The following is a 54,521-nucleotide window of genomic DNA, read 5'->3' as shown; positions in this document are numbered from 1 at the left end:
TCGGCGGTCGAAAAGCCCGCATACTGGCGGATCGTCCATGGACGCCCGGCATACATCGTGGCCTTGACACCGCGGGTAAACGGGCCAAACCCCGGCAAAGACCCCATATGCGGCAGATCGGCGGTGTCTTCCTGGGTGTAAAGCGGTTTGACCGCGATACCTTCCAGCGTTTCCTTGGTCAGGTCGTCCAACGGACGTCCGCGCAGCTCTTTCTCGGCAAGCGCTTTCCAGTCCTTCGTGTCGGTCATTTCGATTTCCTCTCGTCAATACGGATGGCGGTCGCTGAAAGCGTCCGCGCCAAAGTCCTGCACTTGGCCTGTTCATTTAGGTGCAAGCGCGAAAATGTGGTCACCCGGCGCAAATCGCCGGTCGCAATCGCGGGCACAGGGGCTATATTCGAAAGAACAGGAGGCCACATGACACGCACGCTTGCCTTTGTTTTCTCGGCACTAATCCCTCTGGCCGCCCTGGCGGCAGACGGAACCGCGCCGTCTGATGACAGTTTTGTCCGCCCGGTGGGTGAAAGTGAACTCAGCGAGTTCTTGTGGGTCAAACGCCCCATCGTGGTTTTTGCTGACACGCCTGCCGATCCGCGGTTCCAGCAGCAGATCGATATGCTTGTCGCAGAAGAAGCAGCCATGCGCGACCGCGATGTCATCGTGCTAACAGACACGGACCCGTCTGCCCGGTCTCCGATCCGGACCAAGCTGCGGCCGCGTGGTTTCCAGATGGTGTTCGTCGACAAGGACGGTGTGGTCAAATTGCGCAAACCCAGCCCGTGGAGCGTGCGTGAGATTGGCAGGTCTATCGACAAGACCCCCCTGCGCGAACGCGAGATCCGCGACCGGCGCGAAGGGGGCTGAACGCTTTCGCCACACCCAATGGCCCCGGCGCGATGCGCCGAGAACGTTGGAATGTATATCGAAAGCGCCAACATGGTCACTCGAACTCGATGATTACGTCGTCCACAGCAAGGCTGTCACCGGGGCCTGCATTGACTTTGGCCACCACGCCCCTCTTTTCGGCACGCAGGATGTTTTCCATCTTCATCGCCTCAATCGTGCAAAGCGCCTGACCTTCCTGCACTTCCTGCCCCACTTCGACATCGACCTTCACGACTAGGCCCGGCATTGGGCAGAGCAGCAACTTCGAGGTATCAGGCGGCAGTTTTTCCGGCATCAGTTTGGCCAGTTCCGCCTGCCGTGGGCGGCGCACATGCACTTTCATGTCAGCGCCCCGGTTGCGAACGCGGAAACCGCCCGAGACCTTGCCGATTTTCAGAACCAGCGGGCTTCCATCCACGTCCAGAACCGCAAGTTGATCGCCCGGCGTCCAGTCCGAGGCGACACGCAGGGACGGTCCGTCCTCAAACTTGACCGTTGACCCCTCTTTGTCGGCATTGACCTGCACGGCGAAATCCTGCCCCTGCAATGTCACAACCCAGCGCTTGCCTACTTTGCGTTCGTGATTGTCCATCCGGCCCGACACACGGGTGCGCCGAATTTCGGCGACGCGGTGCATGGCCGCGCAGGACGCAGCAATCCGGCGCAGATCAGCTTCGGGCAACGTGACGCCCTCGAACCCGTCTGGGTATTCTTCAGCGATAAAGGCCGTTGTCATGTCACCGCTGACAAATTTTGGGTGATCCATCACTGCCGACAGGAACGGCAGGTTGTGACCGATGCCTTCCACTTCGAAACTGTCCAACGCAACGCGCATCGCTTCGATGGCTTTTTCACGGGTTGGCGCCCAGGTGCAGAGCTTGGCGATCATCGGATCGTAATACATACTGATCTCGCCGCCCTCGTAGACGCCGGTATCGTTGCGCACGGCGGTTTCACCATCGGGTGCTTCACCCTGCCATTTGCCGTTGACCAGCAACGGACCGGCCGCGGTTTCCTGCGGCGGGCGATACCGGGTCAGACGACCGATCGACGGCAGGAAATTGCGATACGGGTCTTCCGCATACAGACGGTTTTCAATCGCCCAGCCGGTCAGGGTCACGTCATCCTGCGTTATCGACAGCTTTTCACCCGCTGCAACGCGGATCATCTGCTCGACCAGATCGACGCCAGTGATCAGTTCCGTAACAGGGTGTTCCACCTGCAGGCGCGTGTTCATTTCGAGGAAGTAGAAGTTCTTGTTTCCGTCCACGATGAACTCGACCGTACCTGCACTTGCGTAGTTCACGGCCTTGGCCAGAGCGACAGCCTGTTCACCCATCGCCTTGCGGGTTTCAGGATCAAGGAAGGGTGACGGTGCCTCTTCCACCACTTTCTGGTTCCGGCGCTGGATCGAGCATTCGCGCTCGCCCAGGTAGATGCCATTTCCGTGACTGTCGCACAGAACCTGAATTTCGATATGGCGCGGCTGGGTTACGAATTTTTCGATGAAGATCCGGTCATCTCCGAACGAGTTTGCGGCTTCGTTCTTGGACGACTGAAAGCCTTCGCGCGCCTCTTCATCGCTCCACGCGATGCGCATACCCTTGCCACCACCACCGGCGCTGGCCTTGATCATGACCGGATAACCGATGTCGTTCGAGATCCTGACCGCCTCGTCCGCGTCTTCGATCAGCCCCATGTAACCCGGAACCGTCGAAACTCCGGCCTCCTGTGCGATCTTCTTCGAAGTGATCTTGTCGCCCATGCTTTCAATTGCACCAACAGGGGGGCCGACAAAGGCGACACCTTCGGCCTCGAGCGCCTCGGCGAACTTCGAATTTTCCGACAGGAAGCCATAGCCGGGATGAACCGCCTGCGCGCCGCTTTTGCGGATGGCATCCATGACCTTGTCGATCACAATGTAGGACTGGTTCGCCGGGGGCGGACCGATATGCACGGCTTCGTCGGCCATCGACACATGCAACGCGTTCTTGTCCGCGTCCGAATAAATGGCAACGGTGCCGATACCCATCTTGCGGGCGGTCTTGATGACCCGGCAGGCGATCTCGCCCCGATTGGCGATCAGGATCTTATTGAACATGAAACGTCCTTTGGCTTGGTGTTCCGGAAACGCAAAACGCCGCCGCAGGGAACGATCCCCACGACGGCGTGATGCGCAATGATGGCTGAGGCGCCAGACGCCCCGAAAGATTTGCGTTAGTTACAGGTGTTCTGCGTCTTGCAGTACAGCACGTTGCCCGCTGCGCCAACGGCCGCACCAAACAGCGGGTCGGCATTGAGGACCGCAGCCCCCACAGCCCCGGCACCACCGCCGAGGAGTGCCTGTTCGCCCGTAGTGTCACCGCACGCGGCCAGACCCGCACAGGTCGCCGCAACAAGGATGAGTTTCGAGAATCGCATTGTGTCTGCCCTTTTAGTTTTCTTGGTTCGTTTGGGATCAGATGCGCGAAATCGGGCCTGTTATTCAATATCAATGCAATTGCAGGCAGGTTTTGTGCAGGTTTTCGCTTCTCTTTGGCCGTGGAAGCCAAAAAGAAAAACGCGGACAGGTCTATGTGGGGAACACAAGCCTGCCCGCGCAAGGAAGGGGTACGGAATAGTAGGTGCATGTGCGGCGCAGGCAAAGTAGAGCCGCACGGCCCATTCAGTTTGCACGGCACAATCTGTTGAGCAAACACAGTATTGTTTCCCTGGGACAACTCGGCTGGTTTCTGCCCAAGCCGCAATATGGCGCGCAACTTCGTGCCGACAGCATTCAAGTGAAATACCAGCGCGAAAGACCCGTTCACCGTCACAGTTTTGTTACAAAACGGACCGCTTCCGATGTTTTCTGCAGTTGCAGCATCACGAATCGCCGCCACTCCACCGGCGAAGGAATTACGGCGCAGCAGCGCGTTAGATGACAGGTTCAAGACGCCGTGATTCAAGAAGCCAAAAAAGGCACATTTTCTTGAGAAATCAGTCGGTTCAATTCTCTTTCTCGTGATTTCCAAAGATTTCTGCTGCGTGAAACGGTCCTTGGGCACACTCGCACTCAAAGGAACACCCACATGACTATGACTAGAAAAAAGGCACTCCTGCTCGCTGCCTCTGCGCTCAGTGTGACCGGCACGTTTGCTGTCGCCCAGGACGCCCAGACCCAGGCCGAACTCGACGCTTTGCGCGCCCGGGTCGAGGCGCTGGAAGCCGACAAAAGCGGCCCCGCCAACGGAGATTTCCGCATCGGCAACACCGTTCTGGACGTTTACGGATACGTGAAGGCCGATTTCTTCTATGACTTCGACTACGATCAGGGGGATACGGCGTTCGTGAATGTTATCGGTGAACCCTCGGCCGCGACAGACGGCACCTTCGGGGCAACCGTTCGCCAATCGCGGATCGGATTGCGTACCACCACCCCAAGCGGGATCGGTGACATTGGCGGACAGCTTGAGCTTGACCTGTTCGGTTCCGGCGGCACGGCTGAATTGCGCATTCGCCATGCCAACATCACCATCGGCGATCAGTTCCTGATTGGTCAGTACTGGACCAACTTCCAACCATTGGACACCTACCCGACCACTGTCGAATTCAACGGCCCGGTGGGTATCGCATTCGCTCGTGTCCCACAGTTGAGATACACCGGACAGCTTGGCAGCAATGCACAGTTTGCGGTCTCGATCGAAGAGAACGTCAGCGGGTCGAATTCCGATGATCCCGTCCTGACGGCCTCGGCGGAATATTACGACGGTACGTACATTGCCCGTGGTGCCGTTTTGTACGGTAAAGCCAATTCCGGCAATGTCGAAGTGGATCAAACCGGCTTTACGCTTTCCGGCGGCATTCGCCCCTGGCAAGGCGGGTTGTTCCAGGTCAACTACGTCACAGGTGAGGCGCTTGGCCCGTACCTGATCGGTCTCGGCGATGCCATTGTCGGTGGGCAGGCCAACGATGTGGATGGCTATACCGTGGAATTCAGGCAGGACATCGGTGCAAAATGGAATGTCGGCATTGCTTACGGTCGTGAAGACTATGATCTGCCGACCTCGACCGGCACGCTGTCCTTCACCGAACTGGAAACCATCCATGTCAACGCGTTCTACAAGGCGACAGACAGTCTGACGCTCAGCGCCGAATACATCTATGGCGAGCGGAATGACGCGCCCACCGGCAGAACCTTTGACGGCAGCCGCGTTCAGCTTGCAGCCCAGTTGAACTTCTGAGACCACACATGATTCCTGCCCGGTTTCGGGCAGGAATTTCCCGAAACTGGCAGTGATTGGATTATGTGCGGCTGCGAATGTCACAATCAGTCCATCCCGTCGATGATGTCCGGGAAGGACGCGCGCGCAGCGTTTACGTCGATGACAAGCAAGGCATCATAGCTGGCCGGATCAAAGGGGTCTTCTGCCGGGATGACTTCGCGCCCGAACAGCCAACTCAAACGCCCCGCATCCAGATTACCCCGTTCAAACGGCTGGTCACCGAAATGGGCCCAAAGGGCTTCCATGAACGCACTATCAGCGCGCCTGTCCGCAGGTTTACGGTCCCGAAACCGCTCGCGCCGCGTTAACGGTGTAGCGCCCTTTGGGTTGGCGCGACGAATGGTGAACTGAAAGTCTGTGCCTGAAAGGCGACCGGGAAAACCACGATGCTTCAGCATGAAAGGCTCCCTTGTGTCATACTTGCAGACAAAAGCAATTCGAGCCCGAAATGGGATGGGTTCATGATGCGCACCTCCAAAGCCGCACAGTTGGTCTGAGATGCTTTGTACTCATGGATTCCTGCGTTCATGGTCAAAGCCCCTCCCAGATACACTGGGACTGCTCCAGCCGGTAGGCCTCAAAAAACTGGGTCGCATCAGGGGCGGCATCACCAAACTCTACCGGACGATCGGACAAAGAGATCACGATACGCGCCGGCTGCAATTCATGCTGCGCGACATATGGAACGGCCAGAATCTGGCACAGGTGCTCCATATCCTTCGACGCCACATCATACCCGATCCGCCCCACTGACGCGCCTATTCTGGGCGCGATGAAGCGAAAGCGCAGCCAAAGCTCGCCTGGATTGTTGTCCAGCAGGACATCGCTCAGTTGCACTGGCTGGCCCGACGGCACCGGCAGCAACGTATCGGTGTCCGCAAAAGCTGGATGGCTGAAGGTGAGAGCAATCAGACAAATGGCGCGGCCCCGGACCCACCAGCGGCGAGCTCCTCCTTCCGGGGTCGCGCGCGCAGTACGATTGGTCTGCGCGGTTCTATGTCTGACGGGTCGGATCATTCTACTATTTGCCGGTTTTTGTCAATTCCGCCTCAATTTGAGGGGGTTTCAGCCTCGGAACCGCTGTGAGGGTCAAAGATTGAGCGGGGCAGATCACCCCGCCCCCAGAAGGATCACAGCGGGATATTGTCGTGCTTTTTCCACGGGTTTTTCAGTTGTTTGCCGCGCAAGCTGGCAAATGCCCGGGACACACGTCGGCGGGTCGAATGCGGCATGATCACCTCATCGATGAAGCCGCGCTCGGCTGCCACGAAGGGATTTGCAAATCGGTCTTCGTAATCCTTAGTGCGAGACGCAATCTTGTCCGCATTGTCCAGATCGGCGCGATGAATGATCTCGGTCGCCCCTTTGGCCCCCATGACCGCGATTTCGGCAGTGGGCCAGGCATAGTTGAAATCACCGCGCAAATGCTTGGAGGCCATAACGTCATAAGCACCGCCATAAGCCTTTCGGGTAATCACCGTAACCTTCGGAACGGTCGCCTCACCATAGGCAAAGAGCAACTTGGCCCCATGTTTGATGACGCCGCCATATTCCTGGCTTGTTCCCGGAAGGAAGCCAGGAACGTCGACCAGTGTCAGGATCGGGATTTCGAAACAGTCACAGAAGCGTACAAAGCGCGCAGCCTTACGTGACGAGTCGATATCCAGACACCCGGCCAGCACCATCGGCTGATTTGCGACGACGCCAACGGTCTGACCTTCCAACCGGATGAACCCGGTAATGATGTTCTTGGCAAAATCTTCCTGAATTTCATAGAAATCGCCTTCATCCGCTACTTTGGCGATGAGTTCCTTCATGTCGTAGGGGGTGTTCGGATTCTCTGGGATAAGAGTGTCCAGCGAAGCCTCGATCCGGCCGGGTTCGTCAAAGAACGGGCGCACGGGCGGCTTTTCGCGGTTGTTGAGGGGCAGGAAGTCCACCAGGCGCCGCACCTCGGCCAAAGCTTCGACGTCGTTTTCGAACGCGCCATCAGCGACCGAGGATTTCTTGGTGTGGGTCGAAGCCCCGCCCAGTTCCTCGGCAGTCACCACTTCGTTGGTTACGGTTTTCACCACATCCGGGCCAGTCACGAACATGTAAGAGGTGTCTTTGACCATGAAGATAAAGTCGGTCATCGCCGGGCTGTACACCGCGCCACCGGCGCAGGGGCCCATGATTACGCTGATCTGCGGCACCACGCCCGAAGCCATGATGTTACGCTGGAACACTTCGGCATAACCTGCCAGCGAAGCTACACCTTCCTGAATGCGCGCGCCGCCCGAATCGTTGATGCCAATCACCGGCGCACCGTTCTGCACCGCCATGTCCATAATCTTGCAGATCTTCTGAGCATGGGTTTCTGACAGCGATCCGCCAAAGACGGTAAAATCCTGGCTGAACACATAAACCATGCGCCCGTTTATCGTGCCCCAGCCGGTGACGACACCGTCACCCGCAGGCTTTTGTTTTTCCATCCCAAAATCGGTGCAGCGGTGGCTGACGAACATGTCAAACTCTTCAAAGCTGCCCTCGTCCAGCAGAAGTTCGATCCGTTCACGTGCGGTCAGCTTGCCGCGCGCGTGCTGGGCATCGATCCGTTTCTGCCCGCCCCCCAGACGTGCGTGATCACGGCGGGCTTCCAATTCGGAAAGAATGTCTTTCATGACGACTATCCCCTTATAAATTTGCCGGGACCCTACCTGTTTGGGCCTCTCATCCAAAGCTATTTTCGGCAAATTTGCAAAATTTCAGCAACAGTAATTTGGAAAACTGCAAAACTGCGAATTTTCACGAGCAATTCTGCGAATGACTGGCAATCCGAAAATCCACGGCTATACATGTGAACCATGCAGTTCAGCTCTGACGCGGTCCACCGCACACCACCCACATTGGCGACGCTTGTTTTACTCTCGGGCCTTTCCGCCCTGAGCATGAACCTGTTTCTGCCCAGCCTGCCAAACATGGCCGAGTATTTCGAAACCGATTACAAGGTCATGCAGCTGTCGATTGCGCTTTATCTGCTGATCAATGCCATTCTGCAAATTCTCATAGGTCCAATCGCGGATCAGGCAGGCAGACGGCCGGTTTTGCTTTGGGGCCTTGGCCTGTTCCTGATGGCAACCCTGGGATGCATCTTTGCCCCCAATGCTACGGTTTTTCTGGCGTTCAGGATGTGTCAGGCGGTTGTGGTCGTCGGTATGGTTCTCAGCCGCGCTGCGGTGCGGGATATGTACGATCAGGATCAAGCTGCCTCGATGATCGGTTATGTGACGATGGGCATGGCCGTGGTTCCAATGATTGGCCCTGCCATCGGCGGCTTGCTGGAAGTGAGTTTTGGTTGGAAAGCGAATTTCTGGCTGCCCTTTGCCGTAGGTCTGCTGACTATGGCACTGACCTATTCGGACTTTGGGGAAACATCGGCAAAAAGCGGCAAGACACTTGTCCAGCAATTCAAGGAATACCCCGAACTTCTAACCTCGCCACGGTTCTGGGGGTACTCACTGGCTTGCGCCTTCTCTTCGGGTTCGTTTTTCGCCTACCTCGGCGGCGCACCGTTCATTGGCACAGAACTGTTCGGCTTGAGCGCGGCACAGGTTGGCATTTATTTTGGCGCACCTGCGGTTGGGTATTTTGTAGGTAACTTTATGAGTGGGCGGTTTTCAGTACGGTTCGGCGTGAACCGCATGGTGCTGTGGGGAAGCCTGTTCAATGCGTTTGGCGTCGCTGTATCGGCATTGCTGTTTTTAGCGGACCGCGGAACCGCACTTAGTTTCTTTGGGTTCATGACATTTGTGGGCGTCGGCAATGGCATGGTCATCCCCAACGCAACCTCGGGCGCGCTATCAGTGCGCCCTCACCTGGCTGCAACCGCCTCGGGCCTGAGTGGCGCCATCATGTTGGGCGGCGGAGCCGGGCTGAGCGCGCTGGCAGGTGCCTTGCTGACGCGTGAAACCGGCGCGATGCCGCTGCTTTGGCTGATGCTGGCAACAGCCGTTCTAGCGATCGTCGCAATTTCAACTGTCGTACGAAGAGAACGGCAATTAGGGCTGTAACCGCTTGCCCCAATGACTTTGCAAAGTTATCCTCGGCAATTGGAAAACTTGCAAAGGCACCCTATGGCCACCCAAAAGCTCTATGCGGGCGCGAAACTGCGCGAAATGCGTACGCGCCTGACTCTGACGCAGCGCGAATTTGCCGCCAAACTGGGCGTTTCACTGCCCTACCTGAACCAGATGGAGAACAACAACCGGCCGATCTCGACCACGGTTGTGCTGGCTCTGGCGCAGGAATTCGGAATGGATGTTACCGAACTCAGCACCGGAGACAGCGAACGTCTTGTTTCAGACATGCGCGAGGCGCTGGCCGATCCTGTTTTTTCGGACATTCAGCCCCCACTGGCAGATCTGCGCCTGACAGCTTCCAACGCCCCGGCTCTGGCGCGGGCGTTTATCGAATTGCATAAAACCTATCGGCAGACACATGAACGCCTTGCCTCGCTGGACGAGGCTTTGGGACGCGAAGATGCGCGCATTCAGGCCAGCCCGTGGGAAGAAGTGCGCGATTTCTTCCACTACTGCGACAACTACATCGACGCCGTGGACAGGGCTGCGGAACTGTTTGCCAACCGCGCCGACGGCCCCGGCGGTATCCGGCAAGCCGCCCTGAGCAGCCTTTCAGAGCGTGGAATTCAGGTGGTTTTTTCAGATACGGGCCCCTTGCGCGCTTATGATGTCGACAGCAAAATTTTGCGCCTGTCCTCCCGTGCTGCGCCGCAGACGCAAGTGTTCCAACTTCTGTTGCAGGTTGCGCTGATCAGTCAGGACCAGTTGCTGGAGGCGACGCTGGATTTCGCCAAATTCCAAAGCGACGAAGCCCGCGCCATCGCCAAGATCGGACTTGCCAACTATTTCGCTGGTGCCTCTCTGATGCCTTATACCGCGTTTTTGACCGCCGCTCAGGAAGAGCGTCACGATCTGGAGCTGCTCAGCAACCGTTTCGGGGCGTCGGTCGAGCAGGTTGCACATCGGCTGTCGACACTACAGCGTCCCGGCGCCAAGGGTATCCCGTTCTTCTTCGTCCGGGTTGATCAGGCCGGTACGATCACCAAGCGGCACTCGGCCACACGCCTGCAATTTGCGCGCTTTGGAGGGGCCTGCCCGCTTTGGAACGTGCATCGCGCGTTTGAAACGCCCGGCCATTTCCTGCGGCAACTGGCGGAAACGCCTGATGGTGTTCGCTATATTTCGCTGGCGCGGGATGTCTCAAAATCTGGGGGCTCGTTTGGCGCTCCGGTCAGACGGTACGCCATAGCGCTGGGATGCGAGGTCCGTCATGCCCCGGCTCTTGTTTATGCTGATAACCTCGACATCAACAATGCCAGCGCCTACGAGCCTATCGGTATTTCCTGCCGCATCTGCGAGCGGCAAACCTGCCACCAGCGTTCGGTCCCGCCGCTGGAACGCCGTCTGAGCATCGACACCCATATTCGCGGCACTCTGCCCTATGAAGTGACCTGATCTTAGTCTGATTTATTATCCCACCGGTGTAGCGTCTCTGGTCACGACGGGGGCAGAGCCCCCGTCACTATGTTTAAGCCTTGGACAGGATCGCCCAAATCTCATCCTTCAGCGCCGCGCGCTTTTTGCGCAGGTCAACCTCAGCCAGTTCTTCCATGGGCTCGACATTGGTTTCGGCGCGGTGAACTTCGCGGTTGACCTCATGATATTCATCGGCCAGCCGCGCAAAATGCGCATCCGTTTGCTTGAGCTGGCTCATCAGTTCAACTTTGTCCGGAAACTCTTCGGCCAGTTCATGCGGGGTGTGAGACATCTCTGTTCGCTCCTTCATATGTCGTTGCAAATCAGTGATAGAAGCGTGACCGGGCTTTCGCTTTGACCGGGATCAACTACCCGCAATAATCCCGCGAATTCCAATACAACGCCACGCGCCATCCTGCCGTGCAGAGGGCAAGTTGTTCTGAAACGTGGCTCAGGCTTTTCTGGACAAGAACACTGAACTTTTCGCTAATATACCCCCGGCAAGCGCCGAAAATTTACGCATTCAACCGGGGGCAGTTCAGAAGGATTAACGCTGCGCGGTTGCCCAGCCCGGGTGAATCCACGGGCGGTCATTGGCCTTGGGCAACGGGTCTTTGCCCAGCAGGGAATCCGATACTTTCTCGCCCACCATGATCGAGGGCGCGTTGAGATTGCCGTTGGTGATCTGCGGGAAAATCGAACTGTCCGCGACGCGCAGCCCGTCCACACCGATGACGCGACCCTCGGGATCGACCACCGCACCTTTGTCATCCGCACGCCCCATCCGGCAGGTGCCGCAGGGGTGATAGGCGCTTTCGGCATGTTCCGCGATAAAGGCGTTCAACTCTTCATCCGTTTGCAAAGAGGCACCCGGTTGAATTTCCTTACCGGCGTAAGGTTTGAACGCATCCTGCCCAAAGATTTCACGGGTCAGTCGGATACAGGTGCGGAAATCCTCCCAATCCTCTTCGTGGCTCATGTAGTTGAACTTTATCACCGGTGCGTCTTCAGCCCTGTCCGACCGCAGCGTGACTGCACCCCGCGAGGGCGAGCGCATCGGGCCGACATGCGCCTGGAATCCGTGCCCTTCAGCCGCAGCCTGCCCATCATAGCGGACCGCAATTGGCAGGAAGTGATACTGGATGTCAGGGTATTCCACCCCCTGTTTCGACCGGATAAAGGCTGCGCTCTCGAATTGGTTCGACGCCCCCAGCCCCTTTTTTGTAAACAGCCACTGCGCCCCGATCAGGCCCTTGCTGAACAGGTTCCAGTGTTTGTAAAGCGTGATGGGTTGCAGCGAGGCCTGCTGAATATAAAGCTCCAGATGGTCCTGAAGGTTCGCACCCACCCCCGGACGATCTGCAACAACGTCGATCCCATGTTCTGCCAGATGCGCGCCCGGTCCGATACCGGACAGCATCAGCAGCTTGGGCGAGTTGATCGAGGACGCAGCCAGAATGACCTCGCGCCGGGCATTGATGATCTCTTTCTTTCCGCCACGGATCAGTTCCACGCCAGTGGCGCGACCGTTTTCCATGACAACCCGAGACGCAAGACCCCGCACGATATCGCAATTGTCGCGTTTTAGCGCTGGCTTCAGATATGCATTCGCCGCTGACCAGCGCCGCCCTTTCCAGACGGTCTGCTCCATCGGGCCAAAGCCTTCCTGCTTTTCGCCGTTATAGTCGCCGGTGACCTCGTATCCCGCCTGCTGACCCGCATCGACAAAGGCCTGAAACAGTGGGTTCGCACGTGGGCCGCGCGATACGTGCAACGGGCCGTTGGTTCCGCGCCAGGCCGGATCGCCGCCATGACCACCGTCATGCCATGTCTCCATGCGTTTGTAATAGGGCAGCACATCCGCATAGGACCAGCCGTCGGCCCCCATCTCGGCCCAAGTGTCGAAATCGCGTGCGTGACCGCGTACATAAACCATGCCGTTGATCGACGATGACCCGCCGATCACCTTGCCGCGCGGGCAGGCCAGACGGCGGTTGTTCAGATGCGGTTCGGGCTCGGACTGATATCCCCAGTCATAGCGCGACATGTTCATCGGATAGCTGAGCGCGGCGGGCATCTGGATAAACGGCCCCAAGTCGGTACCACCGTGCTCGATCACCAGAACCGAGGCCCCACCTTCGCTCAGACGATATGCCATTGCGCAGCCTGCGGACCCTGCGCCAACGATGACAAAATCTGCTTCCATATTCACAACTCCCCGCCCGCCGGGAAAAACGCCTCCGGCGGGAGTATTTTCAAAAAGACGAAGAGATTACTCGCCGCGTGGGAACCGGGCGTTTTCCTCGACGATGTTCAGATCCATATGATTGCGCATGTAGCGTTCGGACGCTTTTTGCAGCGGCTGATAATCCCATGGGTAATATCCGCCCTGCCGCAGTGCCTCGTACACGACCCAGCGTCGCGCCTGACTGGCGCGGACATCCGCGTCGAAGCGCTCCAAATCCCAGCGGGCCTCGGACTTTGCCCGCAGGGTTTGCAGCGTGCCCGCATGTTCGGGACTGTCTGCCAGATTGGTCAGCTCATGCGGGTCTGCCTCAAGATCAAACAGTTGATCCGGGTCCAGCGCGCATCGATTGTATTTCCACTTGCCATAGCGCAGCGACACCAGCGGCGCGTAAGATGCCTCAGCCGCGTATTCCATGGCCACAGGCGCGGTTCGCGTGCCACCTTGCGCCAATGGCACCAGGTTTTCGCCGTCCGTCCATGGTGCGATTTCGTCCATGTCAACGCCTGCCAGAGCCCCGAGCGTGGGTGTCACGTCGATGGTGGAAACCGGCGTATCGATCCGCCCCGCAGGCAAATCCGGGGACGATATCATCAAAGGTACGCGCGCCGAGCCTTCGTAGAAGTTCATTTTGAACCAGAGGCCACGTTCACCCAGCATGTCACCGTGATCCGAGACGAACAGGATGATCGCCTCTTGCCGTGTCGTTTCCAGCACTTCGAGGATTTCACCGATCTTGTCATCGAGATATGTGATGTTGGCGAAATAGGCACGGCGGGACTTGCGAATGTCTTCCTCGGTGATGTCGAAGCTGCGCCAGTCATTGGCATCGAAGATCCGCTTGGCGTGAGAATCCTGGTTTTCATAGCCGATATCAGCGATTTCGGGCAGCAGGTGCGCGCAATCTTCATAGAGGTCCCAGTATTTGCGACGGGCGACATAGGGATCATGCGGATGGGTGAAGCTGACCGTCACGCACCATGGGCGGTCATCCTTGCCGCGCGCAAGGTCATAGAGTTTGGCCTTTGCGTTATAGGCGACCTCGTCATCATACTCCATCTGGTTGGAAATCTCGGCAACACCCGCGCCGGTCACCGATCCCATGTTGTGATACCACCAGTCGATCCGCTCGCCCGGTTTGCGGTAATCCGGTGTCCAGCCAAAATCGGCCGGGTAGATGTCAGTTGTCAGGCGATCCTCAAACCCGTGCATCTGGTCCGGGCCGACAAAGTGCATTTTGCCTGACAGACAGGTGTAATACCCGGCCCTGCGCAAATGGTGTGCGTAAGTTGGGATATCGCTGCGGAACTCAGCCGCGTTGTCGTAGACGCCGGTGCGTGAGGGCAATTGACCGGACATGAAGCTGGCCCGCCCCGGCGCACAAAGCGGCGACGCAGTATAAGCGTTGGCAAAACGGGTCGACCGTTCCGCCAGTTTCTTCAGGTTCGGAGCGTGAAGCCAGTCAGCGGGACCGTCGGGAAAGAGGGTTCCGTTCAGCTGATCCACCATCAGGATCAGAATGTTTGGTTTTGTCATTTTTCAGCCTCGAGCAGAGTATCGAGCACGCGCATTGCGTGGTTCACGGCCAGTTGCGGTTCTTCCGGGGCGCTGAGCGCTGCGCGAATATAGAGCCCATCAATCAAAGCAATCATGTTTTCAGCAGCTTCGACCGGATCCTGCATCCTGGGGCGCAGGGCATGGATCAAATTCGACCTGATGCGCGCCTGATAGATCTGCCACAAACGCAGCGCGTCATTGTTGGTCTGCGCCAACACATAAAAGGTCATCCAGGCGGCAGTCACGTCAGGTGTGAAACACGAAGGGGCAAAACAGGCGTGGATAATCGCCTCTGCCCGGTTGCCCGGTTTGGCCGCTTTCAACTGGGCCCTGGCTTCGTCGCTGAAGTCGGCGAGGATTTGACGCATTGCGGCCAGAAATATCTGATCCTTTCCGCCAAAATAATGGTGTGCCAATGCGCTGGACATGCCTGCGCGTTTGGCAATCTGGCTGACGGTTACATCCAGGGATTTCTTGACACCCAGTTCAGCAATCGTCGCTCGAACAATCGCGTCCTTGCGGATCGGCTCCATTCCAACTTTTGGCATCGCTTTCCCCATACAGGTGTCATGCGACCAAGCTAGGATGTTTTTATTGACTCGTCAATCAATGTAAGCGCAGAGATGTCACTTCATAGCTTCGGCGCAATACTGGGAGGCGTCAAGTCCCGACGGTTCAACATGAACTCGCGCCATGAGATGAAGCTTACAGCGCCCAGTATCAGGGTTCCGCCAGCCACAACCCAAAGGTCAACGCTTTCGTGGAAGATCGCAGCACCCACAAGCGTGGCCCAGATCAACTGCAGGAATGTGACGGGTTGTGTGACGGCCACAGGCGCGGCCTGCAACGCCAATGTCATGAAATAATGCCCTGCGGTCGCAAAGCTGGCCACCAGAAACAGAACCCCGAGTTCTTGCATACTGGGCCGGGTCCAGACGGCAACCGCAAAGGGGATCAAGGCTATGGTTACCCAGATGGACAGATGCGCCACAACAACCGAAGGTGGAACGTCGCGGACAAGAAGCTTGGCCAGCAAATAGGACCCGCTTAGCATCAGGGCCGTTCCGAGCATGGCAAGGTGACCTTGTGAGACTTCGCGAAACCCGGGGCGCAGGATGACCAGCACGCCCACCAAAGCGACCAGAATCGCGGCGACCCTGCGAAAAGCCAACTTCTCACCCAGAAACAGGGCTGCACCCAAGGTGACATAAACCGGCGTCATGTAGTTCATCGCAGTGACTTCGGCCAAGGGAATTTGTGTCATGGCGAAGAACCAAAGCATGACAGCAATCGCGTGTACTACACCGCGCAAACCGAACAGCGTCAGCAGGCGGGGTGTCAGCCGGGTCGCCATGATCGACCGCAAGGCCGGTAACAGAAACACCAATCCCAGCGCATAACGCAGGAATGCGGCCTGGATCGGATTCATCGTCGTGCCCAGAGATTTGACCAATGCGGTCATCACAACAAAGGACAGCCCGGCGGCAAACATCCAGAACATAGCGGCAAGCGGGCGCGACGAAACGGCAAGCGATGTCATGGCTTAGGTTGAACACCGAAACCCTGCCGGGAACAACCCTTCACATGACAACAAGTTTCAGTGCGATACCCAGCATTACGACACCGATCACTGCATCCAGCACCTGCCAGGCGCGCGGGCGCGCAAACACCGGAGACAGAACACCTGCGCCGTATCCAAGTGAAAAGAAGAAGGCAAAGCTGGACGTGACCGCCCCGATGGCAAATCCGACCCGGTCATCATACTGTGCCGAGATGGAACCGATCAGAACCACTGTATCCAGATAGACATGCGGGTTCAGCCAGGTGAAGGCGAGAACGGTAAGCATTGCGGTTTTAAGGCTGGTTCGCGGGCCGTTGCCCGTTTCCATTACCGCGCCACCCCGCAGGGCAGACCCGAAACTGCGCAGCCCATACCACGTCAGAAAAGCGGCCCCGCCAAATCGCAGTACAGGTTCAAACCAGGGGGCTGAATGCGCCAGAGTCCCGAACCCTGTGACGCCTGCAACAATCAAAACCGCGTCAGACATTGAGCAGGTCAGGCACAGAAGAAACACATGTTCACGCCGCAACCCCTGTCGGAGAATAAAGGCGTTCTGTGCCCCGATGGCGAGGATCAGACTGAAACCCAGCGCGAAACCGGCGATCATGGACGTGGGCATGGGACCTCCTGCTATTGCAAGACGTTGACTAAGATCGTCGGTGCGATCTATCAAATTAAAGATGTTATCCCGAGTTAAGCCCGACTAATGTTGCTGGATCCTCTTCACCTGTCCGCTTTGTCTGCCATTCTGCGTCATGGCAGCTTTGATGCGGCTGCGGCAGAGCTGGCGGTGACGCCCTCGGCGATATCCCAGCGGATCAGGGCGCTTGAGGATCGGATTGGAGCCACCCTGATACATCGGAGCACCCCTTGCACCGGAACGCCCGCCGGGCTGCGCATCGCCCGTTACGCGGAAGATGTCGGACTGCTTGAGGCACAGCTGGTTCGAGAGCTTACGCTGGAGCAGGAATCAAGGTCCGCCCGCGTCCGCATTGCCGTACCGGCAGACAGTCTGGCCACCTGGTTTGTTGATGCGATGGCGCAGGTGCCTGACATGCTGTTCGATCTGGTGATCGACGATCAGGATCACTCCGCAGACTGGCTGCGGCGGGGCGAGGTAAGCGCCGCCGTCACCGTTGGCGGCCAGACAGTGACCGGGTGCGACGCGATCCCATTGGGCGTGTTGCGGTACCTGCCAACGGCCAGCCCGGAATTCATCAACACCTGGTTTCGGGACAAAGTGACCGAGGCAGAACTGGGCAAGGCACCCTGCCTGGTTTTCAACCAAAAGGACGGGCTGCAAAGGGCATGGATTGTTCAGCACACTGGCAAACGCCTTTCCCCCCCGTCTCATTTCCTGCCTTCTTCACACGGATTTGTGGACGCGGCGATTGCCGGGCTTGGGTGGGGCATGAACCCCGCGGCTCTGGTGCGGGAGGTTCTGAAACAAGGGCTGTTGCGCCCCATCGTGCCCGATGCACCGCTGGATATCGCGCTGAGCTGGCAGGTTGGGCGTGTTCTTGCGCCCGCACTCAAACCTCTGACCCAGGCTGTCAAACGTGCATCAGAACGGATTTTGCTTCCGCCTCAAAGCAGCTAAACAGACACGACATTTTCGGAGGGACCGATGTTCTCACGTGACGCTCTTGGCTATGACCCTATTCCCCTGCCAGACCGATGCGACATCAGCGATACAGACATGCTGGGCGCGGCGCAGGCATTTTATGAAAAGATGCGTCAGCGTCATACTATCCGGGATTTCAGCCCCCGCCCCGTTGCCCGTGAGGTAATCGAAACCAGTCTGCGCACTGCGGGTACCGCCCCGTCAGGCGCCAATCACCAACCCTGGCATTTTGCAGCCATCTCGGACCCTGCCCTGAAACACCGCATCCGGGAAGAAGCCGAAGAAGAAGAACGCCGGTTCTACGCAGGTGGCGCCGGGGATGAATGGATCAAGGCGCTGGAGCCCATCGGCACCAACGCGGTCAAAGAACATCTGACAATCGCCCCTTGGCTGATCGTGGTTTTTGCCCAGCGCTGGGGGCAGTTCGAGGATGGAACGCGGTACAAGAACTACTACGTCCCGGAGAGTGTAAACATTGCCACCGGCTTTCTGATTGCTGCGCTGCATCACGCGGGCCTCAGCACCCTAACCCACACCCCGAACCCGATGCGGTTTCTGAACGACGCGCTGGACCGGCCCGCGTCGGAAAAACCAACCATGATTATTGCAGTGGGGCATCCGTCAGAAGACGCGACTGTGCCTGCTGTGGCAAAACTCAAGAAACCCCTGGAAGAGATTTCATCCTTCTTCTGAGGCTTTCGCGACGCTCGCCAAAAACTCAATTCGAGGGCTGTTCCGCCTTTTTCCGTTCTGGTTGCATCATGCGGTAGCAGTTTATACAGGACACCAGACTGGCGACGACGATGAATGCGACGGCCATCGCGACCTCGTGCATATGGGCGACAGCGGCAAGGCCCGCAGACAACAACACCGCGGTTAAACGCGCGAACGCCTTGACCGCCGCCGATCCCCGCACCCGCTGCTCTTTGGGTGCCACATCCAGAAAATAGAGCTTACGCGCACTGCTGGTCCCGGTCACAGCAACGGTGACAACGAACAGTGCAATTGCATGCAAGTGAACCTGATGGTCGATGCCCAAATAGTGGAACACCAAAAGAACACTGCCTGTTGCGGCGACCATCAATGTCCCGACCACCATCACCGCACGATGGGATTTCATGTTGATGATTTGCCACAGAGGGCCCGATACAAGATATCCCGAAGCGGAAGAGACGATCATCGCGGTCAATCCCTGTGTCGAGCTGTGATGCGCTTCGGCTGCGATGAGCGCGAAGAACGGAACGGACAGCGACACAGCAACCAAGGGCAGACGCATGATCATATAGCTCCGGAACCACTGGTATTCGAACATGCCCAGAACACCCTTGATATTCGCCTTAATCGAAATGCCCCTTTCGGACTCCTGCGGTGTCGTCGGCGCGACCTCACGCGCGGTTTCTGTTATCGCCAGCATGAACAGACCAGACAGCAGGAAGAATAAAACCGAAACGCCAATCATGACTGAATGGCGCGAAAAGGGTGGATTATCCTTGGTGATCTGATGCACCAGCAACGCAAGGCCAATGGCACATAGCCCCCCTGCACCAAGCTGTAGATATTGCATGATCATGCGCGAACGCGCCTGAACATGGTCCCCTAGCAGATCCGTAAGCATCAAGGTCTGCACTTCGCTGACAAGCCCGATCACAAGAAATACAGACAGGAAAACCACTGCGATCAATGGGACAGCCCCGGTCGCTGCCGCAGCTATTGCCAGAACCAGACAGGCGCCAATGACCGCTTCGGTCAACGCAATTGCATGTTTCTTCCGGCTTCTTGCTGCAACGGGTTGCGCCAGAAAGAAATCGGCAATCAAGCAACCGACCATCCGCACCGACACCAGTGCCCCTGCTACAAACATCGGCAACTCGAAGGAAACGGCTAAAAACGGCAAAACAACCGACGGGCTGCCGAGCGTCCAAGCGACCTGAGACAGGATACTTTGCCCGGCCAGGACGGGCACGTTGCGCTTGGTCTGATCGGAAGTTTCGGATGTCATTCGTACTGTGTCTTCGTGTTTTCTGTATTTCCCGCACTTTCAGCCTAAGCGCATCGAATGTTTCAGCCAATAATTCAATAAGACCATCAAAAAACAAAAAACCCGGCCGTGCGACCGGGTTTCAATGAGTTGGTATTGGGTCAGCTTAAAGCTGCGCCATGACCTCGTCGGTGGCTTCGAAATTGGTCGTGACACGCTGCACGTCGTCATCGTCTTCCAAAGCATCTACCAGCTTCATCAGCTTTTGCATGTCTTCCAGGCCCAGTTCCGTCGTTGTGGTCGGTTTCCAGACCAGCTTGGTGGATTCTGATTCTCCAAGCGCGGTTTCCAATGCAGAGGAGACATCGTTCAGATCGGTATCGGCGCACCAGATGATGTGACCGTCATCCGAGCTTTCGACGTCTTCCGCGCCCGCTTCGATGGCCGCCTCGAAAATGGAATCTGCATCCCCTGCGGTCACCGGGTAAACAACCTCGCCTTTGCGTTCGAACATGAAACCGACCGAACCGGTCTCGCCCAGGTTGCCGCCATTCTTCGAAAAGGTCGAACGCACGGTCGATGCGGTCCGGTTGCGATTGTCGGTCATGGTTTCGACAATGACCGCAACACCATTGGGCCCATAGCCCTCGTAGCGGATTTCTTCGTAATCGTCACCTTCACCCGCTTGCGATTTCTTGATCGCGCGGTCGATCACGTCCTTGGGGACCGAGTTCGACTTGGCTTCTTTCACCGCCAGACGCAGGCGCGGGTTCTTGTCGGGATCGGGGTCGCCCATCTTGGCGGCGACAGTGATCTCTTTCGACAGTTTGGAAAACAGTTTGGACCGCGCGGCGTCCTGACGCCCCTTGCGGTGCTGGATGTTGGCCCATTTGGAGTGGCCTGCCATAGTGCGTCCTCGTCATCATGTTTGCGTGTTCGGCGCTCATATAGACGTTTGCGGGGGGCAGGATCAAGAGAGCGGCTTGCGACGACCTCACCGCCTTGTATGGTGACGGCATGACGACAGATCAGATCATTCTTTTCGCGCTTTTCATCACTGTCTTCGGAATGCTGCTTTGGGGTCGGTTTCGATACGACCTTGTGGCTTTTGCCGCGCTTATGATCGGTGTCGTGCTGGGTGTTGTGCCGGTCGATGATGCCTTTGCGGGCTTTGGCCACCCAGCGGCCATTATCGTCGCGCTGGTGCTTGTAATCTCTGCCGGTTTGGTCAGGTCAGGTGCGGTATTTCTGATCACCCGAACTCTGGTTGATGCGTCACGGGGGCTGGGCGCGCATATCGCCCTGATGGGCGGGATCAGTGCGATTCTGTCGGCCTTCATGAACAATGTCGCGGCGCTTGCCTTGCTGATGCCCGTGGATATTCAGACCGCGCGAAAAGCAGGTCGGCCCCCGGGCCTTTCCCTAATGCCGCTAAGCTTTGCCACCATTCTGGGGGGCATGGTCACCCTGATCGGCACCCCGCCGAATATCATCATCGCCTCGATCCGGCAGGAAACGCTGGGCGAGCCGTTTCATATGTTCGACTTCGCCCCTGTTGGTGGAATAGCAGCGATCGCCGGTCTGGCGTTTGTCGCGCTGATCGGATGGCGATTGATACCCAATCGCGGCGTGCAACAAGAAACATCCGAGGTTCTGGCCGAATACATTGCCGAACTGACGATTCCGCCGGGCTCTGCCCATATCGGCAAACGGGTCAGCGAACTTTATGAAACGGCCGAAAAATCCGACGTGGCTATCATCGGCCTGATCCGGGATGGAAAACGGCGATATGGCCGGTCAACCCATGCCACACTGAACGATGGCGACGCGCTGGTACTGGAAGCGCGCCCCGAAGCGCTGGACGAATTCCGTTCTGCGCTGAAACTGGATTTCTCGGACACGCGACGGCAGGAGCTGCTGACGGCTGAAGGCGACGGGTTGGAAGTGATCGAAGTGGTTGTTCCGGAAAGTGCGCGCATAGCCGGCCGTACAGCGCAGGGTATCGGGTTGGCTTGGCGCCAGAGCACCGTCCTGATGGGCATCTCACGTCAGGGTCGTCAGATCACCGAACAGGTTCGCAAGACCGAGGTTGAACCGGGCGATATCTTGCTGCTGCTTTGCCCCCGTGATCGCAGCGCCGATGTGACCGACTGGCTGGGGTGTCTGCCTTTGGCCGAACGCGGGTTGAACGTGACGGCAAATGACAAGGCCTTGTTGGCCATCGGTCTATTTGCAGTTGCCGTCTTCGCGGCCAGTGTTGGGTTGATTTACCTTCCCGTCGCATTGGGTCTTGTCGTCATAGCCTTTGTGCTGACCAAGGTCATGCCGATCACAGAAATTTATAACCATATCGAATGGCCCGTGGTTGTGCTGCTGGGCTCGATGATCCCACTGGGCAGCGCTTTGGAAACATCCGGCGGCACCGAGTTGATTGCCAATGCGCTGATTCAGCTGACCAATGGTCTGCCCGCATGGGCGATCCTGAGCGTACTGATGGTCGTGACGATGACCTTGTCCGATGTTCTGAACAACACCGCCACCGCCATCGTCGCGGCCCCGGTGGGCATCCAGATGGCCCAAACGCTCGGGGTGTCGCCCGACCCGTTCCTGATGACCGTGGCCGTTGCGGCCTCGGCTGCGTTCCTGACGCCTATCGGTCACAAGAACAACACGCTGGTTCTGGGCCCCGGCGGCTATCATTTTGGCGATTACTGGCGCATGGGCCTGCCGTTGGAGGCTCTGATCATCGTGGTTTCCGTCCCCGCCATCCTTGTCTTCTGGCCATTGTGACGGGTAAAGGCTGTTCATGAAACGCTTTTTGATCCTGCAATTGCGCCCGGAAACGGATGCCTCCGACGCAGAATATGCTTCGATCCTGAACCGCAGCGGGTTGTTACCCGAACGCACGCATCGCATCCGTCTGGATTGCGAAGACCTGCCAGAAGGGCTGAAAGTCACCGATTATGCGGGGATTATCGTAGGCGGCGGGCCGGGATGCGTCAGTGATGACCCCGCGACCAAATCCGCGACGGATGCGCGGATCGAAGGAGCGATCCTGGGTTTGATGCCGCAGATTACCGCGCAGGATCATCCCTTCATGGGGTGTTGCTATGGCCTTGGTATTCTGGCCGTACATTTGGATGGCAAAGTGAGCAAAGCCCGGTATGGCGAGCCTGTGGGACCATCCAGGTGCCGCCTGACCCCCGAAGGACAACAAGACCCGTTGACCGCAGAGTTGGACGCCACCTTTGATGCGTTTGTTGGCCACAAAGAAGCGGTTCAAGCCCTGCCCGAGGGCTGCGTTCACCTTGTTGCGTCCGACCCCTGCCCGTTCCAGATGATCCGCTGGGGCCGGAACGTCTATGCCACTCAGTTCCATCCGGAAGCCGATGCCAAAGACTTTGAACAACGCATCAACATCTACAGGAACCACGGCTATTTCCCGCCCGAAGACGCGCAGAAACTGATCGACCACTGCCATTCGGCGAAGGTCACGCAGCCCGGCGAAATCCTGCGCCGTTTCGTCCAGCGATACGAGTGACCCAACGGCGTGGTTGCCTGCGCCTTTCCGCCTCGCTTAGGCTGATCTGACGCAACTTTGCGAGGGGTTGATTGCGGATCATCAGGTTGCCATTGCCGGCCGCCCTGTTTCGCTGACCCTGCTTTCGGCCGTCTGTGGCATCATGTTGCCTGCCCTGGATCTGCCGTTCACCGCTTTGTTCCGCCGCCGCTGAAAGGAGTGTTCATGACAAACAATACTGCAGATGCGACTATCGTCGGTTCCGGGTTGGCCGGGCTGGCAGCTGCGGCGGAACTGGGCGACCGGGGCAAGAAGGTGATCATTGTCGATCAGGAACCCGAAACCTTTTTGGGCGGTCAGGCGTTCTGGAGCCTTGGAGGCCTGTTCATGGTCGACACACCCGAACAGCGCCGCATGGGTATACGCGACAGCCACGAATTGGCGCTGCGCGACTGGATGGGCAGCGCGCAATTTGACCGTGGCGAAGACGCATGGCCCCGCAAATGGGCCGAAGCCTATATCGAGTTTGCCGCTGGTGAAATGCGGCCATGGCTGCACGAAATGGGCCTGCGCTGGTTTCCGGTCGTTGGCTGGGCCGAACGTGGCGGGTCTTATGCGACGGGGCATGGCAACTCGGTCCCGCGCTTTCATATCACATGGGGCACCGGCCCCGGCGTTCTGGAACAGTTTATCCGACGCGTCCGCGACCATGTCAGCGCCGGATTGATCCAGATGAAGTTCCGCCACCAAGTCAGCCATATCATCATGCAGAACGGAACCGCCAAAGGTGTTTCCGGAGAAATTCTGGCCGATGACACCGCCCAGCGCGGTAACAAAACCAACCGCGATGAGGTTGGCGAGTTCGAAGTTTATGCCCCGTCGATCATCGTCACCTCCGGCGGTATTGGTGGCAATTTTGACATGGTGCGTCAAAACTGGCCCCGGGACCGTTTGGGTGAGCCGCCCAAAGATATGGTTGCAGGGGTGCCCTTTCACGTCGATGGCCGCATGATCGCAATCAGCGAAAAGGCGGGCGGCCATGTCATCAATGGTGATCGGATGTGGCACTACACCGAAGGCGTGCGCAACTGGGACCCGATCTGGCCCGCCCACGGCATTCGTATCCTGCCCGGCCCAAGTTCAATGTGGTTTGACGCCAGGGGCAACCGCCTGGCACCGCCCTGTCTGCCGGGGTTCGACACTTTGGGAACTCTGCGTGAGATCCTGAAAACCGGATATGAATACAGCTGGTTCGTTCTGACCCAGAAGGTGATCAAAAAGGAATTTGCGCTGTCCGGGTCGGAACAAAACCCCGACTTCACTTCGGGCAGCTGGAAAGAGGTAATCCGCCAACGCATTCTGTCAGGTTCCAGCGCAACCGCCCCGGTTGAGGCGTTCAAGGAAAAGGGTGAGGATTTTGTTGTTGCCAACACGCTGACTGAACTGGTCAACGGCATGAACCATCTGGGCGACACTCCGATAGACGAGGCTCATCTGCGTGCCCAGATCGAAGCCCGGGATTTGCAGGTCGACAACCCCTTTTCGAAAGACGCGCAGATGATGGCGATCCTTGCCGCGCGCAATTATCGCGGAGATAAACTGATCCGCACAGCCAAACCGCATAAGTTTCTGGATCCGGCCAACGGCCCGCTGATTGCCGTCAAGCTGCATATCCTGACACGCAAATCCCTGGGTGGATTGCAGACCAATCTGGACAGTCAGATGATTGGATCAGACGGCAATGTCGTGCCGGGCCTGTTCGCTGCTGGTGAAGTCGCCGGATTCGGCGGCGGCGGTTATCACGGCTACAACGCGCTGGAGGGTACATTCCTGGGCGGCTGCATCTTTTCCGGTCGCAATGCCGGGCGTTCAAGGGCTGTCGCCTGACGCACTTTCCCGGTTACTTGCGCATCAGTTTGATCACCGGCTGGCCCTGCGCATCCAGCAGAGCCAGAGCGTTGCCCTGCATCGCGAAGGTCGTGACGTTTTGCAAGGCTTGCAGGAATTGCCGCTCGACCGCGTCCAACGGGGGCGGGCACGCCATGAGTGTTGCCGCCATGTTGTCAGGAAACGCAATACGATTACCGGAGATCTCGGCCCGACCACTGAACCGGTTGCAGCCGCTGCTGCCTGAAAAGACGCCATCCTGATCAAAGACAAGCTCAGGGCGTTTTTCGGTCTCGATAGGCGCACCATTCAGGCCCGAGGCGGTCCATTGGGTATTGTCCAGCGTTGCCGCCCCCTGCCCCTGGACCTGAACCAACAGCAGATCGGCGGCATTCTCTGCCCCATTCGTCAGAACCGGGTACACAGTATCTGTGGTGAACAGCAAGTTTTGCCCCTGCATCACTGAAGCCCGCACGCCATAGCGATGAGCATCGATGATCAGCGCGTCGTCATAGGTCAATTTGAACTGCGCGGGCACCCCGCTCAGCGCATACCGTTGCGCGGCAAGAGTGACAGCGGGGGCATCGGCCAGCGAGATATCCTGAAGCTCAACATAAAGGGTTGCGTCCGGTGGCAGTGCAATGCGCTCTCGGTACGTTGCGGTCCCTTCAACAATACCGGCAATAGCGACACTGCTTAAAGCTGCCCAAGTTGCTGCACCCGCCCATATTGCGCGACCCAAATGCTGCATCGGTCAAATCCTTTTGCAAACCCTCTTCGCAAAAGATCGTGTGCCCTTGGGTCTTTGCAAGATGTGCTTCGCCAAAGTGGCGATTCTGCGCCGAAATCACAAAGGCCAGATCAATGGAATAAGAAGGGATGCCAACAATCCGACCGTCAGGTTAAGCGGAACACCCACCTTCATGAAATCGGTGAACCTGTAGCCGCCAGGGCCGTAGACCATCATGTTGGTTTGGTACCCGATCGGTGTTGCAAAGGATGCCGAAGCTGCCACCATAACCGCAACTACCAACGGGCGCGGGTCCATTCCGACGGCCTGGGCCAGCCCGATGGCTATAGGCGTGACCACAACTGCGACCGCATTATTGGAAACCAGTTCGGTCAGCACCGAAGTCAGCAGATAGATCGCCCAGATGATCAGGAAGGGCGGCAAAGCGCTTAGTCCCGGTGCCACGGCCTCGACAATCAGTGAAACCGCACCAGAGCTGTCCAGTGACGCACCGATGGCGAGCATCGCGAAGATCAGCGCCAACAGGCGACCTTCGACAAAGGAGAACGCCTCGTCCGCGTCGATGCAGCGGGTCAGAAGAACCACGGCTACGGCCACAATCGACAACAGCAGGATCGGCGCGACACCCAGCGCTGCAAGGACGACGATCCCGACCAGCGCGCCAATTGCAATTGGCGCATGGCTGCGACGGAAGGCGCGTGCAGAAGGTTGGCTGACATCCACCATGTCCATGTCCGCCGCAAGGCGCTGGATATCTGCCGGGGCGCCCTCCAGCAGTAATGTATCCCCTACCCGAACCACCAGATCATCCAACTGGCGACCGATATTCTGATTGCGACGGTGAACGGCCAGCACATAGACACCATACCGACGCCGAAGTCGCATCATTCCAAGGGTCCGACCCACCAAACGGCATCCGGGTGTGATCAGCACCTCGACGGTCTTGGTCTCGACAGCGGAAACCTGATCCACACGCTTCAGCTCTTTGTTGCTCTGAAGGCTCAGAAGTTCGGTCATCTCGGTGCGCAGAACCACGCGGTCACCGACCTGCAATTCAACGCCCTTCAGATTGCGCCGCAGCGATTCATCGCCCCGGACCACGTCGATCAGACGCACGCCGGGGCGTTTGAACAACTGAACGCCGGTCACTTCACGCCCGATCAGGTTGCTGTCGGGCGGAATGACCGCTTCGGTGAAAAACTTCATTCTGGACCGATCGCTGAGCAGCGAGGCCATGCTATCCCGCTCGGGCAACAATCTGGGGGCGATGAAACGCAGATAGATCATGCCGTAGATCACCAGTGCAATCCCCAGCGGCGTGACCTCGAATATCGAAAAAGCTTTCATCCCCTGCGCGCGGGCCACACCATCCACAAGCAGGTTGGTGGACGTTCCGATCAGTGTCAGTGTCCCGCCAAGAATGGCGGCATAACTGAGTGGAATTAGCAGCTTTGACGCGGGTACGTTCAGCGTGCGGGCGATTTGAACAAAAACCGGGATCATGACCACAACAACGGGCGTGTTCGACACAAAAGCCGAGGCCAGCACGACAAATCCCATCAGCAATCCGATGGCAATACGCGGGTTGACCTGCGCCTGCCTTTGCGCGGTCGACGTAAAGGCGTCCAAGGCCCCGGTCCGCACCAAGGCCCCCATGATGATGAACATTGCCCCAATCGTCCAGGGCGCGGGATTGGACAGGACCGCCAGCGCGCTTTGATAGGGCAGGATCCCTGTGACCAGCATCAGTGAGACACCACCGATGGCCACGACCTCGGCCGGATAAACCTCGCGCAGGAACATGACGAACATGCTCGCAACAATCAGCAGCGCCAGAATTGCGCTGCCCGTCTCTGTCAGTGAAAGGAAATTCATTCGTGGTATTCTGTCCGAACCCTGGCCCAAGCGCCTGATGACATGCAGTTTCACGCATTGCGCGTGGCAGGGCAAGCCTGACGTTCGTCAATCAGGCCCGGCTTGTTCCAAACGTCCACCAACGCGCACCATGCGAACAGATTTGGCCTGGCCGTCGCGATCATCCGTTTCGACGAAAACTCCGCTCAGCGTGGCCTCGCCATTGGCAGGGGTAAACCGGGTCTTGGGCATCCCGGTTATGAACCGGCGCATCGGTTCCTGCTTGTCCATACCAATGACCGAGTCATAGTCGCCGCACATGCCCGCATCCGTCAGATAGGCTGTGCCACCTGGCAGAATCTGCGAATCCGCTGTCGGTATATGGGTATGTGTTCCCACCACAAGGCTGGCGCGCTTGTCGCAATAATGACCCATGGCCATCTTCTCAGACGTCGCCTCGCAATGCATATCGACGATGATGGCCTGTGCCTGTCCACCCCGTGGGTGCGACTTCAGGATAGGTTCAATGGCCGAGAACGGGTCGTCGAATGGCCGTTTCATAAAGACCTGCCCCAACACCTGCACCACCAGAACTTTGCGCCCGCCGGGTGCGTTAAACAGCCGGTGCCCGCGCCCCGGCGCACCCTTTGCATAGTTCACCGGGCGCACGATGCGCTGTTCTTTCTCGATATATTGCAGCATGTCTTTCTGGTCGAACGCATGGTCGCCCAATGTCAGGCAATCTGCCCCGGCATCCAGCAGCAGCTTGGCGTGATCGCCGCTCAACCCCATGCCGTTCGACGCGTTTTCGCCATTGACCACAACGAAATCCAGCCGCCATTCGTCGCGCAGGCGCGGCAAATGTTGCTGAACGGCCGCGCGCCCCGCGCGCCCCATGACATCACCAAGAAACAAAATCCTCATGATCCGGGTCGTAGGTGCTGTGCTGGGCAATAACAAGGCGGAACCGTGAAATTTAAGTTGAGCCCGAACTTGAAATTGCATGCAGGCGTGGCAAAGTCTTAGCCATGCGCTTAAATCAAAAGGACATGTTGTGAAGCTATTGGCAATACTGACATTCGGCCTTGTGGTCGCTTCGGGTGTTATGGCGCAAGGCACAAAGACATCCATGCCCAATCCCGCGGCAACCTTTTGCGTCGAGAATGATGGAGTTTACCAACTTCGGAAGAACGAAGACGGAAGCGTCTTTGGTATCTGCATCCTGAAAGACGGTACCGAGGTGGATGCCTGGGACTATTTACGCAGCCACTTTCAGCAATGAGGCTTAGAACGTCAGCACCCGGCTTTCGGTGATAACCATGTCCAGCGGCTGATCGGTCGGCTCCAGCGGCAGTTTCTGCGCCTCTTGCGCGTCAAAAGCGAAACCGATTGCCAGTGTCGCGCGCTTGCATCGCAATCCTTCCAGCGTGCGGTCATAAAATCCACCACCATATCCCAAACGCCCGCCGTGGGCATCAAAAGCCACCAGCGGCACAATCAGGATTTCGGGGTCGAAATAATCATCGACCTCGGGCACTCTGGCACCGAATGGGCCATCTTTCAGCGGTCCTTCTGGCGTCCAGCGCGAAAATTTCAGTGGTTTTCCAGCGGCTTGTATCACGGGAACACCGACAGGTCCATAAGCCGCAGCTTCAGCCATGGCAGACACCGGGTCGATCTCGGTTCGGATTGGCATGTAGCCTGACAAGGGCACGCCGCGATAACCCGCCAGAACCTCGGACAAACGTCCGGCCGCACCGGGAACACGCGTGTCGAACGCGACCTTGCGGCGCGCAAATGCCGCTTTGCGTGCAGCTGCTTTGATTTTAGTCAGATCGGTCACAATAGCACCACACTGGCAAGCCCAAGAAAGATGAAGAACCCCATGACATCGGTTGTGGTTGTCACAAAGGTTCCTGACGCCAGCGCCGGGTCAATTCCCAGACGATCCAGCACTACCGGTACTACCGTACCTGCAAAGCCCGCGATGATCATGTTCACGACCAAGGCTGACCCAATCACGACACCCAGCCAAGGTGAACCGAACCACAGCATTCCCACGGTCCCCAGTACAATGGCAAAACAGAGCCCGTTCAACATGCCCACCAGCAGTTCCCGCCTGATAACGCGCATCACGTTTGAGTTGGTCAGGTCGCGCGTCGCCAGTGCGCGCACTGCAACGGTCAGCGACTGCGTTCCCGCATTGCCCCCCATGGATGCAACAATCGGCATCAGGATGGCCAGCGCGACAAGCTGGTCAATTGCCGCCGCAAATTGTGAGATCACCAACGAAGCACAGATTGCCGTGCACAGGTTTACCGCCAGCCAGGGCAACCGTCGCCGACTGGTGGCCGCCACACTGTCGGACAGCGAGCTTTCGTCGCTCACACCGGCAAGGCGCAGGATGTCTTCTTCGTGCTCTTCATCCAGAACAACCATCGCGTCGTCGATGGTGATCACACCAACCAGACGCCCGTCGGCATCGACCACGGGGGCCGAGATCAGGTGATACTGGTTGAAGGCATAAGCCACATCCTCCTCGTCCTGATCAACGGGGATGATGTGAAACTCCTCTTCCGCCAGATCGCGCAAAGGCACTTCACGACGGGACGCCATCAGCTTGCCCAATGTCACCTGCGCTGTTGGTTTCAGGCGCGGGTCGACCAGAACAACATGATAGAACTGCTCGGGCAGATCGTCATTGGCACGCATGAAGTCGATGGCCTGACCGACGGTCCAATGCTCGGGGGCCATGACGACCTCACGCTGCATCAAACGACCAGCAGAACTCTCGGGGTAAGCAAGCGCCTGTTGCGCTGCTAGCCGCTCGGAATCTTCGAGCGCACCCAGAATGGCTTCCTGCTGCGGTTCCTCAAGATCTTCCAGAAGGTCAACGACGTCGTCGCTTTCCATCTCGCGCACGGCTTCCGCCAGAACCTCGGGGGTCAGAACGGCGATGATTTCCTCGCGAACCGATTCATCCAGTTCAGACAGGATGTCGCCGTCAAATTCCTTATCATAAAGCCGGATCAGCCGGGCCCGGTCATAAGGATTGATCTGCTCCAAAAGGTCAGCGATATCGGCCGCGTGCAGCGGCTCCATCAGCTCAATCAGCTTGTCGCGATCATCCACATCAACCGCATAAAGGATCGCCGCCACGGTCCGGCGATCCAGCGCATACGCGTCTTCGTCCTGGGGCAGATCGTGTTCGGCTTGGTTATTGCCTGTCGTCATGCGCTGCCCCCTTCTTTCGGCGATTGGCCCCTAAATAGAAGAAGCAGCTACCAGAAAACAATGACAATGCGCCGATTTACCCACTTCTTTCGTCTGCCTATGCTACAGCGCGGTCCCAAACAGGTGGAGAACAGGGCAAATGGCGCAAAAGACGCTTTTGAAAGGGCGCGTTCTGAGTTTCACAGGCTCACCCTTTGACGGAGAGCCAACAGAAGCGACCCAGCTGGACGAAGCGGTCGTGATTGACAATGGACGCGTTGCCGATGTCGGTGCGTATGATGCGCTGATGCGGCGTCACCCTGATGCCGTCATCAAGGACTATGGCAATCACCTGATCATTGCGGGTTTCGTTGACCCGCATGTGCACTACCCGCAGACGGCCATGATCGCCAGTTGGGGGAAGCGGTTGATCGACTGGCTGAACACCTACACCTTCCCCGAAGAGATGAAGTTTGGTGATCCTGAATACGCCTCTGAAATCGCCAACCGTTATCTGGATCTGACTGCCGCCCATGGCACCACGACGATGTGCAGTTTTTGCACCATCCACCCCGAAAGCGTGGATGCCTTTTTCACTGCCGCGCAGCAACGGGGACAGCGCGTGGTCGCGGGCAAGACCTGTATGGACCGCAATGCGCCTGAAGGCCTTCGGGACACGGCCCAGACAGCCTATGACCAATCTGCCGCGCTGCTGGAGAAATGGCACCGTGTCGACCGCCTGTCCTATGCCATCACGCCCCGGTTTTCGCCCACGTCCACCCCAGAACAGCTTGAGGCCATGGGCGCGCTTTGGGCGGAACATCCCCATTGCCTGATGCAAACACACCTGAGCGAGCAGACAGACGAAATCGAGTGGGTCCGCTCCCTGTTCCCCGATGCCCGGGACTATCTGGACACTTACGAAAAGTTCGGGCTGCTGGGGCAGAACGGACTTTATGGGCATGTCATCCATCTGGAAGACCGGGAACGCGATCGTCTGCGCGAGGTTGATGCGTCACTGATCCACTGCCCCACCTCGAACACCTTCATAGGGTCGGGTCTGTTCGACATGAACGGCTTGATCCACGATGGCCACCGGATCGGTCTGGCCACCGACACCGGTGGCGGATCAAGCTTTTCAATGCTGCGCACCATGGCTGCCGCTTATGAAATCGGTCAGTTGCGCGGGCGCCCCCTGCATCCGGCGCAATTGCTGTGGCTGGGTACAGTCGGGTCGGCGCGCAGCCTGCGGATGGATGATTGCATCGGCAACATTGCTCCGGGAATGGAGGCGGATCTGGTCGTGATTGATCTCGCCTCGACCCCGGCCATCGCCCAGCGCGAGGCTTGTGCAAACGATGTTTGGGAGGCAATCTTCCCGACCATCATGATGGGTGATGATCGGGCTGTGGCCGAGGTCTGGATCGGTGGGCGGAAGGCCGCTTAGGCCTGCAACGCCTTGGCAAGACTGTTTTGACGCTCAATCACGCGGGGCAGGTCAATCGTCGTGATATGCCTATCCCGCACGATCTGGCGGCCTTCTACAAACAGGTGCTTTACCTGCATCGGACCGGCCAGAAGCAGTGCTGCCGGGTCCCAACTGCCTGCGCATTCGATACTGCGCATATCCCAGACAGCGACATCCGCGCGTTTTCCCGGCATAAGCCGCCCGCAATCAGGACGCCCCAGCACATCGGCCCCGCCACGTGTTGCAATCTCAAATGCTTCGCGGGCCGACATCGCATCTGCCCCATTAACCACCCGCTGCAACAGCAGTGCCTGCCGGGCCTCAAGCATCAGATTACCGTTGTCGTTACTGGCCGAGCCATCAGCGCCGAGGCCGACCTTTACCCCCGCATCGCGCATCGCCCGCACCGGCGCGATGCCTGATCCCAGACGGCAGTTCGAACATGGGCAATGAGCGACACCGGTTTTCGTACGCGAAAACAAGTCAATCTCGGCCCCGTCCAGCTTGACGCAATGAGCGTGCCACACATCCGGGCCGATCCAACCCAGATCTTCGGCGTACTGACCGGGCCGACAGCCGAACTGAGCCTGTGAATAGGCGATATCTTCATCGTTTTCAGCCAGATGTGTATGCAACATCACGCCTTTGTCCCGTGCCAGAAGGGCGGCATCTCGCATCAGGTCCCGGCTGACCGAGAACGGTGAACACGGGGCCAGACCTACGCGGCACATCGACCCTTCGGACGGATCGTGAAAAGCATCCACGACGCGGATCATGTCGTCCAGAATAGCAGTTTCTTCTTCCACCAGGCTGTCCGGAGGCAGGCCGCCATCGCTTTCACCGATGCTCATCGCGCCACGTGTCGGGTGAAATCGCATCCCCAACTCGGATGCGGCAGCAATCGTGTCCTCCAGCCGCGATCCATTGGGGTAGAGGTACAGGTGATCGGAACTGAGCGTACAGCCTGACAGCGCCAGCTCTGCCAAACCGATCTGGGCCGAGGTGAACATCTCGTCTGGTCCGAACTTCGCCCAAATCGGATAAAGTGTTTGAAGCCACCCAAACAGCAATGCGTCCTGCCCGCCCGGCACCGCGCGGGTCAACGTTTGGTAAAGATGGTGATGAGTGTTCACCAGTCCGGGTGTCACCAGACAGCCCGAAACATCGTGAACCTCGCCTTGTGTCTGCAATCCGTACCCGATCCCCGCAATCTGGCCGTCGCGGATCAGAATGTCAGCCCCGGGGAGTTCCTGCCGGGACTCGTCCATCGTCAGGATCAGGTCAGCGTTTTTGAGTAGGATTTCTGTCATGTCGCGCTCCTGCATCTGCCCGTCTCTTGCAAGGAGTGCGAAGGTCGGCGGAAAACGGGCTTAAGAACCGACCGTGTATTATGTACCCGTCATCGGGATCTGCGACAACAGATTTCAGAACCGACGCAGGATCTGAAGGGCCTCTGCATGAATCTCTGCGTTGGCTGCGGCCAATGCCCTACCGCCCTCATGCGCCGGGCCACCTTGCCAATCGGTCACAATTCCGCCTGCCGCCTGAATAACCGCGATAGGCGCCTGAATGTCATACGAGTTCAGCCCTGCTTCGATCACCAGATCTGCCTGCCCAGCGGCCAACAAGGCATAAGCGTAGCAGTCCATTCCATATCGGGTCAGTTGCACCTGTTCCGATACGGCCTGAAACCCGGCCCGGTCATCCGGGGTGCCGACTTCAGGAAAAGTGGTGAACAGCGTCGCCTGCGCCAGAGATTTCGTCCCCCGGGTTTGCAGCTTACTGGTCCCCAGTGGCCCTGTAAGGTGCGCACCAGCTGTCGATCCGACAAAGCGTTCGCCAATATAGGGCTGATCAATCACTCCCATGATCGGCCCGTCTGCTGTGCTGAGCGCGATCAGAACGCCCCAGGTTGGTGTGCCACTGATAAACCCGCGCGTGCCGTCGATGGGGTCCAAAACCCAGGTTCGGCCACTGCTGCCCTTATGCGCACCGTATTCTTCGCCCAACACGCCATCTTCGGGGCGCAACCGGGACAGCACCTCTCGCATGGCTTTTTCGGCGGCCCGATCCGCCGCGGTGACGGGGTCAAACCCTTCGGTCAGCTTGTTCGCAGTTTCCAGATTGGTCTGACGAAAAAAAGGAAGAATGGCCGCGCGTGCCGCTTCGGCCATTTCTTCTGCAATTTCAATGTCGCTTAAACTCGCCGGATGCATGGCACTCTGGTGCGGGCATTACCTGACAAAGTCAAGCCGGTCTGATCAGGCGACGTCGCTGAGGACACGTGCAAGTTCAAACAGGCGGCGGCGCTGGTTTTCCGGAATTGCGTAGTAAGAGCGTACAAGATCCAGGGCTTCTTTATCGCCCATCAGATCAGCTGGAACAGATTTCTTGTCCGAGCTGCTTTTCTCGGCTTCTTCCAGACCTTCGAAGAAGAAGCTTACCGGTACGTCCAAAGCCTCGGCAATGTCCCACAGGCGGGACGCGCTGATTCGGTTGGCTCCGGTCTCATATTTCTGGATTTGCTGAAACTTGATACCAACTTGCTGCGCCAATTGTTGCTGGGTCATCCCAATCAGCCAGCGGCGATGCCGAACGCGTTTGCCCACATGGACATCGACGTGATGAGTCATTGGTATTCTCCTCTACTACACACACATTTGTACGGGATCGAGCGACGTCCGAGATCGCAATACCAACAGGGGCTTCCTTAACCGCCCCCTAATCCGGACTGTGCCGTCCCCCGTTACCAGCACTGATAGTCTATATTGCCCGTTTTGAATTTTTTTTCAAGCTGGTTGAGTCGATCCCCCCTCACAAGGGCTGTGGTTGTATGTGTCAAAAGCCCTGTGCGCTTTTCGCTTGCCCCGGTTGGACATGCGACAGATTTTCAGTCGTTTCAGGACGCCGCGCATAAGGAATTGACATCTTGTACAGCCGACGTGCCAATGCCCGAAACACGTGAGGAGCCACATGAAGGCCTTTTGTATTCGATCCGAGGGGGCAGTTGCCCAGCTGTGCGATGTACCGAAACCCGAGCCGGGTGAGGGTCAGGTGCGGGTGGCGATCAAAGCCTGCGGTTTGAATTTCGCTGATCTGTTGATGCAGAAAGGAACGTATCAGGATACACCGCCTGCGCCGTTTACTTTGGGAATGGAAATAGCCGGTGTCGTGGATGCCATCGGTCCAGGTGTGCCCACCCTGAAACCGGGTGATCGGATCGCCGTCTATTCTGGTCAGGGCGGGCTGGCAGAGTATGGCGTTTTCGACGCCGATCGCGCGATCCCGTTGCCTGACACGACCCGTTTCGAAGATGCCGCCGCGATCCAGATTGCTTATGGTACCAGTCACATGGCCCTTGACCACCGCGCCAGGCTGCAACCCGGCGAGACACTTCTGGTAACCGGCGCAGCAGGCGGCGTTGGGCTGACCGCGGTTGAGATCGGCAAGCTCATGGGCGCCACCGTCATCGCACAGGCCCGCGGCCCTGAAAAGCTGGCCGTTGCCCGTGCGGCGGGGGCCGACCACCTGATTGATACCTCAGAGGATCTAAGGGATCGGGTCAGATCGCTTGGCGGCGCGGATGTCGTCTATGATGCAATCGGCGGCGATGTGTTCAAGGCGGCCTTCCGCGCCACCAATCCCGAAGGCCGCCTACTGCCCATCGGATTTGCCGGCGGCGATGTTCCGCAAATCCCTGCCAATCATCTGCTGGTCAAGAATCTGACCGTTATCGGTTTTTACATTGGCGGGTATCTGAAATTCCGGCCAGAAGCCGTGCGGGAAAGTTTTGACACTCTTTTCCGCTGGCACGCCGAAGGCCGTATCAATCCGCACATTAGCCACGTCTTGCCTCTTGATGAGGTCGCGCAGGGCATGCGGTTGCTGAAAGAGCGGAAATCGACAGGCAAAATCGTGATCACCCCCTGACCACAATCAGCCTACTACGGCACGCAGCTGCGTCCCCCCAAGAAGGCGGAAGTTCTGACGTACCAATTGTGCCAGCGCTTCGACAACCGCGTCTCGACCCGGTTCGCCACCATACAGGTTGATCATATGCGCAGGCAGGTCCGGTAACGCACCCCCGCTTTCGATCTGTTCAAGATGTGCGGCTTCGGTACCTTCCAGTGCCGCATACACTGCCAGATCAGCACTGACTGTGGCCTCGATTGTGCGGTCGTTTTCAGTTTCCACCGACAGTTCCCAGGGAATACCGGCTGCATCCAGCGCAGAGATCACCTGTGGTCGAAACAAGCAGCGACGTCCAAGTGCCAAAGGCAGCGGACGCTTGCGCCAGGCCGATCCACCCGGCGCACCTATCCAGCGCAAGGGCAGCTCTGCAATGGTTTCCGCACCGTCCACCGACGACGGTTCCGTGGTCAGGATCACGTCACATTCGCCGCGTTTGTACATGTCTTTCAACTGCAAGGAATAAGACGAGACCAACTGAACTCGGACCCGTGGGAAATCCGCGTTGAACCGTTGCAGGACCCGTGGGATGGCCGGGTAAACTATGTCGTGAGGAACCCCCAATACCACCTCACCCTCAAAGGCCTGATCGGTCAGTTTCGAGATGACCTCATCATTCAATGCGATCATACGGCGCGCATAGGCCAGCAGTTGCTCGCCAGACGCGGTCAGGGCAATCGTTCTGCCACTGCGGTCCAACAACTGAAGGCCAAGCAACTCTTCCAGCCGTTTCAACTGCATCGAGACCGCAGATTGCGTCAGATGCAGAAATCCGGCAGCGCGAGTCACCCCACCCTGATCCGCCACCGCAACAAATGACCGAAGGGTTGTGATGTCCAGATTCCGCATCTTCACGATTCCTTATGTGTTTCATCAAAAATATTCGTTTTAAAAATATGTCATACTCCCCCATATCAATCAAGGAAATTGATGAAGACGAGATAAACCATCGAGAATGCACGAAAGGACAATAAATATGACCCAAATTGCCATTCGTCACCATTGCAATCCCAAGAAGCAATCGCTCGGCACTATCATCAGGCGTGCTGTTTCCCTGAAGCGTCAACGCCGTCGGCTGGCGCGACTTGATGATCGCGCCCTTCAGGACATCGGAGTCTCTAGATCAGAGGCTGATGCCGAAGCCAGACGTTTCGTCTGGGACGCGCCGGAATTCTGGCAGAAATGATGCAAATACATATCTTTAGTTCATGAGTGGCGGTCACGTGTTGCGGATCGCCACTTTTGTTGCGTAAATTAGTACGTTTTCCGCGGTAAATACTTGAAACACAGCCCTGAGTTGCCGATATTTGCCTAGAACGCTTCCCTCATAGCAGGGGGGCTGAATAATTATGTAAAGGGAGACCCTTTGATGGCACAATTCGACACGATCCGGACGGCGGCCGGCGCGCGCGCTGCCGAGATTGATGAGGGCCTGCGCGCCCATATGAACAAAGTCTACGGCACTATGTCCGTCGGCATGCTGATTACGTTCGCAGCAGCCTGGGCCATCGCGGGCCTGGCAACCACAAGCGATCCGTCAGCCGCGGCGGCACAGTTGAATGCCGATACCTATCTGACATCGCTGGGCTATAGCATTTACGCGTCGCCCCTGCGCTGGGTCATCATGTTTGCACCTTTGCTGTTTGTTTTCGGCTTCAGCGCCGGGATCAACCGCATGTCGGCAGCCGCCGCACAGCTGGTGTTCTACGTTTTTGCTGCGGTGATGGGCATTTCGATCAGCTGGATCTTCCTTGTTTTCACCGGTGAGTCGGTCATCCAGGTCTTCCTGATCACCGCAATCGCGTTCGCGGGCCTGTCCCTGTACGGTTACACAACCAAGAAAGACTTGTCCGCCATGGGCACTTTCCTGATGATGGGCCTGATCGGCCTGATCGTCGCGATGGTTGTGAACATCTTTCTGGCGTCTTCGGCGGTTGCCTTTGCAATCTCGGCCATCGGCGTTCTGATCTTCGCGGGCCTGACCGCCTACGACACCCAGAACATCAAGACCACATACCTGCAAATGGCCCATAGTGGCGATCAGGAATGGCTGGGCAAGGCCGCTATCATGGGTGCATTGAAACTGTACCTGGACTTCATCAACCTGTTCATGTTCCTGCTGCAATTCCTGGGCAACCGCGAGTAATTGCATACCATTGGTATGGGAAAAGGCCGGTCATCAGACCGGCCTTTTTTTCGTTTTGAACCAACTGGTGATAGAGCTTGTCCGGCACACAAGTTCTACCGGAAAAGGCAGCGATGTACGCGCACCCGGTCAAGAAAAAGCCCCCGCTAGATCGGCGAGGGCTTGATACATCAGAAGGTATAAGACTTAGCTACAGTTCAACGGTACTGCAAAGCCCGAACTACGCTCGGACGTGCCTTTGCGGAACACATCGCCGGCAGGTAGACACCCGGTGAATCGCTCGGCCTCTTGCGCAAAACCAACGCCGACCGAGTTGTCGACCTTAACGCTGTTCGTCGGCGTACGAAGGACACCATACAAGGTTCCGTTGACACTGACGGTGCTCAAGAACAGATTCGTATCGCTGCCCTGTAGCTGGACCGCATTGCCCGGCGTCTGCCCGCCATTGTCGATGGCAACGGACGCCACCTTGGATGGATCCACTTCATCAACCAAGAGAGTGACGGTCTGAAGCTCTGCCAGTTCGGCAGGGACGTTCGTTTCGGGCGGCAGAAAAGCGACGGCTCCGGGAACGTCGGAAATCGTGCGGGGTTCGCCATCGATTCCGGTAAACCCGACACCTTTGCGGTTGAACGGGTCTTCACAGGCCGCCAAAGTCAGAACGGCTATTGTGGATAACAAGATTTTTTTCATGGCGGTCAACATTTTGTGGCGGTTTGCTCAAGCGTACTTGCAGGTCGGCACAAAAAGCAAGCCACAGGCCATGCGATTGCATCGGTGGCTGATGCGCTCCTGCAACGGCCCCAGAAGGGTATGTTGACGTTTCTGGCAACCATCCACCGGAATTCAGCACGAAAAAAGGCTCTGCTTGGCAGAGCCTTTTTGGGAAAGTCCAAATGGAACGGAAAGATTACTTGATCTTGCCTTCCTTGTACTCGACATGCTTCCGAACGACCGGATCGTATTTACGAATGGTCATTTTCTCGGTCATGGTGCGTGCGTTCTTTTTGGTCACGTAGAAGTGGCCCGTGCCCGCGGTCGAGTTCAGACGGATCTTGATTGTCGTCGGCTTCGCCATGGTTATCTCCTGCGTCCGGAAAGGCAGGGGCCTTTCGGTTGAATTCCTATGAGCGTGCGCTTTTACGCGCTACGCCGTGCATGTCAAGGCCAATCGGACGATCCCAGCCCAGGAATCGGGCACAGGTTCAACCCGGTAACGTTGGTGCGCCCATATAGTTGTGAATCTGGTCTCTTTCACCGTCCGAAAGGCCCAGCGCAGTGGACAATTGCCGCAAATATGCGGCCTCACGATCATTGTCCAACCGTATTGCCGCCAGAGAAGTCGCATAAATCTGCGTTCTGAGAGGCGCCCCAGAATCAGCTGCCAGACCCATTACGTCGACGGGTGCGTTCAGTTGTTCCTGCACAAATGCGCGTTCTTCGTCGCTGATGTCATCGCCCAGTTCACCCAGGATCGTTTCTTTCTCGTGTTCATCCAACTCGCCGTCTGCCTTGGCCGCCTGGATCATTGCCCGCAACATAAGCTTGGCCTGAGCTTCCATCGCAGCCCCGGCTGGTGTTCCGCCAAACACAGTCTCCATCATGTCGGTAGTTTGCTGGCTGCCAGTTCTGGCTGCCCCCTGCATCGCATTCAAAAGCCCGCCAAGACCGGCGGCACCGGCGGTACTGCCACCCAACCCCATCTTGCCCATCATATCCTGAAGGCCTGTCGCACCTCCGGGAAGGCCGAACTGTTCGGCCATCTTGCCGAGCTGATCCATGCCAAGGCCACCGCCTGCGCCTTGCATCATGTCCTGCAGGCCAGCCATTCCGCCCATTTTCTGGTATTTTTCCAGCCCCTTCGCGGCTGCGAAACCAACTGCAACGGACGCAAGTGTCTTCATAAAGCTCATGACAATCCTCCCGGTTTTTCAAAATATGCCCCAATTCTATCAGAGGAATGCAAAGGCGAATACCACGTTCAACCCCCACGGGATTCTGGACTGAATTTCCAAGCCGGTGAGGACCGGACGGCAGTGACTAAGTTTGTACATATCACGATATCGTGATAGGTTTACCGCGACTGATACGTCCAAGAGGCCGACTTCAGGCTCGACGGCCAAGGCAGTGTAAACAGGTAATGCCCGCGCGGAGCAGTGTTGTTTTACGCAGCTTTTCTTGGGGGGCTATCATGACAGAGTGGGTTATTCAGGGCGAAGAACTGGCCAATTGTAATTGCAATTTCGGTTGCCCCTGCCAATTCAGCGTTCTTCCATCTCATGGCAATTGCGAGGCAGTGGTCGTTTTCGACATCGAAATCGGACATTATGGCGATACTGATCTGGCAGGTTTGCGGGCAGCAGGTGTTTATCACTGGCCGGGACCGATCCACGAAGGCAATGGTCAGATGCAACTGATCATTGACGAAAGTGCTACAGCCGAACAGCGCGCAGCATTGCAGGCCATCATGACCGGCGAAGACACCGATGAAATGGCGACCATGTGGTACGTTTACAGTGCGATGGCACCGACGAAACATGAAACGCTTTTTGTACCGATCGAATTGAACTGGAACCGCGATGATCGCAGTGGCTATGCCAGGGTTCAAGGGGTCTTCGACGTCGAGGTCAGCCCGATTCCTCATATCGTATCGGGCGCTGCGCACAGGGCATCGATCCAGTTGCCGAACGGCTTTGAGTACCGCCACGCCGAGGCTGCCTCGGGGTCGGCCAAAACAACGGGTGGTGAGATCAGTCTTACCTTTGACGCCACGCACGCTCATCTCGCACATCTGAACCTCTCCGGTCACGGTGTTCTGGGCGCGTAACCGGAGACCCTCTCATGACCAGACAGAGTGACACAGCCCCTGCCGGGGCGATTGAGCGGCTGTTGAGGCAGGACAATGCAATCGTGTTGGGCAGCGTCCTTCTGATCATTCTTGCAGCCACTTGGTACACAGTTGCCGGCGTCGGGATGAATATGTCTGCGGTCGAAATGACCCGCATGGCAGGCCCGGTTGGAGAGCCCATGCAGATGGGTTCCGCAACCGTCTGGAGCTTCGGTTACACCCTGCTCATCTTCCTGATGTGGTGGATCATGATGATTGCCATGATGACCCCAAGTGCCGCGCCAGCCGTGCTTTTGTTTGCCGCAACAAAGCGAATGGGTCCTGAGAAAGACCGTGCGGCAAAGTTCAGCCTGTGTTTCCTGTTGGGCTATCTGGTGACCTGGGGTGCGTTCAGCCTGGCTGCAACGGCAATGCAGTGGGAGTTGGAACATATCGGGCTGTCGAACGGGCCGATGATGACAATCCGCTCCGGCCTCTTCGCGGGATGTGTTCTGCTGGCTGCCGGGTTTTACCAGTTTTCGAGTTTTAAGAACGCGTGTCTTCGTTACTGCCAAAGCCCCGCAAGGTTTCTGGCCGGTCACAACCGGCCCGGCCCCTTCGGCGCGCTCAGAACCGGAGCCTTGCACGGCACACATTGCCTTGGGTGCTGCTGGGCTCTGATGTTGCTGCTATTCATCGGGGGGATAATGAACCTCTATTGGATTGTCGGTATCGCCGCTTACGTGGCACTGGAAAAGCTTCTACCCAGGACCAGGTGGTTGGTGCCAGTGTCAGGTGTGGCACTGATCGGCACAGGTCTTTGGTTTTTCGTGGCACCGTTGATTTTTGACATTTGACACGTGACAGCCTTCGGGGTCGGCTGACTGAAAGGCCCTGTAATTTTCGTTAATACGGAGGTTCCAATGCCCATTTTCATTACCTATGCGACTTACTCGCAGGCTGGCGTCAAAGGCATGTTGCAAAAGCCCGAGAACCGCACCGGCCCGGTGAAAGCACTGCTGGAGAAAGTCGGCGGTCGACTGTTGTCCTTCTACATGACAACCGGCAGCAATGACGTGGTTGTGATCAGCGAAGCGCCAGACGGAACAGATGCTGTGGCGGTCGGCATGGCAGTCGCGGCATCGGGTGCGGTCACGAACATAGAAACGGTTCGCGCCTGGACCGCGGACGAGTTCGTTTCGGTCACTGAGAAAGCCGCAAGGTTGACGGGGACGTACACGCCGCCCGGAGGATAAGAGGATACGCGCGGAGGGCCTGTAAGCCGGATCTTGTTCCGGGGTTGCCCCCTTCGATGACCATTCCTCTAGGCCGTGCATTGCTGCACGGCTCAAGCTGCCAACCCGGTCCCTCTCGGCCAAGACGCACTTAGCGGCGGTATCGGCTTGCGCCGACCGGCCCGCGTGGGGACCCTATTTGGCATTGCTCCCGGTGGGGCTTGCCGTGCCGCCACTGTTGCCAGCGGCGCGGTGGGCTCTTACCCCACCGTTTCACCCTTACCCGGGGCCGAGGCCCTGGGCGGTCTGATTTCTGTGGCGCTTTCCGTCGGGTTGCCCCGCCCGGGCGTTACCCGGCACCGTTGTCTTGTGGAGTCCGGACTTTCCTCTCGGGCGTACGCCCCAGCGGCCATCCGGCCCTCCGCGCCTGGGCTGGGTAGGCTTTGTGGTCTGCGGCGTCAAGAGCTGACGGATCAGAGAAGGGGCCAGCCCCTTCTTGGCCTGCGGCCAATTCAACCCCGGGATATTTTTGGCCAGATGAAGAGCGGATCAGGTTGTTGTGTCCGACGGGGTGAGCGCATTCATATCCGCCATGTCCAGCGGACCTTTCGCCCAGGGTCGAAATCGCAATCGGACAGCGGCCAGCAGTTTTGCATCGTCCACGGGGGCGGTGAAACCTGCCATCCGAGCAGAGGCGCGAAATGCTTCTGCATCAGGTGACATCGGATCAACTCCTGTGCCGCGCGGTTTGGCCAGCGCTTGCCTTTCGAGCCTGTTCCAGTCGAAGCGCGGCCCAGGGTCGGATTTGCGCCCGGGCGCCATGTCGGAATGTCCGATGACCCCGGACGGCGTAATGGACCAGCGGGTCATGATCAGGGGCAACAGCTGTTCCAGCACTGCCATTTGCGGCTGCGAGAACGGATGTTTGCCGGTGTTATCCAGTTCGATCCCAACCGAGCGCGAGTTGATGTCGTCCTTGCCGCCCCATTCCCCTGCCCCGGCATGCCAGGCGCGATCTTCTTCCCGCACCATTTGCCAAAGGGTGCCGTCATTGCCGATCAGGTAATGAGCCGAAACCTCGGAAGCCGGGTCGCACAGGCGATCCAGAGCCGCCAGTGCACTGTCCATGGCCGTATAGTGGATCACGATCAAGAATGGCACCAACCCGCCCCGGCGCTTGCCGAAATTCGGAGACGGATGCCAGATCGGCGTCAGGGCGTCAGTTGTTAACGGCACTGCGGAACGGGCTGGGGTCCCAGCCACAGGCATAGCCGTCGCCGTCCGGGTCCAGACCCTTGCGGTCACGTTGCGGACCGCCGTTGGACAGGAATTCGATCTGAGCCTGATCCGGTGACGGGAATTGCGCACAGTTCCGCTGTGCCTTGGCTTGCAGATTGAAACCAGAGCGGCTGTAGAGTTGCGTGCCCACCGGATTGGAGGTGCTTAGCGCATATTGTACGATATTCGGCTGGCCGCTCGCTGTGCGCTCAGGCACGGCGGTTGGTGCGACAACTTCGTAGGTCTGGCGGTTTTGTTCAATCCGCGCGGCATCGGATTGGATGCTGCGCCTCTCGGATACGGCCGCGAAGTCCTGCTCGTCAGAGATCGCACTGCTGCTGGAGCCGGAAGCCGGCGACGCGGGGACCGCGGATTGCCCAGACGTGCTGGCCAACGCTGCGGCAGTCTGGTTGGCGATGTCCGCATTCTCACCCGTTGCAAAGGTTGATGCTCCTGACGCGCCCAGTGGTTGCTGGGAAACATCGACCGGAGCCAGCAGCGGATTGACCGCTCCACCCTGCCCGGCCAATTGAGCCTCGCGCCGCGCCTGATATTCAGGCGTGTTGAAACCCGTGCTGGTCAACGGCGCGACATTGGTGCAGGCCGCAGCCAGTGTCAGGGCCGGGACCAAAAGCAAAACACGCATTGTTTGGCTCCGTTTTTGGTAATCCACTTTCCCGAAGGCTTACCACCATTTGCCGGGCTTGGCCACAAATCCGGCTGCGTTTTCCAGCGCATAAGCGGTGTTGAGCAAGTCACCTTCTTCCCACGGGCGCCCGATCAGCTGCAACCCCAATGGAAGACCTTGTGCATCCAGGCCTGCGGGGACCGAGATACCGGGCAAGCCCGCGAGGTTCACGGTAACCGTAAAGACGTCGTTCAAATACATCTGAACAGGGTCCGCCTCGGTCATTTCCCCCAGACCGAACGCCGCCGAAGGGGTTGCCGGTGTCAGAATGGCATCGATGCCCGCGGCAAACACGTCTTCGAAGTCTTTCTTGATCAGGGTCCGGACCCGGCGCGCGCGGTTGTAATAGGCATCATAGAAACCTGCGGACAGCACATATGTGCCGACCATCACGCGGCGCTGCACCTCGGGGCCAAAGCCTTCGGCGCGGGTCTTTTCGTACATCTCGGTGATGCCATCGCCCTGCGCCAGCTGTGCGCGGCGGCCATAGCGAACACCGTCATAGCGGGCGAGGTTCGAAGATGCCTCGGCCGGGGCAATCACGTAATAGGCGGGCAGCGCGTATTTGGTATGCGGAAGCGAAATATCGACAATCTCGGCACCCGCGGCTTTCAGCATCGCTGCGCCATCGGCCCAGAGTTTTTCGATCTCGGCGGGCATGCCGTCCATACGGTACTCTTTCGGGATACCGATCTTCTTGCCCTTGATGTCACCAGTCAGCATGGCCTCGAAATTCGGGACGGCCAGTTCGGCACTGGTCGAATCCTTGGGGTCATGCCCGCACATGGTTTCCAGCATGATTGCTGCATCACGTACGTTCTTGGTCATTGGTCCTGCCTGATCCAGCGAGGACGCGAAGGCGACGATGCCCCAACGAGAGCAACGACCATAGGTGGGTTTGATGCCCGTGATGCCAACAAAGGCCGCAGGCTGGCGGATCGAGCCACCGGTGTCGGTACCTGTCGCCGCCAGGCACAAATCAGCAGCCACGGCAGACGCAGAGCCGCCAGAGGAGCCACCCGGTGTCAGATGCGCATCATCGTTGCCACGGCGCCACGGGCTGACCGCATTGCCATAGGTCGAAGTTTCGTTGGACGATCCCATGGCGAATTCGTCCATGTTCAGTTTACCCAGCATCACCGCGCCTGCGTCGGCCAGTTGCTGTGAAACAGTGGATTCGTATTCCGGCTTGAACCCTTCCAGGATTTTCGACGCCGCCTGCGACGGCACACCCTTGGTGCAAAACAGATCCTTGATACCGATCGGCAGGCCACACATCGACGGTGCGTCGCCACGCTGGATACGCTCATCCGCGGCCTTGGCGCGTTCCATCGCAATTTCCGGCGTCTTGTGGACAAAAGCGTTCAGCGCATCTGCCTCGTCAATGGCTTTCAGGCAGGCGTCGGTCAACTCGACAGATGTGACGTCACCGGAACGCAGGGCATCGCGCGCCTCGGCCAGACCCAGTTTGTTCAAATCGCTCATGTCTTACTCCACCACTTTGGGAACTGCGAAGAACCCTTCGCGGGCGTCAGGCGCGTTGGCCAGAACCTTGTCCTGCTGGTTGCCGTCGGTCACCTCGTCCTTACGGCGTTTCAGCCGCATCGGCGTGACCGAGACCATCGGCTCGACACCGTCGACGTCCACTTCGTTCAGCTGTTCGATGAACCCAAGGATGGTATTGAACTCGGATGCCAGCGCCGGCAGCGCGTCATCCTCGACCTTGATCCGGGCAAGTTTGGCCACTTTGGCGGCGGTGCTTTGGTCAATCGACATCGGCTTCCCTCATCTACGTTATGGGGCGTTTACCTGTCTGTCGCGGCAGTCGCAAGACCGCTGCGCCACAGGCCGTGGCGAGTTTTTGATCCCCCACATGACACCCGCCATTCAAAACTGAATGAGTGGTATGCAAAAAAGTAAACTGATTAGTTCAATATTGATCTTGAAAACTGAACTATACTGTTCATTTCTAATTGTGCGACACAACGCAAACCGGAGAAAACCATGAAACCCCTGATGATTGCCGCAGTCTTGTCCGCCACCTTTTTGGCCGCACCGGCCATGGCCTTGGGTATCGACACAAGCAACCTGACACGCACGTTGACCTTCCCGTCGCCTGTGACGGAACCGGTCACACAGGACAAGGTTAAGCCTGCAAAGTGACGCGCAGGTTCCGGCCGGGTCGGATTTCCCCTCTCTGACCCGGCCAAAGCGCATATTCGAGGGTGCACAGCCCAATCCGAGTCGTTAGCATTGCTGCAAATACCAAAATGGAACTGCATAAGGCACTTGCGGCTCCAATAAGCCAGTGGAGCAGCTGATGAACACGCAAAAACAAGCGGTCTTGGATGCCATCGATGCGGCCAACGCAAATGACCCCAACCGCGATGATGGCCGCCCCGAAGCGCAGCTTTACGGCGAGCGGATGAGCGCAGAGCTTGACCGACTGTTTCCGGGCGCGTCCGACGCCTTGCAGATTGCGGCGCGTGGTCAACATGTGGAGCGGTGGAAACTTGCCCGCAATGAATTCCCGCAAGGCCGGGCGGGTTATCTGGCCTGGCGCAAGGCGCAGGGTGTGCATCACGCGGATGTGGTGATGAGTTTGATGACCCAAGAAGGCTATGACGCCGAGCAGGCCGAAGCCGCGGGTCGCATGTTGCGCAAGCAAGGCATCAAACGCGATGCAGAGGTGCAGGCGCTGGAAGATGTGATCTGCTTTGTATTTCTGAAATGGTATTTCCAGCCCTTTGCGGCGAAACACTCAGCCGAGAAAATCCAAAGCATCGTTGAGAAGACTGCCCGCAAGATGTCGCCCGAGGGCCGCGCACGGGTTTTGTGCGAATTCGACCTGCCGGATCATCTGGCCGCGGCCTTTCAAGACTGAGAAAAGGGCCGCGCCGTTTCACCGACCGAATCATAAGTCTGAAGGATGGTCACGACAGGCCTCCCCGACATATGCTCATGATCCACGAGTTTGGGTGAAGCGGCCCCTGATGAGGGCCGCACGATACACTTCGATCATCCAGCCCAGCATAATAGCATTCAGGATATGCCACATGAAATGTGTCCCCACCGGCCATTGGCCGCAGAAACGCATATCGAGGGCACGGAAGGTAATCGACAAGATCAGGATCAACGCCCCGATTGTCATTCCTTTGGCCAGAATCGGATCACGGCCGCGCAACGCAACAGCATAGATCAGGATCAGCAAAGCGACCGCCGCATAAACCGCCGAACCTCCAAGCCCCGGAACCTGTTGGAAAAGTGGGACAGCAGCAGCCGCATAGGGAAGAAAAAGAAGCATTCCCCCGAACGCCAGCCCCAAAGGCATCCTCCAGATGTTTTTGTTCACCGCAAAGATATAGACCAAAATGAACGACAGTATGGGCGCGACATCCGCCAAAGCCGCCCATACCTGCGCATGCGTGTGAAACAGGTAACTGCCAAACCCGATGATCGCCAGAAGCGCCACCAGAACCTTGGCCAGCGGCATGTTCTGATTGCGCACGCGCCGCCACATGACCCATGCGCAAATCAGAAAAGCAGCGTTTGTGACCGCGTTAACGGGCTCTGCCCAGTAGGCTGGAGACAGCCGCTCGCAGTACCCGTCTATTTCACGAAACCAATCCATGGAAATTTACTTATCCGATGTTAGGCTGCCGCCAACAGAATGATTGGGAGGAAATAATTATGAACATTATCTGGTTGGGCCATGGAAGTTTCCGTATCGAAACCCAGGGAAAGGTGCTGCTAATCGACCCCTGGCTGACCGGCAACCCGGTCTTGCCCGAGGAACAGCATGACGCCGCCGTTGATGGCGCCACCCATATCCTTCTGACCCATACACATTTTGACCATGTCGTCGACGTTCTGCCTTTGGCCAAACACCTGAAGATTCCGGTTGTGGGACAATATGACCTGATGGGGTACTGGGCCGAAGCCGAAAGCATCGAGACCATTGGTTTCAACAAGGGCGGTACGGTCAACCTGAACGGGGTCAAGGTAACAATGGTCCCGGCCTCTCACAGCTCGACATTTTCGACACCGGATGGCCTGCGCACGGGCGGCAGCGAGGTCGGCTTCATGATCAGTACCGAGGGCCGCATGGTCTATGTATCAGGTGACACGGATATCACGGCGGATATGGACTGGATGGGGGATTACTACAAACCCGATATCGGCATCCTGTCCGCAGGTGGGCACTTCACCATGGATATGAAAGGCGCCGCCTATGCAGCCAAACGATACTTCAACTTCAAAACTGTGATCCCCTGCCACTACAAGACCTTCCCGATTCTTGAGCAATCCGCTCAGGCGCTGGCAGGTGCTTTGCCGGGTGTAGACGTCATCGAACCGCAGGTTATGCAGGCGATAAAGCTGTAGGGATGATATGACCAGCGACATTGTCCCTTCACCTGAACTGATCGCAGTTGTACGGCGATGGAATCAAGCCGTTCATGACAAGGATCGGGCTGTGCTGGTCAATATGTTGTCATCCTCGGAACACCTGCGGTATCAGGGCTCGGCGGATGAAGAGGCATGGTCCGGGCAGGTGTTTCGCCGTGGCTTCGCGGATCACACCAAGGAAATCCCGGACTATGACTGGCAGGAACATTCACTGGAAGCTTTTGAATGTGGGGATGTGGGCTGGGCATTTTGCGAAGCGACGCTGACCTTTCATTCGAACGGCAATTCAGCCTGGCACCGCTTTACATTTGTACTGCATCTGGAAGACGGCGTCTGGAAAATGGTGCAGCTGCATGTGTCCAACCCAACCTCGAACATGGAAAAGATCGGCATCGAACATGCGGCGTTGAATGCACTGATCGAAGCCGCAAAGCAGGAGTTCACACAGGATCAGACCGAGGGAACCGCCTCGGTCATGTTCACTGACATTGTCGGGTCGTCAGATATCACCCGGCAATTGGGCGACAAGAAATGGGCCCAGCTTATTTCCGGTCATTTTGATCTGACTGAAAACCTCATCCACGCCCATCAGGGACGGCTGGTCAAATCCCTTGGGGACGGCACGATGTCGATCTTCCCAACGGTTCAGGATGCAATCCAGGCAGCAATCGAGCTGCAAAGTAAGAACGCGTTGGCAAATGCCGAAACACCTCTGGGTCTGCGGATTGGAATTCATACAGGCGACGTCATACAGAAAGATGAGGATTTCTTCGGGTCCGTCGTCAATAAGGCCGCGCGCGTGACAGACGTAAGTGGCCCGAATGAAATTCATGTCACCGACGTGACCAGATTGCTGGTCAGCCCGGAGGGCGGTCTGAGGTTCAGCTCGCCAAAATCGGTCGCACTGAAAGGGTTCGGCGGGCAGCAGACAGTGTATCGCCTGGACTGGAACTGACAGTGGCCGTCCTGTCAGATCACGGTCATTTTTCTATTCGTTTTTCCGCGAAAAAATCCAGCAGCAGGTTTTCACATTCTTTGGCGGCTATGCCGTCATAGACCTCGGGCTTGTGATGTGCTTGCGGGTGGGAAAAAACCCGCGCGCCATGGGCCACGCCGCCGGATTTGGGATCGGACGCCCCATAGTAAACGCGCCGGATGCGCGCGGCCGCCAGTGCCGCTGCACACATGGCGCAGGGTTCCAGTGTCACATAGATATCAAATCCGGGCAGTCTTTCAGATCCGGCATAGGCACAGGCCGCGCGCAAAGCCAAGATTTCTGCATGCGCAGTAGGATCGTTCAACTCACGCGTCCGGTTTCCTGCCGCCGCCACAACAGAGCCGTCCGGCCCGACAATGACCGCGCCAACGGGCACTTCGCCGCGATCCGCTGCAGCGCGCGCCTCACGCAGTGCCTGTTCCATATGCGATTTGAACATCATGCCCCTGACTGCATCAGAAACCTGCCTTTCGCAAGCGCGCGGGATAGGGTATGGCCCAGACATGAACAAGACCCCTCCTCCCGGCGACCGGATCGCCAAAGTCCTGGCCCGCGCCGGCGTCGCGTCGCGGCGCGAGGCCGAGCGCATGATCGAAGCTGGCCGCGTGGCCGTGAATGGCAAGGCCATCGACAGCCCCGCCCTGAACGTGACGGCGAAAGACAAGATCGTTGTCGACGGTAAACCGGTCTCGGAACCGGAACCCTCGCGCTTGTGGCTGTATCACAAGCCTGCTGGGCTGGTCACGACAACCCGCGACGAAAAAGGGCGCGATACGATTTTCGACAAGCTGCCCGAAGACATGCCGCGGGTGATGAGCGTTGGCCGGCTTGACCTGAATTCCGAAGGTCTGCTGCTGCTGACTAATGATGGTGCTATCAAGCGCAAGCTTGAACTGCCAGCGACCGGCTGGTTGCGCAAATACCGTGTGCGGGTAAACGGCCGCCCGAAAGACGAAGATTTCGAACCGCTGCGCAAAGGGCTGGTGATTGAGGGAGAGCGGTTCCAGCCGATGACCGTCACGCTGGATCGCCAGCAAGGGGCCAATGCCTGGCTGACCATCGGTCTGCGCGAAGGAAAGAACCGTGAAATCCGCCGCGCGATGGAAGATATCGGTTTTAATGTGAACCGTTTGTTGCGGGTTTCTTACGGACCGTTCCAATTGGGCAATCTGAAGCCGGGCGAAGTCGAAGAAATCCGCCGCCGCGTTATGCGCGATCAACTTGGCCTGGATTCGGATGCCAAACCCGAAGCGGCCCCCAAACGCCCGACGCGACCACAAAGAAAACGCCCGCCCATCGGCAAGAATCCCCGCAAGTGATGCAGGTTCGGCAACCTTCCCCCTAGCGCCAAGCATGCGTATCCCCTAAATTTTCTGTGATTGCTGCTATTTGGGGAGCGTGATGTCCGGAAGCGGAGTGCAAAAATTCGCCTACGCCGTATTGCTGGTGCTTTTGTTTGGCGTGTGCACAGGCGTGCTTGGGGGCTTGTAACGCATGGCAAAGCGATTTGGCGGCAAATACAGCCCTCAGGACAATGCGTCCGGTGACACTCTTCAGCCCCGTGGACAATTCGATGGCGCGCGGGTCGAACCTGCGGGTGCACGGGCCAATGTCCTGTTCATACCGGCGATCCCATTGGTATTTCTGTCGCTGAACGACGGCGCGATTGGCATGACCATTGGTCTGATCGCAGCTGGCCTGCTGACGGCAGCTGCGTTTTTGCTGCGCGAAGGTCTGCGGGCCGAAGCCGCGTTTAACGCCCGTAAGGCTGCCCGCCGGCCTGCGTTTCCCCGTAAAATCTTTGCCAGCCTTCTGACAGGTCTGGGCGCCGCTCTTGCGTCCTATCGGACCGAGTTTCTGAATGCGGAAACGGCGTCGCAAGTCAGCCTGCTTGCCCCTGTCTTGTTCGGCGCGGCAGCAACCGTGCTGCATTCGGCCTCCTTCGGGTTTGACCCGATGAAGGACAAGGGCATGGAAGGAATTGACACCTTTCAGCAAGATCGCGTTGCCCGGGTCGTTGAGGATGCGGAAAACCGTCTTTCCGAGATGACGGACGCCATCAAACGTGCGGGTGATCGCCGGATCGAAGCCCGTTTGGAACGGTTTCAGGACACTGCACGTGACCTTTTTCGAACGGTCGAGGAAGACCCCCGCGATCTGGCGGGCGCGCGAAAATACATGACGGTTTATCTACAGGGCGCGCGTGATGCGACGGTCAAGTTCGCCGATGTCTATGCCCGGACCCGCGATGCGCAGGCGATGACGGACTACGTCGCGCTGCTGGATGACCTAGAACAGAATTTCGCCGCGCGTACGCGCAAAATGCTATTGGATGACCGCAGTGATCTGACGGTCGAAATCGACGTGCTGCGCGAAAGACTGCAGCGCGAAGGCGTCCGGTTGGACTGACCGGCCATTATTTGAGCGAGGAACATCCCCATGTCCGATGAGATCAAGAACAAGGCGGCTCAGGCCGAAACACTGGTGCAGGAAGTCATCGCAGTTGCCCTGCCCGAACCAAAGGCCGAGGTTATCTCGCTTGAAGAAGCCGACGAACCAGTGAGTGCCGAGATCCGCAAGCGCATGGACGAGATCGACATAAGCAACACCAATTCGATTGTTGCTTTCGGATCTTCCGCTCAGGCCGAATTGCAGGAAATCAGTCAGGCCATGCTGGCGGATGTGCGCAACAAGGATGTTGGCCCCGCAGGCGACAGTCTGCGCAATATCGTGACCACGATCCGCGGATTTTCGGTCAGTGAACTGGACGTGCGCCGCGAGCGCAGCTGGTGGGAAAGGCTGCTGGGCAGGGCCGCGCCATTTGCAAAGTTCACCGCTCAGTTTGAAGAAGTTCAGGGGCAAATCGACCGCATAACCGACGATCTTCTGGGGCATGAGCATACACTGCTCAAGGACATCAAATCGCTGGACCTGCTGTACGAAAAAACACTGGGCTTCTATGATGAACTGGCGCTGTACATCGCGGCGGGTGAAGAAAAGCTGACCGAATTGGACAGCCACGACATCCCCGAAAGGGAAGCTGCTGTTCAGGCCGCGCCAGAAGAAGAACAAGTGATGAAAGCACAGGAACTGCGTGACATGCGCGCCGCGCGTGACGATCTGGAGCGCCGCGTGCACGATCTGAAACTGACCCGTCAGGTCACGATGCAGTCGCTGCCTTCGATCCGGCTGGTGCAGGAGAACGACAAGTCTCTGGTCACAAAGATCAACTCGACGCTGGTGAACACCGTGCCGCTGTGGGAAACGCAACTGGCACAGGCCGTTACCATTCAGCGCAGCGCCGAAGCTGCCGCCGCGGTGCGCGACGCCAACGATCTGACCAACGAACTTTTGACCTCGAATGCTGCCAATCTGCGCCAGTCGAACAAGATGATACGCGAGGAAATGGAACGCGGCGTGTTCGATATCGAAGCTGTCAAAAAGGCCAACGCAGACCTGATCGGCACCATCAACGAAAGCCTTGCCATTGCGGATGAAGGAAAAGCCAAACGTGCCGCGGCCGAGGCCGAGCTGCAGAAGATGGAGGTGGAACTGCGCGACACTTTGGCGTCTGCCAAGGCGCGGCGGGATGGAATCGGCGATAACGCCGGCACGGCAGTTCCTGGCTAAAGGCGGGAGTGGCGTGAAGGCCTACGAATATCTGAAAAAGGCGCTGGGGATGGCGGCGTTTTTGGCTTTGGCCAATTGCGATGAAACACTGACTTCCTCGATTCCACCGCAAGCGCTCCCAGCGCCTGTTTCTGTTGCGGCGAATGCCTATGTACCGCCCTCTGCCGCAAGTCAGGATCTGGCGCGGTTTTACCAGCGTGTCGAACGCGACCTTCTGGTGCGGGGGTTATTGCGGACAGACGGGGGCGGCCCTGATACACCTTATGACGCCCAGGATCTGGCGCGAAATTTCGAAACGATTGCGTTCTACAGCGAATATCCGACCCAAAACGTTTCCATCGGTTCGCGCCAGACAGACGGGCAGCTCAGCCGGTGGTCGGGGCCGGTGCGCATCCAGACCGAGTTTGGGCCTTCCGTGCTGCCCGCCGTACGGCAACAAGATGCGGAACGGGTTCAATCCTTTGCGTCGCGCCTGGCGAGGCTGACGGATCATCCGATTTCCGTGGTCTCCCGAAACGCTAACTTCCACGTCTTCTTCGCGGGCAAGGACGACAGCGCCTATGTGGTGTCCCGACTGAAACAGCTGATCCCGAATATCAGTCAGGCTTCGCTTGATCTGGTCGCAAATCCGAGATCGAATTTCGATTGTTTTGTTTTTGCCTCGGCGACAACGGCCTCTCCGTATAAATATGTACGCGCCGTTGCGTTGATCCGGGCCGAATTGACTGATCTGGTCCGTCGCAGCTGTATCCACGAAGAAATCGCACAGGGGCTGGGATTGTCGAACGACAGCCCGGCAGCGCGCCCATCGATCTTCAATGATGATGACGAGTTTGCCCTGCTGACGAGCCATGACGAAAAACTGCTGACAATGCTTTATGACAAGCGGCTTGAGCCCGGCGTGACAGTCGATCAGGCCCGCCCCATCGTGCAAGTCATTGCCCGGGAATTGATGGGGCAGCCGCTCTGACCCCAAGGACAGGAGAACCCAAATGGGAAT

Annotated in this window: 58 protein-coding genes and 1 other RNA gene (2 of these 59 running past the window's edge); 26 read left to right on the top strand and 33 right to left on the bottom strand. The window is 57.8% G+C overall.

Annotated features, from left to right (window positions below; genetic code table 11):
- On the bottom strand, positions 1 to 248 hold the beginning of the coding sequence (gene scpA, locus ACR0AM_RS04400) for a methylmalonyl-CoA mutase (protein ID WP_480622221.1). The gene continues 1,879 nt to the left of window position 1, outside the view; the window shows 248 of its 2,127 coding nt (coding positions 1–248); its start codon is at positions 246 to 248; the stop codon falls past the left edge of the window.
- A 168-nt stretch (positions 249 to 416) separates the two neighbouring features.
- Between scpA and ACR0AM_RS04395 the strand changes: the two genes are divergently transcribed.
- Positions 417 to 863 (top strand): DUF4174 domain-containing protein, encoded by a 447-nt coding sequence (locus tag ACR0AM_RS04395; RefSeq protein ID WP_480475841.1) that lies wholly within the window; start codon positions 417 to 419, stop codon positions 861 to 863.
- Positions 864 to 939: 76 nt separating this feature from the next.
- On the opposite strand, the gene ACR0AM_RS04390 is transcribed toward ACR0AM_RS04395, so the two are convergent.
- Entirely contained in the window at positions 940 to 2,985 is a 2,046-nt protein-coding gene (locus tag ACR0AM_RS04390) for an ATP-binding protein (RefSeq protein ID WP_480622220.1), read from the bottom strand.
- Between the two features lie 116 nt (positions 2,986 to 3,101).
- A complete protein-coding gene (locus ACR0AM_RS04385) occupies positions 3,102 to 3,305 on the bottom strand; it encodes a hypothetical protein (protein WP_267365672.1) in 204 nt (67 codons plus the stop codon).
- A gap of 650 nt (positions 3,306 to 3,955) precedes the next feature.
- Here ACR0AM_RS04385 and ACR0AM_RS04380 point away from each other — a divergent pair.
- Positions 3,956 to 5,107: a DcaP family trimeric outer membrane transporter gene (locus tag ACR0AM_RS04380; protein ID WP_480622219.1), complete on the top strand. Its 1,152-nt coding sequence runs from the start codon at positions 3,956 to 3,958 to the stop codon at positions 5,105 to 5,107.
- 86 nt (positions 5,108 to 5,193) lie between these two features.
- Here ACR0AM_RS04380 and ACR0AM_RS04375 read toward each other — a convergent pair whose 3' ends face one another.
- The 3 genes from ACR0AM_RS04375 to ACR0AM_RS04365 form a co-directional block, all read right to left on the bottom strand.
- The gene (locus ACR0AM_RS04375; protein WP_209504586.1) at positions 5,194 to 5,547 is read right to left on the bottom strand and encodes a hypothetical protein; all 354 of its coding nucleotides are present in this window, start codon (positions 5,545 to 5,547) and stop codon (positions 5,194 to 5,196) included.
- 133 nt (positions 5,548 to 5,680) lie between these two features.
- Positions 5,681 to 6,166: a DUF6497 family protein gene (locus tag ACR0AM_RS04370; protein WP_480622218.1), complete on the bottom strand. Its 486-nt coding sequence runs from the start codon at positions 6,164 to 6,166 to the stop codon at positions 5,681 to 5,683.
- Between the two features lie 113 nt (positions 6,167 to 6,279).
- Positions 6,280 to 7,812: an acyl-CoA carboxylase subunit beta gene (locus tag ACR0AM_RS04365; protein WP_480622217.1), complete on the bottom strand. Its 1,533-nt coding sequence runs from the start codon at positions 7,810 to 7,812 to the stop codon at positions 6,280 to 6,282.
- Between the two features lie 183 nt (positions 7,813 to 7,995).
- On the opposite strand from ACR0AM_RS04365, the gene ACR0AM_RS04360 reads away from it, so the two are divergent.
- Entirely contained in the window at positions 7,996 to 9,201 is a 1,206-nt protein-coding gene (locus ACR0AM_RS04360; RefSeq protein ID WP_480475827.1) for a multidrug effflux MFS transporter, read from the top strand.
- A gap of 63 nt (positions 9,202 to 9,264) precedes the next feature.
- The gene (locus ACR0AM_RS04355; protein WP_480493760.1) at positions 9,265 to 10,665 is read left to right on the top strand and encodes a helix-turn-helix domain-containing protein; all 1,401 of its coding nucleotides are present in this window, start codon (positions 9,265 to 9,267) and stop codon (positions 10,663 to 10,665) included.
- Positions 10,666 to 10,738: 73 nt separating this feature from the next.
- Here the strand turns inward: ACR0AM_RS04355 and ACR0AM_RS04350 are convergent, their stop codons facing one another.
- From ACR0AM_RS04350 to ACR0AM_RS04325, 6 genes are all read right to left on the bottom strand, one after another.
- Entirely contained in the window at positions 10,739 to 10,978 is a 240-nt protein-coding gene (locus ACR0AM_RS04350; protein ID WP_480475823.1) for an HP1242/YdcH family protein, read from the bottom strand.
- 255 nt (positions 10,979 to 11,233) lie between these two features.
- Positions 11,234 to 12,892, bottom strand: a complete 1,659-nt coding sequence (gene betA, locus ACR0AM_RS04345) for a choline dehydrogenase (RefSeq protein WP_480622216.1) — start codon at positions 12,890 to 12,892, stop codon at positions 11,234 to 11,236.
- A gap of 66 nt (positions 12,893 to 12,958) precedes the next feature.
- Positions 12,959 to 14,467 carry a choline-sulfatase gene (gene betC / locus ACR0AM_RS04340; protein WP_480516210.1) on the bottom strand — a complete coding sequence of 503 codons (1,509 nt, stop codon included), beginning with the start codon at positions 14,465 to 14,467 and terminating at the stop codon, positions 12,959 to 12,961.
- Positions 14,464 to 15,036: a choline-binding transcriptional repressor BetI gene (betI, locus tag ACR0AM_RS04335; RefSeq protein WP_480554043.1), complete on the bottom strand. Its 573-nt coding sequence runs from the start codon at positions 15,034 to 15,036 to the stop codon at positions 14,464 to 14,466. The genes betC and betI overlap by 4 nt, the downstream gene beginning before the upstream one ends.
- A gap of 83 nt (positions 15,037 to 15,119) precedes the next feature.
- Positions 15,120 to 16,028, bottom strand: coding sequence for a DMT family transporter (locus ACR0AM_RS04330; RefSeq protein ID WP_480475815.1), 909 nt, complete (start codon positions 16,026 to 16,028; stop codon positions 15,120 to 15,122).
- Between the two features lie 40 nt (positions 16,029 to 16,068).
- Positions 16,069 to 16,668, bottom strand: coding sequence for a LysE/ArgO family amino acid transporter (locus ACR0AM_RS04325; RefSeq protein ID WP_480475813.1), 600 nt, complete (start codon positions 16,666 to 16,668; stop codon positions 16,069 to 16,071).
- 87 nt (positions 16,669 to 16,755) lie between these two features.
- Here ACR0AM_RS04325 and ACR0AM_RS04320 point away from each other — a divergent pair, with 87 nt between their 5' ends.
- Complete coding sequence (locus tag ACR0AM_RS04320; protein ID WP_480622215.1) at positions 16,756 to 17,649, top strand: LysR family transcriptional regulator ArgP; 894 nt, start codon at positions 16,756 to 16,758, stop codon at positions 17,647 to 17,649.
- A 27-nt stretch (positions 17,650 to 17,676) separates the two neighbouring features.
- Positions 17,677 to 18,366 (top strand): nitroreductase family protein, encoded by a 690-nt coding sequence (locus ACR0AM_RS04315; protein ID WP_480622214.1) that lies wholly within the window; start codon positions 17,677 to 17,679, stop codon positions 18,364 to 18,366.
- Between the two features lie 25 nt (positions 18,367 to 18,391).
- Here ACR0AM_RS04315 and ACR0AM_RS04310 read toward each other — a convergent pair whose 3' ends face one another.
- The gene (locus tag ACR0AM_RS04310) at positions 18,392 to 19,672 is read right to left on the bottom strand and encodes an MFS transporter (RefSeq protein WP_480622213.1); all 1,281 of its coding nucleotides are present in this window, start codon (positions 19,670 to 19,672) and stop codon (positions 18,392 to 18,394) included.
- 145 nt (positions 19,673 to 19,817) lie between these two features.
- Complete coding sequence (locus tag ACR0AM_RS04305; protein ID WP_480475805.1) at positions 19,818 to 20,558, bottom strand: YebC/PmpR family DNA-binding transcriptional regulator; 741 nt, start codon at positions 20,556 to 20,558, stop codon at positions 19,818 to 19,820.
- Between the two features lie 110 nt (positions 20,559 to 20,668).
- Here ACR0AM_RS04305 and ACR0AM_RS04300 point away from each other — a divergent pair, with 110 nt between their 5' ends.
- The 3 genes from ACR0AM_RS04300 (at position 20,669) to ACR0AM_RS04290 (ending at position 25,058) form a co-directional block, all read left to right on the top strand.
- A complete protein-coding gene (locus ACR0AM_RS04300; RefSeq protein WP_480622212.1) occupies positions 20,669 to 22,441 on the top strand; it encodes an SLC13 family permease in 1,773 nt (590 codons plus the stop codon).
- A 16-nt stretch (positions 22,442 to 22,457) separates the two neighbouring features.
- Positions 22,458 to 23,192 (top strand): glutamine amidotransferase, encoded by a 735-nt coding sequence (locus ACR0AM_RS04295; protein ID WP_480622211.1) that lies wholly within the window; start codon positions 22,458 to 22,460, stop codon positions 23,190 to 23,192.
- A gap of 204 nt (positions 23,193 to 23,396) precedes the next feature.
- Positions 23,397 to 25,058: an FAD-binding dehydrogenase gene (locus ACR0AM_RS04290; RefSeq protein WP_480622210.1), complete on the top strand. Its 1,662-nt coding sequence runs from the start codon at positions 23,397 to 23,399 to the stop codon at positions 25,056 to 25,058.
- Between the two features lie 13 nt (positions 25,059 to 25,071).
- Here the strand turns inward: ACR0AM_RS04290 and ACR0AM_RS04285 are convergent, their stop codons facing one another.
- From ACR0AM_RS04285 to ACR0AM_RS04275, 3 genes are all read right to left on the bottom strand, one after another.
- On the bottom strand, positions 25,072 to 25,809 hold the full coding sequence (locus ACR0AM_RS04285; protein ID WP_480554036.1) for a YbaY family lipoprotein: 738 nt from the start codon (positions 25,807 to 25,809) through the stop codon (positions 25,072 to 25,074).
- A 96-nt stretch (positions 25,810 to 25,905) separates the two neighbouring features.
- Positions 25,906 to 27,684, bottom strand: a complete 1,779-nt coding sequence (locus ACR0AM_RS04280) for an SLC13 family permease (RefSeq protein ID WP_480493752.1) — start codon at positions 27,682 to 27,684, stop codon at positions 25,906 to 25,908.
- A gap of 87 nt (positions 27,685 to 27,771) precedes the next feature.
- Positions 27,772 to 28,587, bottom strand: a complete 816-nt coding sequence (locus ACR0AM_RS04275; RefSeq protein WP_480622209.1) for a TIGR00282 family metallophosphoesterase — start codon at positions 28,585 to 28,587, stop codon at positions 27,772 to 27,774.
- Between the two features lie 130 nt (positions 28,588 to 28,717).
- On the opposite strand from ACR0AM_RS04275, the gene ACR0AM_RS04270 reads away from it, so the two are divergent.
- Complete coding sequence (locus ACR0AM_RS04270; RefSeq protein WP_480475791.1) at positions 28,718 to 28,945, top strand: putative hemolysin; 228 nt, start codon at positions 28,718 to 28,720, stop codon at positions 28,943 to 28,945.
- 3 nt (positions 28,946 to 28,948) lie between these two features.
- Here the strand turns inward: ACR0AM_RS04270 and ACR0AM_RS04265 are convergent, their stop codons facing one another.
- Together ACR0AM_RS04265 and mgtE are read right to left on the bottom strand one after the other, a co-directional pair.
- Positions 28,949 to 29,506: a 5-formyltetrahydrofolate cyclo-ligase gene (locus ACR0AM_RS04265; protein WP_480622208.1), complete on the bottom strand. Its 558-nt coding sequence runs from the start codon at positions 29,504 to 29,506 to the stop codon at positions 28,949 to 28,951.
- On the bottom strand, positions 29,503 to 30,897 hold the full coding sequence (mgtE, locus tag ACR0AM_RS04260; RefSeq protein WP_480475787.1) for a magnesium transporter: 1,395 nt from the start codon (positions 30,895 to 30,897) through the stop codon (positions 29,503 to 29,505). The genes ACR0AM_RS04265 and mgtE overlap by 4 nt, the downstream gene beginning before the upstream one ends.
- Before the next feature lie 139 nt (positions 30,898 to 31,036).
- Here mgtE and guaD point away from each other — a divergent pair, with 139 nt between their 5' ends.
- A complete protein-coding gene (guaD, locus tag ACR0AM_RS04255) occupies positions 31,037 to 32,323 on the top strand; it encodes a guanine deaminase (RefSeq protein ID WP_480622207.1) in 1,287 nt (428 codons plus the stop codon).
- Here guaD and ACR0AM_RS04250 read toward each other — a convergent pair.
- The 3 genes from ACR0AM_RS04250 to ACR0AM_RS04240 form a co-directional block, all read right to left on the bottom strand.
- On the bottom strand, positions 32,320 to 33,654 hold the full coding sequence (locus ACR0AM_RS04250; RefSeq protein ID WP_480622206.1) for an 8-oxoguanine deaminase: 1,335 nt from the start codon (positions 33,652 to 33,654) through the stop codon (positions 32,320 to 32,322). The genes guaD and ACR0AM_RS04250 overlap by 4 nt on opposite strands.
- 114 nt (positions 33,655 to 33,768) lie before the next feature.
- Positions 33,769 to 34,560: a histidinol-phosphatase gene (gene hisN / locus ACR0AM_RS04245; protein ID WP_480554032.1), complete on the bottom strand. Its 792-nt coding sequence runs from the start codon at positions 34,558 to 34,560 to the stop codon at positions 33,769 to 33,771.
- A gap of 45 nt (positions 34,561 to 34,605) precedes the next feature.
- Positions 34,606 to 34,977 (bottom strand): helix-turn-helix domain-containing protein, encoded by a 372-nt coding sequence (locus tag ACR0AM_RS04240; protein ID WP_480475779.1) that lies wholly within the window; start codon positions 34,975 to 34,977, stop codon positions 34,606 to 34,608.
- A 340-nt stretch (positions 34,978 to 35,317) separates the two neighbouring features.
- On the opposite strand from ACR0AM_RS04240, the gene ACR0AM_RS04235 reads away from it, so the two are divergent.
- Positions 35,318 to 36,274 (top strand): NADPH:quinone oxidoreductase family protein, encoded by a 957-nt coding sequence (locus tag ACR0AM_RS04235; RefSeq protein WP_480475777.1) that lies wholly within the window; start codon positions 35,318 to 35,320, stop codon positions 36,272 to 36,274.
- A gap of 6 nt (positions 36,275 to 36,280) precedes the next feature.
- Here ACR0AM_RS04235 and ACR0AM_RS04230 read toward each other — a convergent pair whose 3' ends face one another.
- Positions 36,281 to 37,162, bottom strand: coding sequence for a LysR family transcriptional regulator (locus tag ACR0AM_RS04230; protein WP_480475775.1), 882 nt, complete (start codon positions 37,160 to 37,162; stop codon positions 36,281 to 36,283).
- Between the two features lie 127 nt (positions 37,163 to 37,289).
- On the opposite strand from ACR0AM_RS04230, the gene ACR0AM_RS04225 reads away from it, so the two are divergent.
- Complete coding sequence (locus ACR0AM_RS04225; RefSeq protein WP_480622205.1) at positions 37,290 to 37,499, top strand: YjiS-like domain-containing protein; 210 nt, start codon at positions 37,290 to 37,292, stop codon at positions 37,497 to 37,499.
- Positions 37,500 to 37,682: 183 nt separating this feature from the next.
- Positions 37,683 to 38,459, top strand: a complete 777-nt coding sequence (locus ACR0AM_RS04220; RefSeq protein ID WP_480475771.1) for a Bax inhibitor-1/YccA family protein — start codon at positions 37,683 to 37,685, stop codon at positions 38,457 to 38,459.
- Between the two features lie 186 nt (positions 38,460 to 38,645).
- On the opposite strand, the gene ACR0AM_RS04215 is transcribed toward ACR0AM_RS04220, so the two are convergent.
- The 3 genes from ACR0AM_RS04215 to ACR0AM_RS04205 all read right to left on the bottom strand — a co-directional run bounded on the left by ACR0AM_RS04215 (position 38,646) and on the right by ACR0AM_RS04205 (position 40,372).
- The gene (locus tag ACR0AM_RS04215) at positions 38,646 to 39,152 is read right to left on the bottom strand and encodes a hypothetical protein (RefSeq protein WP_480475769.1); all 507 of its coding nucleotides are present in this window, start codon (positions 39,150 to 39,152) and stop codon (positions 38,646 to 38,648) included.
- A gap of 217 nt (positions 39,153 to 39,369) precedes the next feature.
- A complete protein-coding gene (gene rpmG, locus ACR0AM_RS04210) occupies positions 39,370 to 39,537 on the bottom strand; it encodes a 50S ribosomal protein L33 (RefSeq protein WP_037309480.1) in 168 nt (55 codons plus the stop codon).
- 127 nt (positions 39,538 to 39,664) lie between these two features.
- Positions 39,665 to 40,372 (bottom strand): DUF533 domain-containing protein, encoded by a 708-nt coding sequence (locus tag ACR0AM_RS04205; protein ID WP_480475767.1) that lies wholly within the window; start codon positions 40,370 to 40,372, stop codon positions 39,665 to 39,667.
- A 278-nt stretch (positions 40,373 to 40,650) separates the two neighbouring features.
- Here ACR0AM_RS04205 and ACR0AM_RS04200 point away from each other — a divergent pair, with 278 nt between their 5' ends.
- The 3 genes from ACR0AM_RS04200 to ACR0AM_RS04190 all read left to right on the top strand — a co-directional run bounded on the left by ACR0AM_RS04200 (position 40,651) and on the right by ACR0AM_RS04190 (position 42,542).
- Positions 40,651 to 41,286, top strand: a complete 636-nt coding sequence (locus ACR0AM_RS04200; protein WP_480622204.1) for a DUF1326 domain-containing protein — start codon at positions 40,651 to 40,653, stop codon at positions 41,284 to 41,286.
- Between the two features lie 14 nt (positions 41,287 to 41,300).
- Positions 41,301 to 42,143: a DUF2182 domain-containing protein gene (locus tag ACR0AM_RS04195; protein WP_480622203.1), complete on the top strand. Its 843-nt coding sequence runs from the start codon at positions 41,301 to 41,303 to the stop codon at positions 42,141 to 42,143.
- A 66-nt stretch (positions 42,144 to 42,209) separates the two neighbouring features.
- On the top strand, positions 42,210 to 42,542 hold the full coding sequence (locus ACR0AM_RS04190) for a GYD domain-containing protein (protein ID WP_480475761.1): 333 nt from the start codon (positions 42,210 to 42,212) through the stop codon (positions 42,540 to 42,542).
- Between the two features lie 6 nt (positions 42,543 to 42,548).
- On the opposite strand, the gene rnpB is transcribed toward ACR0AM_RS04190, so the two are convergent.
- The 5 genes from rnpB to gatC form a co-directional block, all read right to left on the bottom strand.
- Positions 42,549 to 42,946: RNase P RNA component class A (rnpB, locus tag ACR0AM_RS04185), an RNA gene on the bottom strand.
- Positions 42,947 to 43,070: 124 nt separating this feature from the next.
- Positions 43,071 to 43,784, bottom strand: a complete 714-nt coding sequence (locus tag ACR0AM_RS04180; protein ID WP_480622202.1) for an N-acetylmuramoyl-L-alanine amidase — start codon at positions 43,782 to 43,784, stop codon at positions 43,071 to 43,073.
- Positions 43,741 to 44,445: a hypothetical protein gene (locus ACR0AM_RS04175; RefSeq protein ID WP_480475757.1), complete on the bottom strand. Its 705-nt coding sequence runs from the start codon at positions 44,443 to 44,445 to the stop codon at positions 43,741 to 43,743. The genes ACR0AM_RS04180 and ACR0AM_RS04175 overlap by 44 nt, the downstream gene beginning before the upstream one ends.
- 39 nt (positions 44,446 to 44,484) lie before the next feature.
- Positions 44,485 to 45,972 carry an Asp-tRNA(Asn)/Glu-tRNA(Gln) amidotransferase subunit GatA gene (gene gatA / locus ACR0AM_RS04170; protein ID WP_480475755.1) on the bottom strand — a complete coding sequence of 496 codons (1,488 nt, stop codon included), beginning with the start codon at positions 45,970 to 45,972 and terminating at the stop codon, positions 44,485 to 44,487.
- Positions 45,973 to 45,975: 3 nt separating this feature from the next.
- The gene (gene gatC, locus ACR0AM_RS04165; RefSeq protein ID WP_209504627.1) at positions 45,976 to 46,263 is read right to left on the bottom strand and encodes an Asp-tRNA(Asn)/Glu-tRNA(Gln) amidotransferase subunit GatC; all 288 of its coding nucleotides are present in this window, start codon (positions 46,261 to 46,263) and stop codon (positions 45,976 to 45,978) included.
- 228 nt (positions 46,264 to 46,491) lie between these two features.
- Between gatC and ACR0AM_RS04160 the strand changes: the two genes are divergently transcribed.
- Positions 46,492 to 46,650, top strand: a complete 159-nt coding sequence (locus ACR0AM_RS04160; protein WP_209504628.1) for a hypothetical protein — start codon at positions 46,492 to 46,494, stop codon at positions 46,648 to 46,650.
- A gap of 157 nt (positions 46,651 to 46,807) precedes the next feature.
- Positions 46,808 to 47,371: a DUF4202 domain-containing protein gene (locus ACR0AM_RS04155; RefSeq protein WP_480622201.1), complete on the top strand. Its 564-nt coding sequence runs from the start codon at positions 46,808 to 46,810 to the stop codon at positions 47,369 to 47,371.
- A gap of 75 nt (positions 47,372 to 47,446) precedes the next feature.
- Here ACR0AM_RS04155 and ACR0AM_RS04150 read toward each other — a convergent pair whose 3' ends face one another.
- Positions 47,447 to 48,118, bottom strand: coding sequence for a ceramidase domain-containing protein (locus ACR0AM_RS04150; protein WP_480622200.1), 672 nt, complete (start codon positions 48,116 to 48,118; stop codon positions 47,447 to 47,449).
- Between the two features lie 59 nt (positions 48,119 to 48,177).
- On the opposite strand from ACR0AM_RS04150, the gene ACR0AM_RS04145 reads away from it, so the two are divergent.
- Together ACR0AM_RS04145 and ACR0AM_RS04140 are read left to right on the top strand one after the other, a co-directional pair.
- Entirely contained in the window at positions 48,178 to 48,870 is a 693-nt protein-coding gene (locus tag ACR0AM_RS04145) for a metal-dependent hydrolase (protein WP_480622199.1), read from the top strand.
- A gap of 7 nt (positions 48,871 to 48,877) precedes the next feature.
- Complete coding sequence (locus tag ACR0AM_RS04140) at positions 48,878 to 49,849, top strand: adenylate/guanylate cyclase domain-containing protein (protein ID WP_480622198.1); 972 nt, start codon at positions 48,878 to 48,880, stop codon at positions 49,847 to 49,849.
- A gap of 25 nt (positions 49,850 to 49,874) precedes the next feature.
- On the opposite strand, the gene ACR0AM_RS04135 is transcribed toward ACR0AM_RS04140, so the two are convergent.
- Complete coding sequence (locus ACR0AM_RS04135; RefSeq protein WP_480622197.1) at positions 49,875 to 50,333, bottom strand: nucleoside deaminase; 459 nt, start codon at positions 50,331 to 50,333, stop codon at positions 49,875 to 49,877.
- A 61-nt stretch (positions 50,334 to 50,394) separates the two neighbouring features.
- On the opposite strand from ACR0AM_RS04135, the gene ACR0AM_RS04130 reads away from it, so the two are divergent.
- The 5 genes from ACR0AM_RS04130 to ACR0AM_RS04110 all read left to right on the top strand — a co-directional run.
- Positions 50,395 to 51,210 (top strand): pseudouridine synthase, encoded by an 816-nt coding sequence (locus tag ACR0AM_RS04130; protein ID WP_480622196.1) that lies wholly within the window; start codon positions 50,395 to 50,397, stop codon positions 51,208 to 51,210.
- Between the two features lie 175 nt (positions 51,211 to 51,385).
- Positions 51,386 to 52,300 (top strand): 5-bromo-4-chloroindolyl phosphate hydrolysis family protein, encoded by a 915-nt coding sequence (locus ACR0AM_RS04125; protein WP_480582819.1) that lies wholly within the window; start codon positions 51,386 to 51,388, stop codon positions 52,298 to 52,300.
- 30 nt (positions 52,301 to 52,330) lie between these two features.
- Complete coding sequence (locus tag ACR0AM_RS04120; protein WP_480493721.1) at positions 52,331 to 53,521, top strand: toxic anion resistance protein; 1,191 nt, start codon at positions 52,331 to 52,333, stop codon at positions 53,519 to 53,521.
- Between the two features lie 49 nt (positions 53,522 to 53,570).
- The gene (locus ACR0AM_RS04115) at positions 53,571 to 54,491 is read left to right on the top strand and encodes a DUF2927 domain-containing protein (RefSeq protein WP_480622321.1); all 921 of its coding nucleotides are present in this window, start codon (positions 53,571 to 53,573) and stop codon (positions 54,489 to 54,491) included.
- 22 nt (positions 54,492 to 54,513) lie between these two features.
- Positions 54,514 to 54,521, top strand: the start of a protein-coding gene (locus ACR0AM_RS04110) for an SPFH domain-containing protein (protein WP_480493719.1). 1,138 nt of this gene lie beyond the right edge of the window; 8 of the gene's 1,146 nt are visible here — the first part of the coding sequence; the start codon lies at positions 54,514 to 54,516; its stop codon lies off the right edge, out of view.

Source organism: Ruegeria sp. AD9, from assembly GCF_056542305.1.
This window is presented reverse-complemented; position numbering and strand designations above follow the sequence as displayed.

What these genes read in the sequence shown, in the direction of transcription:
- ACR0AM_RS04395 (WP_480475841.1), top strand. Translation starts at nt 417, where the DNA reads ATGACACGCACGCTTGCCTTTGTTTTCTCGGCACTAATCCCTCTGGCC.
- ACR0AM_RS04390 (WP_480622220.1), bottom strand. Translation starts at nt 2,985, where the DNA reads ATGTTCAATAAGATCCTGATCGCCAATCGGGGCGAGATCGCCTGCCGG.
- ACR0AM_RS04385 (WP_267365672.1), bottom strand. Translation starts at nt 3,305, where the DNA reads ATGCGATTCTCGAAACTCATCCTTGTTGCGGCGACCTGTGCGGGTCTG.
- ACR0AM_RS04380 (WP_480622219.1), top strand. Translation starts at nt 3,956, where the DNA reads ATGACTATGACTAGAAAAAAGGCACTCCTGCTCGCTGCCTCTGCGCTC.
- ACR0AM_RS04375 (WP_209504586.1), bottom strand. Translation starts at nt 5,547, where the DNA reads ATGCTGAAGCATCGTGGTTTTCCCGGTCGCCTTTCAGGCACAGACTTT.
- ACR0AM_RS04370 (WP_480622218.1), bottom strand. Translation starts at nt 6,166, where the DNA reads ATGATCCGACCCGTCAGACATAGAACCGCGCAGACCAATCGTACTGCG.
- ACR0AM_RS04365 (WP_480622217.1), bottom strand. Translation starts at nt 7,812, where the DNA reads ATGAAAGACATTCTTTCCGAATTGGAAGCCCGCCGTGATCACGCACGT.
- ACR0AM_RS04360 (WP_480475827.1), top strand. Translation starts at nt 7,996, where the DNA reads ATGCAGTTCAGCTCTGACGCGGTCCACCGCACACCACCCACATTGGCG.
- ACR0AM_RS04355 (WP_480493760.1), top strand. Translation starts at nt 9,265, where the DNA reads ATGGCCACCCAAAAGCTCTATGCGGGCGCGAAACTGCGCGAAATGCGT.
- ACR0AM_RS04350 (WP_480475823.1), bottom strand. Translation starts at nt 10,978, where the DNA reads ATGTCTCACACCCCGCATGAACTGGCCGAAGAGTTTCCGGACAAAGTT.
- betA (WP_480622216.1), bottom strand. Translation starts at nt 12,892, where the DNA reads ATGGAAGCAGATTTTGTCATCGTTGGCGCAGGGTCCGCAGGCTGCGCA.
- betC (WP_480516210.1), bottom strand. Translation starts at nt 14,467, where the DNA reads ATGACAAAACCAAACATTCTGATCCTGATGGTGGATCAGCTGAACGGA.
- betI (WP_480554043.1), bottom strand. Translation starts at nt 15,036, where the DNA reads ATGCCAAAAGTTGGAATGGAGCCGATCCGCAAGGACGCGATTGTTCGA.
- ACR0AM_RS04330 (WP_480475815.1), bottom strand. Translation starts at nt 16,028, where the DNA reads ATGACATCGCTTGCCGTTTCGTCGCGCCCGCTTGCCGCTATGTTCTGG.
- ACR0AM_RS04325 (WP_480475813.1), bottom strand. Translation starts at nt 16,668, where the DNA reads ATGCCCACGTCCATGATCGCCGGTTTCGCGCTGGGTTTCAGTCTGATC.
- ACR0AM_RS04320 (WP_480622215.1), top strand. Translation starts at nt 16,756, where the DNA reads ATGTTGCTGGATCCTCTTCACCTGTCCGCTTTGTCTGCCATTCTGCGT.
- ACR0AM_RS04315 (WP_480622214.1), top strand. Translation starts at nt 17,677, where the DNA reads ATGTTCTCACGTGACGCTCTTGGCTATGACCCTATTCCCCTGCCAGAC.
- ACR0AM_RS04310 (WP_480622213.1), bottom strand. Translation starts at nt 19,672, where the DNA reads ATGACATCCGAAACTTCCGATCAGACCAAGCGCAACGTGCCCGTCCTG.
- ACR0AM_RS04305 (WP_480475805.1), bottom strand. Translation starts at nt 20,558, where the DNA reads ATGGCAGGCCACTCCAAATGGGCCAACATCCAGCACCGCAAGGGGCGT.
- ACR0AM_RS04300 (WP_480622212.1), top strand. Translation starts at nt 20,669, where the DNA reads ATGACGACAGATCAGATCATTCTTTTCGCGCTTTTCATCACTGTCTTC.
- ACR0AM_RS04295 (WP_480622211.1), top strand. Translation starts at nt 22,458, where the DNA reads ATGAAACGCTTTTTGATCCTGCAATTGCGCCCGGAAACGGATGCCTCC.
- ACR0AM_RS04290 (WP_480622210.1), top strand. Translation starts at nt 23,397, where the DNA reads ATGACAAACAATACTGCAGATGCGACTATCGTCGGTTCCGGGTTGGCC.
- ACR0AM_RS04285 (WP_480554036.1), bottom strand. Translation starts at nt 25,809, where the DNA reads ATGCAGCATTTGGGTCGCGCAATATGGGCGGGTGCAGCAACTTGGGCA.
- ACR0AM_RS04280 (WP_480493752.1), bottom strand. Translation starts at nt 27,684, where the DNA reads ATGAATTTCCTTTCACTGACAGAGACGGGCAGCGCAATTCTGGCGCTG.
- ACR0AM_RS04275 (WP_480622209.1), bottom strand. Translation starts at nt 28,587, where the DNA reads ATGAGGATTTTGTTTCTTGGTGATGTCATGGGGCGCGCGGGGCGCGCG.
- mgtE (WP_480475787.1), bottom strand. Translation starts at nt 30,897, where the DNA reads ATGACGACAGGCAATAACCAAGCCGAACACGATCTGCCCCAGGACGAA.
- guaD (WP_480622207.1), top strand. Translation starts at nt 31,037, where the DNA reads ATGGCGCAAAAGACGCTTTTGAAAGGGCGCGTTCTGAGTTTCACAGGC.
- ACR0AM_RS04250 (WP_480622206.1), bottom strand. Translation starts at nt 33,654, where the DNA reads ATGACAGAAATCCTACTCAAAAACGCTGACCTGATCCTGACGATGGAC.
- hisN (WP_480554032.1), bottom strand. Translation starts at nt 34,560, where the DNA reads ATGCATCCGGCGAGTTTAAGCGACATTGAAATTGCAGAAGAAATGGCC.
- ACR0AM_RS04240 (WP_480475779.1), bottom strand. Translation starts at nt 34,977, where the DNA reads ATGACTCATCACGTCGATGTCCATGTGGGCAAACGCGTTCGGCATCGC.
- ACR0AM_RS04235 (WP_480475777.1), top strand. Translation starts at nt 35,318, where the DNA reads ATGAAGGCCTTTTGTATTCGATCCGAGGGGGCAGTTGCCCAGCTGTGC.
- ACR0AM_RS04230 (WP_480475775.1), bottom strand. Translation starts at nt 37,162, where the DNA reads ATGCGGAATCTGGACATCACAACCCTTCGGTCATTTGTTGCGGTGGCG.
- ACR0AM_RS04225 (WP_480622205.1), top strand. Translation starts at nt 37,290, where the DNA reads ATGACCCAAATTGCCATTCGTCACCATTGCAATCCCAAGAAGCAATCG.
- ACR0AM_RS04220 (WP_480475771.1), top strand. Translation starts at nt 37,683, where the DNA reads ATGGCACAATTCGACACGATCCGGACGGCGGCCGGCGCGCGCGCTGCC.
- ACR0AM_RS04215 (WP_480475769.1), bottom strand. Translation starts at nt 39,152, where the DNA reads ATGAAAAAAATCTTGTTATCCACAATAGCCGTTCTGACTTTGGCGGCC.
- rpmG (WP_037309480.1), bottom strand. Translation starts at nt 39,537, where the DNA reads ATGGCGAAGCCGACGACAATCAAGATCCGTCTGAACTCGACCGCGGGC.
- ACR0AM_RS04205 (WP_480475767.1), bottom strand. Translation starts at nt 40,372, where the DNA reads ATGAGCTTTATGAAGACACTTGCGTCCGTTGCAGTTGGTTTCGCAGCC.
- ACR0AM_RS04200 (WP_480622204.1), top strand. Translation starts at nt 40,651, where the DNA reads ATGACAGAGTGGGTTATTCAGGGCGAAGAACTGGCCAATTGTAATTGC.
- ACR0AM_RS04195 (WP_480622203.1), top strand. Translation starts at nt 41,301, where the DNA reads ATGACCAGACAGAGTGACACAGCCCCTGCCGGGGCGATTGAGCGGCTG.
- ACR0AM_RS04190 (WP_480475761.1), top strand. Translation starts at nt 42,210, where the DNA reads ATGCCCATTTTCATTACCTATGCGACTTACTCGCAGGCTGGCGTCAAA.
- ACR0AM_RS04175 (WP_480475757.1), bottom strand. Translation starts at nt 44,445, where the DNA reads ATGCGTGTTTTGCTTTTGGTCCCGGCCCTGACACTGGCTGCGGCCTGC.
- gatA (WP_480475755.1), bottom strand. Translation starts at nt 45,972, where the DNA reads ATGAGCGATTTGAACAAACTGGGTCTGGCCGAGGCGCGCGATGCCCTG.
- gatC (WP_209504627.1), bottom strand. Translation starts at nt 46,263, where the DNA reads ATGTCGATTGACCAAAGCACCGCCGCCAAAGTGGCCAAACTTGCCCGG.
- ACR0AM_RS04160 (WP_209504628.1), top strand. Translation starts at nt 46,492, where the DNA reads ATGAAACCCCTGATGATTGCCGCAGTCTTGTCCGCCACCTTTTTGGCC.
- ACR0AM_RS04155 (WP_480622201.1), top strand. Translation starts at nt 46,808, where the DNA reads ATGAACACGCAAAAACAAGCGGTCTTGGATGCCATCGATGCGGCCAAC.
- ACR0AM_RS04150 (WP_480622200.1), bottom strand. Translation starts at nt 48,118, where the DNA reads ATGGATTGGTTTCGTGAAATAGACGGGTACTGCGAGCGGCTGTCTCCA.
- ACR0AM_RS04145 (WP_480622199.1), top strand. Translation starts at nt 48,178, where the DNA reads ATGAACATTATCTGGTTGGGCCATGGAAGTTTCCGTATCGAAACCCAG.
- ACR0AM_RS04140 (WP_480622198.1), top strand. Translation starts at nt 48,878, where the DNA reads ATGACCAGCGACATTGTCCCTTCACCTGAACTGATCGCAGTTGTACGG.
- ACR0AM_RS04135 (WP_480622197.1), bottom strand. Translation starts at nt 50,333, where the DNA reads ATGATGTTCAAATCGCATATGGAACAGGCACTGCGTGAGGCGCGCGCT.
- ACR0AM_RS04130 (WP_480622196.1), top strand. Translation starts at nt 50,395, where the DNA reads ATGAACAAGACCCCTCCTCCCGGCGACCGGATCGCCAAAGTCCTGGCC.
- ACR0AM_RS04125 (WP_480582819.1), top strand. Translation starts at nt 51,386, where the DNA reads ATGGCAAAGCGATTTGGCGGCAAATACAGCCCTCAGGACAATGCGTCC.
- ACR0AM_RS04120 (WP_480493721.1), top strand. Translation starts at nt 52,331, where the DNA reads ATGTCCGATGAGATCAAGAACAAGGCGGCTCAGGCCGAAACACTGGTG.
- ACR0AM_RS04115 (WP_480622321.1), top strand. Translation starts at nt 53,571, where the DNA reads ATGGCGGCGTTTTTGGCTTTGGCCAATTGCGATGAAACACTGACTTCC.